Genomic DNA, 48,896 nt, shown 5'->3' with positions numbered 1-48,896 from the left:
ATGGATTTGAACCATCGACCAATTGATTAAAAGTCAACTGCTCTACCAACTGAGCTAATGACCCGCTCTGATATAATTGTCTGTACTAAAGTCTAATTTAAACCATTATATTATTTATAAATATAAAATGGTGGGTCATGATGGATTTGAACCATCGACCAATTGATTAAAAGTCAACTGCTCTACCAACTTAGCTAATGACCCGCTCTAATTTAACAACTTTAAATACTACGTAAATCCGCCGATAAAAGACCATTTTAAAAATGGTGGGTTATGATGGATTTGAACCATCGACCAATTGATTAAAAGTCAACTGCTCTACCAACTGAGCTAATAACCCGCTCTTTTTGCCGCATTTCGAGTGGGGTAACCATTCGTTTGCTGCGGGCGCTTATAATACTTATTTATAAAATGAGTGCAACCGAAATTGTCTCTTTTTTTAAGTTTTTATGCCTAGTTGACCAATTTTAGACCGCTTATGACAAAAAGCAGTCTAATCAAGCCGATTCAATTATTTTGATAAGCGTTCTGTGGCCAATTTTGCAGCAGTTGTACTTGGATACTGATTAACAAGATCATTCAGAATTTTTAGAGCTTCCTCTGCTAAACCTTGCTCTTGCAAAAGTGTTCCTAGCTTTAACATTGCATCTGGTCGTTTATTTGAATTAGGAAATTCATTAACGACCACGCTAAAGTGCTCTATTGCTTTTACTGGCGTATTTTTAATCGTCAGCAATTGCCCAAGCCAATAATGTGCATTAGATGCATAAACTGAGTTTGGGTATGACGTTAAAAAAGTTTGAAACTCAGGAATTGCTTGATCATAACGCTTATCCTTCATTATAAGCGCTACAGCACGCTCGTATGCTTCGTTTTCAGATAAATCGTTACTGTATGTCTGTGCATCACTTGGTTGCGTATAATCAGCTGCAGGCGCTACAGCAGGTTGTGCATATGCTTGGCTTACGCGATTTTCAATTTCTTGATAAAGTTCGCGTTGACGCTGCAGTACTTTTTCAAGCTTATAGCTTTGTTCTTCAGTTACGCCACGGATTTGACTTACTTCATCTTGTAATAGATTAAGTTGTTGCTGTAACTCTACTTGTAAAAAATTACGCGACTGCATCATGCTCTCTAATGATGCTAAACGCTTCTCAATACTTGATTGTGAACCTGCAGCTTCTGAAACAGGAGCGGGAGCAGCCATTAACTGGGTGCTCCCGCTCAATATCATGGCTGCCAAAATAAGTTTCGGCTTCATAATATCTCTTATCTTAGTAAACGAGTACCGCACGGCGGTTTTTAGCGAAAGCTGATTCAGTGCGAGATTTAACCATTGGCTTCTCTTCACCGTAGCTTACTACTGACATTTGGCTAGCTGAAACACCTAAACTTTGTAAGTATTTCTCAACCGCTTGGCCACGGTGCTCACCTAGTGCAATATTGTACTCTGGCGTACCGCGCTCATCTGCGTGGCCTTCAATTAGTACTTTAACTGATGAATTTTGAACTAAAAATTCAGCATGAGCACGAAGTAAGTCAGCGTATTTGCCTTCAACTGTCGCTTTATCAAAATCAAAGTAGATTACTTGCTCTTGGCGTAGTGCTTCGTATTTTTGACGAAGTTGCTCTTCTGCTTGTTGCTCAGGAGAAATTGTAGCCACTTCAACTGTGTCTGTATTTGTCGATTGCTCAACAACAGCTTCATTTGTTTGATTTGCAGCACCTTCATCAATATCCGAAGATGAGCTACAAGCTGCTAATGTCATTACTGGCACAGCAATTAGCAGGCCTTTAAGTATTTTGTTAAGTTGCATTAAGTAGATTCCTATTTTGAGTAAACCAGTAATATTACTGTAAATATGGCGACCAAGCTGGCGCCTTTACTTGTCCGTCAAGCACAGGTAAACGAGCTTTAAAGCGACCGTCCATTGATACCAGCGCGAGTACCTGTTTATTATTATGAAGCGTGCTATAAATAATCATCGAACCATTTGGTGCTATGCTCGGTGATTCATCTAGGCGAGTTCGCGTTAATACTTGAAACGCGCCCGTAGCAAGCTCTTTCTTAGCAAGATGGTACTGCCCGTTGGTACGGTTAACCATCACTAATTCTTTACCGTCTGGTGTTATCGAACCCGCAAGGTTCATATCACCATCAAAGGTCAATCGCTGTGACCTACCAGTTTTTAAATTTAACTTATAAATCTGAGCATTACCACCCCTTTCAGAGGTAAACACTATATCTTGACCATTTGGATACCAAGATGGCTCAGTATCTATACTACGATGTCGCGTAAGACGTGTTTCTTTGCGTGTTGCCAAGTCTAATAAGTAAACTTCTGTAGCACCCGTTTTGTCTTTAGAAAGCACTAAAAGAAGCTTTTTACCATCTGGCGAAAACTGCGGAGCACCGTTAATACCGCGATAACTTGCAATAACTTCACGCTTACCGGTATACAAATCTTGAATATAAATTTGGCTTTGACGGTTCTCAAATGTCACATACGCTAATTTTGTGCCATCAGGTGACCAAGCCGGTGACATTAGTGGCTCTTTCGAACGTAGTAACACCTGTTCGTTAAACCCGTCATAATCTGATACAACAAGCTGATAAGGCTTATCATCACCATCTCGTACAATTACGTACGCAATCTTGGTTAAAAAAGCACCTTTCTCACCCGTTAATTTCTCATAAATGACATCACTAATACGATGTGAATAACGACGGAAACCACTTATGCCAATAACACTATCTCGTGCTTCTAAAATATGATCTTGGCTTTTAAGTAACTTACCATTACTCATCATTTGCGTTTCACCACCCGTGATTTGACCACGAATAACATCGACTAACTCATAACGTACTAAATAACGTCCATCAGTCTGTTGCTCAACCTCGCCAACAAGTATCGCTTCAACACCTTTATTAACCCAAGATGCATAATCAATGTCAGCATCTTTGTTTGGTTGTTGCGGCATTTGCATAACATCTACAGGCTTAAACTTACCACTACGCATGAGATCTGCAGCAATAACATCACTTATTTTTTCAGGAATTGGACCAACACCATTGTATTTAAACGGCACAATTGCAATAGGTCTTGCACCATCTACACCTTCTGTTATTACAATTTCAAGGGCTGCGTTAGCAATGCCCTGAAAACCAAATAACAGCACTAAACAGGCAATTTTTACTTTGTTGAACATATCATTCCTTTAGAATTCTGGCTTGATTGTTAAATTAATATTCTTAAGTTGTTCGAATACGTCTTTGTCTTTAGATACCGGTAATGTGTCAGCCATACGAACAGCCCTAAGTGCAGCCTCACAAACTAGTTTATCGCCGCCTAATGATTTAACTTGTGTTACTAAACCATTAAAGCCTAAACGAATATTTACTCGGCACTGCTGATTTTTCATTTTCTCGTCGATCAGTAAGTTCTGCTGAATACGCGCCATAATTAGAGCGCGATATTTATCAACTTCACCCACGACCTGTTGTTGACGTATTTTACTACGCGCAGCCTGCTCTTTAGCAAGTTGTTCTTGTAACATTTGTTCTTGTAGGGCCTGTTGACGCTGTTGTTCAGCCTTTTTAGCACGTTCTTTAGCCTCTTCATCACGCTTTTTACGTTCATCTTCAGCTTTTTTAAGTGCTTCTTCCTCAGCTTTACGCTTATCGGCAGCTGCTTTTGCTGCACTTTCAGACTCTTGCTTTTGTTTTTCGGCTTGTTTTGCTTTAGCACGTTCCTTTTGTTCTATTGCGCGTGCTTTTTTAGCTTGTGCTTGCGCCTCGGCTGTTTCTTTTTCTTTAGCCTTACGTTCTTGCTCTAATTTCTTAATATGACGGGTTTCTGACTCGCGCTGTTTGCGCGCATTTGCAGCTCTGCGCTCTAAATCACGGATGCGTTTGTCTTCTGCCTTTTTTTTGTCTTTTTCTTGCTTTTGGAGTTCAGCTATTTTCTGCTCAACCATTTTTTGGTCAACTGTCACAGCTGACACCGCTTTATCAACATCAGGTATAGCTTTATTAAGCGTTACTTCCATAACCTTTGGTGCTGGCGGGTGAATGTTTGCCGATGCATATAAAAAACCACCCAGCGCCACATGCAAAACTACTGATTTAATTAATGAACTACTCATACCGTTATTTTGTCCCTTCGAAGGATTCTGTCATTAATCCAACTGACGGTACACCGGCACTTTTTAAAAAGTCCATTAAGAGCAATACCTCTTGGTATGATACTTTTCCAGATCCCTTTATCATTACAGGTACATCAGGATTTTTCATTAGCTGTAACTTAATCACAGCCGCTACATCAAGCGCCTCCATCGGAGCCTCTGGATCAGTCCCTACACTAACGTAATATTTACCTTGTGCGTCAATCGAAGCAATAATAGGTGGCGCATCTTTAGTATCAACTAAATCTGACTCCGTCATTTTAGGCAAGTCGACTTTAACACCATGTGTAATAAGTGGCGCTGTTGCCATAAATATAATCAGTAGCACCAACATTACATCAATGTAAGGAACTACATTAATTTCTGCGACCGGACGGCGCTTCTTACGCTGATACATTCGCTTGGGCCTCTATTTGTGTAGCTGCTTGACGGTGTAAAATATTAGCGAACTCTTCCATAAAATTAATGTAGTGAGATTCTAGCTTTTCAACTTTATTAGAAAAACGGTTGTAAGCAATAACAGCAGGAATAGCTGCAAACAGACCCATTGCTGTGGCAATAAGTGCTTCTGCTATACCAGGTGCTACCATCTGCAACGTAGCTTGTTTAACTTCACCTAATGCTATAAAAGCATTCATAATGCCCCATACAGTACCAAACAAGCCTATATATGGGCTAATTGAACCCACTGTCGCTAAAAATGATAAGCTTGACTCTATTTTCTCTATTTCTCGAGAGAGTGCCACGCGCATAGAGCGGTGTGTACCTTCCATTACAATACTCGCACTTTGAAAGGTGTTTTTCTTATGTCGTGCAAACTCTTTAAAACCGGCTGTAAATAGAGCTTCAATACCTTCAGATTGACCGTTACGTGATGAAATTTCGTTATATAGTTTACTTAAATCAATACCAGACCAAAATTTTTGTTCAAACTTTTTAGCACTTGCTAACGCATCTGATATTGCTTTTTTACGCTGAAAAATAATTGCCCATGACATTACAGACATAGCAACTAGCCCTAACATTACTAGTTGAACAAGCAAACTGGCTTCTAATATTAAATCCAAAAAATTAAGCCCTGATCCCACGTGAAACTCCTAAATAGTATCAAAATACGTCAAATTGATTGATTTGTGTAAATATGACCGCTCGTGCAGCCAAAAGTTGCACATAGTGTATCGAGTCCATTTCAAACTGACAACGATATTGCTATGAATAAGCAACAAAAAACGTTGAAATAACCTTTATTTCGCAATTATCTAGCAAAAGAATTTAAAGCCATTTCCGCTATTTAATAATGTGCTCAAGATATGCTTAAATATACAAGCAAAACATCATAAAACGCCTCATTTATTCAAAATCACTGCATAAACACTCAAAAAACTTAAACAAAATCTAAAGGTAATAGTAAAACTAATAGCGACAAGCAGTGCAAACTCAAACTTAATCACTAATTTTCATTAACTTACAAACAGAAAAAAACATTAATGAACAAATTTTAAACAACCAGAAATTTCATTGCATTAGTTTTTATAATCCGAAATTATAAATTTTCTAGTTTGAATAATAAATATATATTGCGTATTATCTCCCCATACCGAGCTGGCACTGAGTGAAATAGCTTCATTAAGCAAAGTTTTTAGTAATAGGATATTTTATCGTATTACATTGTTTTACATTTTTAGGATAAAACCTAGTTGTGTAAAATGTAGTTCCCCAAGATTACTTCCTTCAACTTGTTGTTTACCCGCATTTTTTGCGGGTTTTTTTTTGCCAAAAAAATTGAAATCATTTAATACCAATTTGCTTAATTGAGCGATCTATTTTGAGATAAGAAAATCGTATCTATAATAAGGCAAAAATTTCGTTATTTAGTTGTTATCACTCATTGCTCTGCATCCATGCAGTCGTATATCAGAAATTTTTTACACGGTTAACGTCAGATTTAATCCCTCTAATTGATTAAGTATTATTGCAAACTAAACAACACTGTAACAGCCTAATACGATAACGGCTATGCAATATACTCTATCTATCTAATAGCCCGCAGCATAGCCACGCAAGTCTTAACGCTCTGTGAATTAAGCGTTAACTGATTATATAGTGGGTAAAATTGTAATAACTTGGTTTAGAGTAACTATGTGAAAATATGGTGGGTAACATTATAAAATTAGGTATACGCGCTTGCTGTACATTTACTTATGCAAGCGCAAGTGATTAATTGAAATTTAGATTAAGTCGTCTTTTTTGGCATTAATCCAAAGTGATGGTATGCACTGTCAGAGACTATTCGCCCGCGAGGTGTGCGCTGAATAAATCCTTGTTGGATCAAAAATGGTTCTATCACATCTTCTATTGTTTCGCGCTCTTCACCAATAGCAGCCGCTACATTGTCGAGCCCTACTGGGCCGCCCATAAATTTTTCAATTATGGCGAGTAAATATTTACGGTCCATATAATCAAAACCACTTTTATCTACGTCAATCATATCAAGGGCTTGCTTAGCTACATCGGCGTTTACTGTGCCGTCAGATTTTACTTGAGTGTAATCGCGTACACGGCGCAATAAGCGGTTTGCAATACGTGGTGTACCCCGCGAGCGCTGCGCGATTTCGGTAGCGCCATCATCACACATTTCTAAATCAAGGTAATGTGCTGAACGCCCTACTATGTGCGATAAATCTTCTACAGAATAAAACTCTAATCGCTGCACAATCCCAAAACGGTCACGCAGTGGCGATGTAAGCGAGCCTGCTCGTGTGGTTGCACCAATAAGTGTAAATGCAGGTAAGTCTAATTTAATAGAACGCGCAGCTGGGCCCTCACCAATCATTATATCAAGCTGGTAGTCTTCCATTGCGGGATACAGTATTTCTTCAACTTGCGGGCTTAGCCTATGTATTTCATCTATAAACAATACATCGCCTTCTTCTAAGTTGGTTAGTAGTGCAGCTAAATCGCCTGCTTTTTCAAGTACAGGGCCTGATGTTGTTTTAATGCTTACGTGTAATTCGTTGGCTACAATATTTGCAAGCGTGGTTTTACCAAGCCCAGGTGGGCCAAATATTAATAAATGATCGAGCGCTTCACCACGGGTTCGGGCAGCTTCAATAAAAATTTCCATTTGCTGCTTAACATGAGGCTGGCCTCTGTAGTCGGCTAAAAGTTTTGGTCTTATTGCACGATCTATAGAGTCTTCATTTGTTTTTTCAGTCGCATCAATTAAGCGATCCGCTTCAATCATGGGTTACTCACAACATAGATTTTAAAGATTCTCTAATAAGAACCTCAGTAGACATATCGGGTTTACTTATCGATTTTACGGCTTTTTGAGCTTGTGGCAATTTATAACCTAATGCAAGCAGTGCCGATACGGCATCATCCGCTGCATTATTAGCAATTGTCGCATCGCTCATTGGCTCTATTACTGCGCTGTCGCTAAATGGCGTAAATAAATCATTACCCCAATCTTTTAGTCTGTCTTTCATTTCGAGTACTAAACGCTCGGCTGTTTTTTTACCTACACCGGGTAATTTAACAAGCGATGTTGAGTCTTCGTTATTTACACAACTTACAAATTGCTTTGCCGACATGCCCGATAAAATAGCTAAGCCAAGCTTTGGCCCTACGCCATTTGCTTTTAATAGCTCTCTAAACAAGGCACGTTCAACTTTATTATTAAAACCAAATAATAGTTGAGCATCTTCACGCACTACAAAGTGAGTGTAAACAATCGCATTTTCACCAATTTTTGGTAAATCGTAAAAACAGGTCATTGGCATTTGTACTTCGTAACCTACACCACTTACTTCGAGTAATATTTCTGGTGGCTGTTTTTCGACTAAAATACCATTTAAGCGGCCTATCATAGTTATTTCCTTAAACGTCCTCTAACGGTTTTGCTTGCGCTGCCCGCTAGTTTAATTAAATTTTGTTCTGAGTGGGCGTGGCAAATCGCAATAGCGAGTGCATCAGCTGCATCGGCCTGTGGCGTACCAGGTAGTTTTAAAATATTTTTTACCATGTGTTGCACTTGTGTTTTATCTGCGCCACCGTTGCCTACTACTGCTTGCTTAATTTGCCTAGCTGAGTATTCAAATACGGGTAAGTCGGCCATTGCAGCGCCAACAATCGCAGCGCCTCTAGCTTGGCCTAGCTTTAAAGCTGAATCGGGGTTGTGCGCCATAAATACTTTTTCAATGGCAAAGGTTTCTGGCGAAAACTGCTCAATAAGCTGTGTAATGCCTTGGTAGATCATTTTAAGCCTAACCGGAAAAGGATGATCGGCTAACTTAATACAGCCACTGCCTAAGTATGTAAATTTAGAACCTTGATGGGCAACAACACCATATCCGGTCAAACGTGAACCAGGATCGATCCCTAAAATAATGGCCAAACAGCGCTCCATTGTTATTATTTTTAAATTACGCTAATAATGCCAGAGCACTGTATAAATTACCAGTACAAAGAAAAACAAAAATGCCCACAAACTAGGTGGGCATTTACAGGAGCATGTTAGTTTAGCTTACCCTAGGGCACGCACTAACCCTTGGGTGTTTTGTTTAAGTGTTCGGGCAATCATTAAATAACCTAAACCAGCCACAAATACGCCGCCAGCTACAGGACCAATAATCCATATATGCGGGTGTAACTTACCTGCTAAATCAAACATTTGTTGCTGCACAATTAAAAGCGCTATATCGCTAAAAAATGCGGCAACTAAACCAGCTAAGCCACCTAGTAATAAAAACTCATACAAGGTCGCATTTTTAATTAATCGGCTTTTAGCGCCAAGCGTTCTAAGTATGACAATTTCTTGCATACGCTCACCTAAACTAGCTTGCACTTGCGATATAAGTACAAGCGCGCCACACAGCACAACAATTGCAAGTACAAAACCAATGGCGAGCGATACTTGCGAAATAGTAGTTTGTATTTGCTTAACAAAGTTATCAATATCAATAGCTGTAATAGTAGGGTAAGTACGTAATAACTGGCTAAAGTCACGTTTTTGATCTGGATTTATACGTACCGACGAAATATACGTCGCCGGAAAATCTGCAAGTACATCAGGACTTAAAATAATAAAAAAGTTAGGTTTAAGCGTGGCCCAATTTACTTTGCGCACACTGGTGATTTTAGCGTCGAACGACTGCGAACCAATTAAAAATGTAAGCGTATCGCCTATCTCAACATCTAAACGCTCAAGCATCGACTCCTCTACTGAAGCCTCAGCCATCGCATTTTCACCAAACCACGTGCCTTGTGTTACTTCATTTTGATCAGGCACATCTTTAAGCCATGTAAGATTTAGCTCACGACCAATACCTGCACGTGCTTCTTCGTCTTTTTTCTCGTTGTCTTGCAGCGATACAGAACGTGCTACCAGCTCGCCGTTTACCGCATTTACACGTCCACGAATAGTGGGATAAAACTCTGATACCTGAATATCTTTTTGTGCTAAATATTCATTAATTGGCTCAAGCTCGTTTTGCGTAATATTAACTAAAAACGCATTAGGCGCGTCGCTTGGTAGTTGCGACTGCCAATCAGATATCATGTCGTTTTTAAGTACCACTAAAAACAGCAGTAATTTAATCGCTAATGAAAAACTAATTAACTGTACCGCGTTCACATTTGCACGCTTTTGGATAGATGCAATTGCAAGCGACCAACTGTTACCTGGCTTAAGTCCTAATTTTCGACCGCCGCCAAATATTAATTTAGATATCAAAAACAACACACCAATTAGCGCAAGTGTTGATATAAACAAAATAAGCGTTATTTTTATGTTGTTACTAAATAACCACATTAATAAAAATACGGTTAGCGCGCTCATACTTAAATGCACACGACTTACTGCCAACTTATCGCCTAAGTTACGGCGCAGAACTCTAAGCGGTGGAATATCAAATAAATCAAATAACGGTTTAATAGAAAACATAACAGCACAAATTACGCCGGTGCTTATAGCCACCAGCCAAGGTTTAAAGCCACCTAAGGGTAACTCTGTGCCCATACTTTTTGATAAGTAACTTGTTGCTATTTCTTGCAAGCCATAACCAATTAACAGCCCTATACTTACCGCCATTGCACATACAAGCAATAAATGAAGCATGTATATTTTGCGGATCATTGAGCGGCTACCGCCGAGCGTTTTCATCATCGCTACTGGGTCGTATTGGCGTTCACAATAACGTTTTGCTGAAACAGCTATAGCCACTGCAGCCAAAATAATACCTAATAGGCCGGCAAGTAATAAAAAGCTCTCTGCGCGGTTTAAACTGTTTGAAATGGGTGATTGGCGGTCTTTAACGCCATACCATTGTTGGTTTTCTTTCATTTGTGGTTTAAGCCACTCGTAAAAGCTATTTATGTCGGCCTCACTACCTGCATAAAGTTGGCGGTAATAAACACGACTACCCGGTTGCACAACTTCGGTTTTTGCCACATCGTCAATATTAATAAGCACACGGCGGCTACTCGAAAATACATTAAATGGCGCGTCTGGCTCTTCTACAATAACTTTTGAAACATTAAATAATGCAGCGCCGAGCTCTACTTGCGCGCCTATATCAATATTTAAACTGTAAAATACTGATTCACTTAGCCACACATTACCAGGCGTTGGTCCGCTATTAGCAACCTTAGTTTCACCTGTTAAGGTATCTTTAACTTTTAACTGCCCTTTTAACGGGTACGCATTAGATGCCGCTTTTACTGAGCTAAACTGCATTTCATCATCGGCAAACAACATAGTGTCGAAATACACCATTTGCGCCGTTTTTAAATTTTGGCTCTGTGCTTTAGTAATAAAAGCAGTGTCGAGAACATGATCGCTTGCAAGTACACGGTCTGCTGCAATAAAAGCACTGCTTTTTTGCGCAATACTTTGCCCTATTCGCTCAGTAACCATCGACAGTGTAAGCACGGTTAAAACAGCAAGGGCGATAGCTGCGCTTATAACTGTTAGCTCACCACGGCGAAATTCTCGCGAAAATAACTTAAGCGCTAACTTAACCCACATTAGCAACGTCCTCTACTTGGCTTTTTACCAGTAAACCCGCTTCTATTTGAATAATGTGCTCACATTTTTGTGCAAGCCCTTCATCGTGAGTAACTAAAATAAGCGTAGTGCCGTGTTGCGTGTTTAAATCAAATAATAAGGATTCAATCATTTTACCGTTTTTGCTGTCTAAATTAGCCGAAGGCTCATCAGCAAATAGTATTTTAGGTGTACCAATAAAAGCTCGCGCAATAGCAACACGTTGTTGCTCACCGCCAGAAAGTTGCGACGGGTAATGATCAATTCGATGGCTCAAGCCTACTTTTTCAAGCAAAGCAATTGCTTGCTCTTTCGCATCACTTTCGCCAGCAAGCTCTGCTGGTAGCATAACGTTTTCAAGCGCCGTTAAGCTTTGTACTAACATAAACGATTGAAACACAAATCCAATTTTAGCCGCGCGCAGTGCAGCACGCTCTTCTTCATCTAAATTGTGTAATGGCTCGCCATCTAAAAATATTTCGCCGCTGCTTGCGGTATCCAGCCCCGCTAATAAACTGAGTAACGTTGATTTACCAGAGCCCGACGTGCCAACAATAGCAACAGACTCGCCATGCTTGACATTAAAGCTGATGTCGCTGAGGATGGGCAGCTCACCTTCAAAGGTAGAGACTACTTTAGACAAACCATTAACCTGAATTATATTTAATTGAGAAAGCGCTGACATATGACTCATTCAATCCTTCGTTTAGTATTCATTTTATTTTTAGTTATCAAACCGCTGAGCGCAGCAGCCGACAACACGATTTTAATACTCGGTGACAGTTTAAGCGCAGCCTACGGACTTCAACAAGAAGAAGGCTGGGTAAAATTGTTACAAGATAAATACGATGACGAACAAGCCGACATTGAACTTATCAACGCCAGTATTAGTGGCGAAACATCTGGTGGAGCCCTACGCCGTTTAGATGCATTGCTTGAGCAATACGAGCCCACTCATGTACTTATTGAGCTAGGTGCTAATGACGGTTTACGTGGTTTCCCTGTTAAAAAAATGCAAACTAACTTAACGTCTCTTATTCAAAAAAGCCAAGCAGCTAATGCAATGACCGCCTTAATGGAGATTTACATTCCCCCTAATTACGGCCCGCGTTACAGTAAAATGTTTACTGACACTTTTTCGCGCGTTAGCGAAGAGACAAGTGCGCATTTAATGAACTTTTTTATGCTAAACATTGCCAGCCAAGCTGAGCTAATGCAAAACGATAGTTTACACCCTAACAAAAAAGCTCAGCCAATAATACGAGATGAGATGTATGACTCGATCAAAAAGTGGTTAAATAAAGACTAGCCAATTAGTACATCGCAAGATGTGCTATTTTAGCGTTCTTGCGTAATAAACATCCAAACAAACAATCGCTTATTGATTTTTAAAAAAATACACGTACTATTGCATACAAATCGGTATGTGGCGCAGCTTGGTAGCGCACTGTCATGGGGTGGCAGGGGTCGAGAGTTCGAATCTCTCCATACCGACCAATTAATTCCTCTTTATTTCAAATTGTTATAAATTAAACTCTCTTCTTTATCGCACAATTAAATTAGTGCTTTTAAATATATATCGCACATTTATCGCACAACACATACCTTAAATTATTTTATACTTTTAAGGTATAAAAGGGGGGGGGATATATAGGAAGACAGCTAATGGCCCCCTTATAAACCAGCTTTATCATTATTTTAAAAAATAAACACATTTAACTTGTCTCCATGTTTTTCAAATTGTAATTTTAATCTAAAAGTACATTAGAGAATGTTATGCACATCAATCAAAAAAGAAAAACCACTTCACACTTATTATTTGATGAAATTATTTGTGCAATTGTGTTTGGCTCAATACCCTGTCTTTTAGTACTACAATTTTCAGGTGTAGAAGGCCTAGTTAGCTTTTTCGAAGGGATTACTCCCCCTGACTATCTAATATACTACTTTCTTCTACTGACTATTTTGCATAGTGTTGTTTGGGCTATTTCTAAATACAGCTTGTCTTTATCCGATTCTAGTAGAACGTTTAAATACAGATTACATGCACTTTCATATCAAGTTGGTTTTAATCTAGTAGGTTTTTATCGAGCTATAGCAGGTTCACTCCCTTTCATTGCAATACCTATATTAATTTATGATTCAACAGGAAATAGCATCCTTAAAGCTATATTTATGCTTTTATTTTCAATTGCTAGTTTACTAGTTGCTTACTGGCTAACATATTGGCAGCAAAAGACCGCACCAAGAATTAAAGAGTTTTGATTTATGCTTAAGCCAACAAAAAGTTTGAAACTTAAGGCAACAACTAACTTGAAAAACGCCGGAAATCTGTGAATTGGAAATTAAAAGAAAATAGGCAGCTTTCAGTGGTTGAACTCAGAGCGATTAGCAGACCGTCAGTCTTTGTCTTTGCGGTAGGCTGTTTCAAGCTCATTGCTACCATTTGATTGACTCAAATAAATGAGCAACGAACGCTCATTTATAACGATTCTAATTGGTTAATGTAATTTTCAGGGTCTGCTAACTTATCCGTAGTTAAGTTTTTTAGCCCTTGTAGCATATCACTAGAAATATATTTTTCAGTCACAGCCCAAAAACCTACTGCACCCGTTTTACCTTTGTTTTTTCCTTGTTCTTTAAAATCATTCCAAACATTAAAAATAGATTGTTTTCCTTTTGATAATTCGCGAGTTTTTTTATCTATTAGAGAGTGAATAATGATCCCACATTGATAATACGATCGGTAATTACCCTTCCTAGCTGCATCTTCTAATGAATATTTCGTTAAAGCATTGGCACAATCTGACTTTGCTTGGTTTAACTTTTTACTAATGAATAGCTCAATAATTTCGGGATAAAATTCCCGCAAGGCTATAGCTGATAACCATTCTGCATTACCTTCATGTATCCAGCTTTCAGATTTATCGCTTACTAATGAAGCGCTATCTTGATAAAAATGTGAAGCTTCATGTGCAAACATCCATAAAGTTCTATTAATAAAGTTTTTTTCTTTTAATTTTTCGTCCAAGTTATCCATATCCCAATGGATAAACACTTGATTAGGCAGAACACCTCCTTGAATATCTTTCCCCTTTTTATTTGAATATGAGGCAAATAGCATCGGTTTAACACTACTACTATTTTCTCCTAAATGTGATTCAAAGAACGTCATTGTTTTTGGTAGTGATTGGCTAAGTTCCATCTTCATTTTTTCAGGCAACCCTTGATCAATCATGGCTAAAAACGCTGGCTCATCTATAGGCTTTTGTTGTCCTATATAAACGTATTGTCCATCATCATACCCAAGCCAGTTTTCGGATTGATAGTTAACTTTTCCATTGGCAATAAAATGGGCATTTCCTTCTACTTCTATTTTGATTTTCCAACCATTATCATCATCCGAGCATAGGTCGATGCATGCAAATAAACGGCCCGTATGAATTAGAACACCTCCGTCTGAAAATGGTGCTATAGGTGCGTAAGATTTAGGTAAATGCTTATAAGTTGGTGTTAAGCTAAGTTGCACATGATTAAAGGCTTTACCATCTATTCGTTGAATAAACTCTTGATGTTTTTCATGAACAACCTCAAATTCATTATTAACAGGTTTCCACCTTTTGGTACGTGAGTCATTTGGGCTATTAACGAAGGCAATTTTTTGTGCAGGAGTGCCAGTAGTGTATATAAGCGATAATGTTTCCACTGATTTGTTGATCTGTATATTTACGTCAGCTTTTGCAAATGCACTTGTTTGAAAAAGAAAGTAAAGACATGCGAAAAAAGAGAAGTAATGTACGGCTTTCATTAAATTTAATTCCATTTATTTTTATTATTAAAATTATTATACATATCTTTCGTATAACTTTAAGTTATTGTTATACCTTCTTTAGAGCCATAGAGGTAAAACTTGGAGACCTTCTGTTTCTCACATTTTTAGGTCATTGACCGCTCTGGTGGCTTAGCTGTCCAATTCAGAGATTTTTGAAAAGTAATGTCAATCTCTGCTGTTGGCACTAAGCTGTCGGGGAACTAGTCCTGAAAGTTCTAAACCTTATTGTCTCAGTTTCATATTTTGCTGTTTAATTTCAATCTAAGTGCCCTGTCACATTAAGTTATCCAATATCTTTTATGTTCTTAAACTAAGACTGGTATAAAGTACAGCAGCCTGTTGAGTTGGTTTTTCGCCCGTTTCTTTGGTTTTTTTTAACTGCTTTTTAACAAGCTGCTGCGAATTACTTCGCTTTTTAATCGCAGTGTCTGTAGCTGCTTTTTTCTGCCTCCCCTTAATTTCATCACTCAATGAATTAACTTTTGACCACTACAGCACTTTGCAAACCTCCTTAGCAGGTAAAAGGTGGAGTTTGAAGTCATACCCACAACCACTCGTACCACAACTATGAATTAACTCTAATGCACTCGTTTTAGATTTTTTATAAACAGTTTTACCCGCAGATACTAGTCCTACTTTGCAAATAGGTTGTGTGGAAATGAGATTGTTCTTTTTCGATAAATATTGTTGCTTATTGGGTACGGAAAAGGTTAAACCTTCAAAATTAGGTAATGGTTTAGCTGTGATTTTTTTAATAAATCCTCTTTATCACTCCCAATCTCATTGAAGGTAAGATTAACTTCAATTTCAACCGTCGGAGATTCTTTGAAGATTTCAATTAAAGATTGACGATCCATTAGGGCAATTTCATTTAGTGGGATGGTTGATTCATTTGCTGAAAGACAGCCTGAAACTAGTACTGAGACCACTGCTAATTTATAAAGACGCACTTCTGTATTCCTTTGCATGATTTGTAAATGAGATTTAAATTATCAAGATTTAAGGCAGCCATTTAGAAAACTAAGTGTCTTAAGGGTTATTTTTTTAATGGTATCAAAGCATATAACCATTAAGAGGTGAGGTAGATGAGTTTTACTATCATTAACTAAATTAGACAGCCTCATTAATTAAGCAAACCTATGCACTAAATTTACTTTCTTGGGTTGAGCGTTGGTAATCTCCATTTCTAACGGAGGCCGCAGAGCTATATGAAATTAATTTTAAATCTTATATAACTTTATTTAATTGCTTCACTTGGTGATCAAAAATATCATTCATCTTTGACATAGTCTCAGTTGCGAGTTCAAAGTACTGATTACTATCTATCGCAACTTTAGCTGCACCAACTAATTCTGACGTCATCACTTCTATTAATTTATTCATACTTTCAGTCGCTTTTTTCACTAGATTAGTGTGGGTATGGTGCTCTTCTGGTAGATGTGATAATCGTTGTAAAGTATCAATAGTGGTTTTTGCCATTGTTTGAATTAAAAAATTTAACCTGATTTTATCAACACTTGAACAGCATTGTTGAACAGCAACGCTCACTCCAATGGCTCGTGACTGGCCTATATTTTCTGTCGTTAATATTAACTCGCGCCAAACATACCCTATATTATTTATTTTTGGTAAAAAATCGGCCGTTAAATGCGAGCTTTCAGCGGTATCCTCTAATAAATAGGCTAAGTTTTTAATCATCATCGTATGCTGTTCAAAACTATTGCTGACCGATGATTTATTGTTAAAACTAAGAAGTCTACCCCAATGATCAGTAAAGGCTGCCCAACGCTCATTTTTAGCAACAGGTGAAAGCATTAAAGAGTTAATTTCTTGAGAAATTAATTTTTTAATACCAGTCAATTTAGCCTCTGCGTTAGTATCGCCATTTAACCAAGCAGCAGTGAGTCCTCGGTGTTGTTGAGCGAAAATAATTATCCTTTTGATCTGACAAATATGTACGAGTCCGTCTTTTTGTATTTTTTTATTGTTGCTTATTTTCATTTTTTTTATCAAAAAAATAATAAGGATACAAAAAGTAGCTGTAGTTAAGGTTATCCATTGCATATTACACTCCTTAATAAGAACGACTATTGCCTTTGGGTTAATTTACGTAAATGATTTGCAACTAATTGAGATTGGACCGCTATATCTGAATTAGCTTGTGCACCAAGAACAACTTGCGCAATATGTTCAGAAATCTCATGGGTTGCAGCTGCCTGCTCGGTTGACACATTACTCACTATTTCCATTTGATGCTTAACCTGCTCAGTTGCTTTTTCGATATCGTTAAATGAAATATCGACCTCATTAACTTTTTGAAGGCAAACATCAGTTTGTATAACGACCTCACTCATCGTGCTAACAATCTCACTGCTTTCTTTCAATACATCATCAATATTGGCCACAATACTGTCCGTAGAATTATGTGTACGTTTAGCTAAAGCTCGAACTTCTTCTGCAACAACAGCAAAACCTAAACCAAACTCTCCTGCTCGAGCCGCTTCAATTGAAGCATTAAGCGCTAGTAGATTTATTTGTTGGGAAATTTGTTGTATCGATTCAGTGATCTTTTCAACATTTATAACTAATTCATTCAACGAAACCATACGCTGCTGGGTTATTTTGGCCCTTTTATTTACGTTGGTTACCGCATTACTTAGTGACACTAAAGTGTCTCTACCCTGATTAGCTATTTCTGAAGCTAAACATGAAGAGTGATGTGTTTTAGATATTTCGTTATTGATCTCGCTTAGTGAATGGCTCATTTGTGTCACTGCTGATGCTGTTGAATTTATAGCGTCGGATTGAAGCAAAACATTATTTTTTACTTCCGATGAAATTTCAATAACCTGAATCGCGGAATACTCAACCTCTTTATTTTTTTCATTATGATGGGTAATAACTCGACCTAACTCACGATATTTTACTAGTAACTCCTCAATAAATTCTGAGTTTGCCAAACTGTTAAAATGAATATCGCGGTGATCGAAATTTTTAGTATTAATGTGTTCAATAACACTCTTTATTTGTTTTAATTGTGAACTTGCAATACAAGCAATGCCCGATAGAAGATATAAAAGAACGACAAAAACAAAGATTAACTTCACTATTGGAAAATAAAATAAACTTACAAAAAAGCCAAAGAAGATAGTTAATGTTATCCAAAAATAAATTTTTAATCCTAAATTTTTTATTAATAAAGTTATAGGTAAAAATATTATCAAAATAGTGTAGCCCAATTAAGAATGCGGATGATTTTTAATTGCAAGATACGAACCAATATTTAATAACTTGATTTTAAACAGTATTTTATTTTTTAATTTATAAGTAATTAACTATTATGATGATAACGAAAAATAATGCTCTCTTTTGGTGCATTTACTTCTATATTTTATTGATTCCCTTTAAAAGAAATATTCTTACTTTTTAAACGGTATGACAGACATGCTTTAGTACCCTTGTGGGCTAAGTAAAAACCGAGCAAATCGATAATAAATCTATGTTATTAAATATTTATATCAGAGTTCACATTGGTTATTTTATGAAAGGAATTTTTTGATAGTTTAACTTTAAGATAAGATGACAAGCTAAGCATTTATTTTATAAAAACTAAGTTATAAAAGCGCCTAAAGGCGCATCTATAATATTTAAAAGGTACTACTTTAGTGCTTACGACCTACACCATTGCGTACCATGTCTTGCCCGGTTTGGAATACGTCTTCTGTAATACCGCGCGCTAAAAGTAATTTTTGTTGGTCGTCAAACACGGCTACAAAACGACTACCATCACTATTGTTTGTTGCCATACCAACGCCCGAAACACCCTTAAGGCCAAGACCGCCGTTTTCTACATTTAATAAAAAGCTTTCTAATTCGGCTAGACTAGAAATTACATCATTTTCTTTATTCATTTTAATACTCTTTTAGTAAGGCTTTTAAATCATTATGGTGGCTATTTTATAGAGAAGAGCCAAAAACTTAAACCCTTGGCTCAGGTTAGTCACTAAATCGACTTTATAGCTAACTCTAAATTGCTTAGCGCACAACCAAACTCTTTTGCATTGATGCGATGATACTGTGTGTCACTCGTTGCTGTAAGGCTAATTATAAACTCGTCTTGTTGAGCTACCGCACTTTGCTCTTGGCTTAGGCACATAGCTTGAGTTAGTGAGCGCAATTTTGAATTTGTTAAAATTGAGCCAAAACGCTGCACAGGCAGTGGAGGTATTTTTATAGCCGGTAACGCTTGGCTTATAGTGCGATCACTTAGAGTAAACGTGTTATTGGTAATATCAATTACACTGCCTGTAGGCCAGTAGGAGTAGCTATAACTTTTACTATTTGGCTGTACCTTACCTTGGTTAGCTAAATGCACTACACCACTTTTGCCTATTACGGTTATTAAACTACCTTCTGGTGATTTAATAACAACTAAGGCTGTATTTTCATCAATACCAAAACCATGTTGAATCTCTGTTTTAATATTTTTTACTTCGTTTTTATTTAGCGCTGCTGCAAGCCTAAATGTACGGTTTTGTTCGCTAAATTGAGTATCTAGTACACCAAAGTTAAAACTGCCCAGCCCACCAGCATTAGTGTTATTTTCACTTTTACGAAGTGCCTCAAGGCTTGTCGTATTTGTAAGCATGCCCGTCACTTTACTTTGGATTGCAGCACCGGCTCCTTCACCTACAATTACTGGGCGAGTTTGCAATGCTTGCGTCCACGGGTATGGGTTATTGTTTTGATCAAATAATACCTTATGAGTTAATGCTGCATTACCGCTATTAAACATCACACCGGTACTATTTTTAATAAGTGATACAAGTGCATTAGTGCCATTTTTACATAAAGCGTATTCGGCCTTTGTGCGATCGGGATAAATCACTTCACGGTTATACACATTCATTAATGTATTTCTGAGCGCTGGTAATTTATCGCACGAGTTACTCGTAATCGCTTTAGCAAGCGCGGGCGTTAGTGCTAACCATTGAGTGTTTATATTTGATTGCTCTAAAAGACTCTGCGCTACATCTGCCGACTCATAAGGGTCGCGGCTCGATGCCGTAATAGCAAGCATTGTAGGTTTTACGTTATTAACTTTTAAACTGCCCGACACAAATTGTAAAATATTATTAGTCGCGCTCTCGTTATTGAGTTCAGTGTTTACTTGTTCTTTTAAACGCTCGCCATCATTATCTAATTGATGCGTTTCTAACATATCAAACAAAAAATCGAACTCTTGATCTGTCAAACGACTTAGCTCTTCGTTATTTATATCACGCCATAGCCAAAGTAATTCAGCTTTAGTCATTGGTGAAGTACTTTTAGGATGTAATGCGGTCAACGAGTTAAACGTTTCCAACTTAGTTACGCTGTTATTATTGGGCCAGCGTGAGTTAATTTGATTAATTTTAGCGCTTGTGATTGTAAATAAACGATGCTTTTTACCTAGAATTTTCGTGTTATTTTTACAACTTTTTAAATTCGAACTAGAGCATACCGAAAATGTGCTACCGGCTAAAACCAACGTTTGGCTTTGCTCTTTACAAGCTAAGTTTGTTGAAAATACAACCATTAAAAATATGGCAAAAGATTGTGTTAATTGCAGTTTTTGGCAAAACAAAAATACGTATTTCATAATATAAACTCTAAGGCCTGCTGACCTTTCAGGATTAAAATTTGTTCTATCTAGGGGCGGTTTAATCGCAGTACGATATTTTTAGCCTCGTAGGAGTAAGTACTTAACCTGAACTCTGGATAATAAATCTATCTCGAGCAGCTATTTTCAGCACTAACTGCGTTGAATTTGCTAAAAGTCTCTGGCTAGAGAAAATAAATTAAAATATCAAAATCATTCAATACGTTAGTAAATCTCTTAACCAGATTTTAGGTTAATTTATATAGTAATGGTTAGTAAATTGAGCCGTTCAGTTAAATCTAAAACATTAACTCAATAAAGTAGTCGCCAATTACTACCGGAATTAAAAGACTTGTTTTTCATTATTTTTAGCAGCTATAAATTTTGTTCCGTGTTTATTTATATGAGCCTCATAATTTTTAACCGTAATAGGTTGTGCAAAATAAAAACCTTGGAACTCTTTACAACCCATTTCCGCCATAATAGCAACTTGTTCTTGCGTTTCAACACCTTCGGCAACACATTTTATATCTAATTCTTCGCACATAACGAGTATCGCTTTTACTAAACTCTTTTGACGTGAAGAATGAGTAATTTGACTGATAAGAGAACGGTCGAGTTTGAGCTTATTTATAGGATAATGGGCAAGACGAGCAATATTTGAGTATCCGACCCCAAAATCGTCAACTGATATTATAAAACCCCACGATTGCAATGTTTGCATTAGCTTTAATGAATGGCCTTGATTTGCTTCAAGTGAGGTCTCAGTAAGCTCTAACTCTATTTGCTGCGGCTTTACGTTAAAATCAGCTAAAGATTTTACTAGTTTTGAAATAAAGTCAGGCTGGCTGAAATCAATTAAAGATATATTTATTGCTATAGGCACACTTGGCATATCTACTGTAGACCACTGAGCAATTTGAGCACACACTTTTTGAATAATCAAATCAGTTAACCTACTGATCATTCTGTACTCTTCTGCAATAGGTATAAATACAACTGGTGATACGTTGCCAAGTATTGAACTATGCCACCTCGTGAGTGCTTCGAGCCCTATGCACTCTCCTTTAGCATTCACTTTTGGTTGGTAGTACACCGATAAATCACCTTGTTGAAGCGCTTCATCGAGCAACATTGATATTTCGTATTTTTCTATAAACGCTTGTGATTGTTCTTCACTATAGCTGCAAATAGGAGAATTACTGTTTGCTAATTTAAGTGCTTCGCAGGCATTTGTTAACACTTCAGCACTACTTTTCCCATGATTTGGGTAGCGCGCAAAACCAAATAAAAAAGTTTGCTGACACTTATTTCCAAGTACATTATATGTTTCGTCTAACGTGTTTTTTATATTTACCAAAAGTTTATCTTTTAGTTCGTTTGCCGAATGTGTTCCAACAATAAAAGCCAGTTTCCCCACTCCTACATGCGCACACAACAAAGGGCCTTCTGGCATCTTTTTTAAACGCTTAAATGCACTAATTAGCAAAGCTTGTGAATCAATTTTAGTAAACTTTAAATTTAAATACTCACTATTAGCCGTTTGTGTAACCACAATATAAAAGCCTTTGTGATATTTAATGGTTAATCTGTTGCACTGTGTTTCAAACCATCCTCTATTTGGTAGCTTTGTTTGTGGATCTCTAAAGCGTAAGCGCTTGTTTTCTTGCTCCATTATAGTTAAGTTTTGTTTGATTAACTGTTCTTGAGTACAATCATAAAAATCATAAACACGATAATTAGCACTCATTACGTGCTGGTAGTTAGTCCGAAAAAAACTGTTTTTGTGTTTAACAATTTGATCTTGAGCATCAAGTTCATCAACATCAAGCGAAGGTAATAAATTGAATAGTTTAACGCCATGTTCTTTTAAATGTTTTTTAATATCAAACATATCAATAGCATGTTGATTAAAATCTGTAATCACAAAATTTTCATCTACAATAATCTTCGCTTTGTTTGATTCAGTAAAAAGAGCCCTGTAAAGATCGTTTTTATCTTTGAGGTAAGTATTAGCGCTCTTCATACTTTTATTTAAGCGTTTTGCCGCAACAATAGTGCGAGCAAAAGCAAGTGGAATACAAACATTTAAAGATAAAAATATAAGGCTTGTAATATACAGCTTTTCATCAGAAAGTTTAGTTGAGACACCAGATAAAGAAGATAGATTTATGTCGTTAACTATAATATAAAAAGGAATTATATTTAACACAGCATAAAAAATGGCCGTTCTGCACCCTATTAACATTAGTGCGATTAAAGGGCACGAAAACATATATATCGAGCCAATTTTTGCCAGCTCTAAATCGGTCACGAATAAGTTAATACACAGACTTGCTGCAACTATAGAGAGCAGCAGTGCATGCGCACAAAATATATAATACCTTTTGCTTGCTGCTAATAATAAGGTCGTTATAAAAAAGAAACTAACGCTTAGTCCTACAAAGTATAAAATATTAAATTCAGCAGCTTGTTTAGATTTATGAAGCGATATAGCTAGGCATAATAAAATACCGGTTGCAAAAATAATACGTAAAGCACTCACACGCCAATTAGGTATTTGCCCTGTTGGTAAATGATGGTCTTCAAGCAAAAAAAATCGACTGAAAAAGTGCATGGTAATCAATAATGAGACTCAGGTAGCATCAATTAAACATTGATACTAAATAAAAGCAATAAAATACGACTAATTACAATTTAAGTACTACTTTAAGGTTAATTTAAATAGGCTATTCATGTAACAGTTAGCTTTCGAGTGTTTTTACAGCTGTCTTCTTTGAGCTCAAAGCCACTGCATCCTAAAAATTCACCATGCTTAGATTTGCGTTTCCGCATTTCACGCCCACATTTTTCACAAATTGGATGCTGTGTTTTACATTCTATATTTACACATTGTGAATACGTGCTTTTATCAACCGATGGGCTACTACAACTTTTACACACTCGTAGTTTAGTTTCGCAAATTTGCGTGTTAGTACAGCTATAATAATTACCATACTGACCCGTTTTTGGCACAATTAATCCGTCGCTGCATGTATTACACTCTCTTTGCTTTAGTTGCGACTTGTTAAACAACGTTGAAGCGATCTGAATAGGATAATCGTCATTTACTAGTTCTTTTACAAACGCTGAGCATGCATAAGGGTCTGCAATTAAGTACGCTTTATGTTTAGCACGTGTAATGCCTACATAAAGCAAACGCCTTTCCTCTGAGTGAGTGAATTCATCTTGCTCTGGTAATAACGACTCCACCAGCACGCTATTTTGATTATCGCTAGGAAAGCCTAATTTACCTTGTTCAAAACCAATAATAATACAGTAATCGGCTTCAAGCCCTTTAGCACTATGTAATGTCCAAAAATAAAGAGAGTTTGTATGCTTTTTATCTTTTAAATGCTGCTGTACGCTATTTAACATGTATCGATATCGACTAAGTATGGCAATACTCGCTGATGCATCGTTTTTTTGAATCGTGCTTATGCTCTGCTGTACTTTTATTTCTATCGATTTAGTACCTTGGTATAAATCGTCTAATAAAATAACGTGTGGTGTGGTTACTTGCGTATGTGTGCTGATCAGCTTTTTATATTGCTCAGGGTTTTGCATTACAAAACGCCCTGCTACATCGCTAATACTGTTGTTATATCTAAATGTTTTTTGCAACATAGTAAGTGAGTGGCCACCCACCAGCTCATTAAAACGCGTTGTAAACGCTAAATTACCACCCGAAAAACGATAAATTGCCTGCCAATCATCACCTACGGCAGTAAAACGTACACTTTTGCCCTTGTTAATAAGTGTGTTTAAAAAGGCCATACGCGCACCTGATATATCTTGAAACTCATCAACTAAAATATGGCTCCAAGGCACACTAAATTCACCTTTTTTTACAGCCTTTGTTGCATGAATAATCATATCGTCAAAATCAATGGCGTGTTGCGTATGTAGCTCTTGCATATAAGCATTATGTATAGCTATAAGCATTGCGGCATAACGTTGATGGTTTTTGAGTCCACTTTGTTTTATACGTTGTTTTATTTGCGTATTAGTGAGCTGCTCAGCTCTTATGGCTTGCAAGCACTTTAAGTATTTTTCAACCCCTTGTTGTAACAGCCCTGAGTTATTTAACGTGCTAAATACTTCATCGTCATTTAAAGGTACAAGCGCCACACTATGTTGCTTTAAAAGTTTACTTATGCGCCGCTCTAACTTGCCTTCGAACCAATTGTAGTGAAAAGTCTCAAGTAAAATAGTGTTATTATTTTTATGCAGTTTTCGCTTAAAAGCTATTTGCTCGTTATAGCGTTTTTTATTTATATCGGCGCGTGTATTACCCTCTCTATCAATGTCAAAGTGCTCTAGATAAATATTGTATTTTGATAAGTGAAAATTGGGATTATATTGTGCGTTTAGGGTTATGTCTTCTGCTGAAATCTCTAGCTTATTTTTGTAGTGAGGCTCGTACTCATGCTCAACTGATTGTAAATATAACCAGTTTGAAATAAGTAGCTCTTGATAACTTTTAACTTTAAGCCCTGCAAGGCTTCTATATTCGTTATCTCTTACGTAGCGCTCATACTCAGCACTGCTTTTAAAACTAAAAATATCGACTGGTTCGTGAAGTAAATCAACAACGTTTTTCAAAAATGTAGAGTCGGTCTGCATTTGCTTATAAAGCCATGCGGTTAACCATGTTTTTTGCTGTATTTCATCGGTTGCAAATGTAGAAAGCTTCGTTGATTTTTTCGCGTCTTGTAATAGCTTTAATCCTAGTGCATGAAACGTTAAAATGGCAGGTGGTTTAATACTTAAATTGGCGTGTGCTGCACGTTTAATAAAGCGCTCTTTTAATTCCTGTGCAGCCGTTTTATTGTAAGCAAGTACCAATACCTGCTCTGGCAGTGCTATTCCACGTGCGATTAAATCAAGCGATTTGGCAACCATAACTGAGGTTTTTCCTGTGCCGGCTGCTGCAAGTACTAGATTTTTATCGTTATCGCGTATAACCGCTAAACGCTGCTCTGTAGTGAGCGGGTTAGACTCAACATTATTATAAAAGTTATCTCTTAGGGTAAGCTGCTTTTGTTCATATTTATGGCGTAATTGCGCTACAGCGTCTGCTGTTTTTGGTGTACTACTTAAAATACTTAAAAATTTTACGCTAACAGGCGATAAATGCTGTTGCCACACGGTTTGATTATGTGCGTAATTTTTACTTAAAGAAAAAACAGCTTTATTTAAGATTTCAATGGAACTGTCGCGTAAAAATTCATCAAGGGCATAACGCTTTAAAAGTGTTTTCGCATTGTTCACTTTTTGTTCTAACGTATTTGAAAAATATTTATTTAACGCTTTATTAAGCACATCTGCTTCGGCTTTTTTTAAAAAACTAACGCATGTGTTATTAGGATCACATAAATAAATTTTTGCGCTAAACAAGCTATTTTGCAGCACAGAAAAGTTACTGAAATCACTTAATAAAAATTGCTGTTTAGTCATATCTCTAAAGTGGACAACAAGCACGTCTTGCTCAATACTTACCCACTTAATACGGGTAAAAAAACGACCTAACCAACTTGGTGTGGCAACATACTGCACCATAATACTCAATACAAAAGCAGACTATAAACTAATTGTAACATACTCTTTTATAATAAATTTACTCACAATACTGGCCGTTATTTTACTAAAAATAAAACAACACTGCCTACCAAGATCTTTTATTTAAAATTTATTTTACAGTTGTTAACAATTTTAAACATCTAAAAGTACTTTCTTGTGTAACAATACGCTCACAAATAAAGGAGCTAACATGTTTAAAAAAAGCTTTTCCCTCGTGGGCATCATATTAATGCTGTGTGCTTGCACATCAGAAACAGCATCAGATCTAATTAAAACGAAAGGTATTTGGGCGGGTTTTGAGCTTGTGTCTGACGGAAGTCGTACTCGTATTAATGCAGAGCTAAATGCAGGTGATATGTATGGGTCTAACATCGTATTAAGCGATAGCGACACATTACAAGTAATCGTGCGAGGCACAGCTGTTGAACTTAGTAAAGATACAGATTTTTTAGATGTAGATTACCAAGCCTACATCAACATAACTGATGATAACGAGCCGTTTGATATATTGTTTAACCGTGATGATGAAATAAGCACACGCTCAACTGTTGAACTTCCTCATAACTTTATTATTTTAACACCAAGTAGTGAGCAAAACTTTAGCATAACAAACACAATAACAGTACAACTTGATGGTATAGATACCAATAGCGCCAGCACAATTGAGTTAAGCAGTCATTGCACCACAAATAACAACTCTACATTAATACAATCTACGTCTTCATCTGTTACATCGTCGAGTTATTCATTTAATCTAAATAATTTGATAATGTTTAATGACACGCAAATAGATAAAAGTAAGGCATGCAATTTAACTATTTTGGTTGAGCGGGTTCGCTCTGGCGCTATTTCAGGGGAGTTTGCTAGTCAAAGTTATATTCAAGCTAAACAACAGCGCACAATAAATAATATGACTTTAACGTTTTAATTTGCACGCTAATTTACTCAGCGTTAAGCTACGCCTTTATTAAGTAATTCTAACAATTGTAATTGCCTACTTTTTTATATGGGCTAATAACAATTGATATAAAGGTTTATTATGACTAACAGCACATACCCTATTGGCACACCTGGACAAAAATGGAATAACAGCGATAAAGTCCAATGGTTAGCACGCCAAAACATTAAACGCAGTTACCAAAACGAAGTCGTAACGCTAATTAATGACCTTAAAAGCACCTTAGATATAGAGCAATACGGTCAGCTTAATTACGCCGCTGGCACTTACCCATTATATATATTAAAAACGCCTAACTTTAATGCTAATAAACCAACAGTTTTAATCACCGGAGGTGTGCATGGCTACGAAACCAGTGGCGTACATGGCGCACTTAGGTTTGCTAAAACATCGGCTATGCAACACTCAAAGCAGTTTAATATTATTGTTGCGCCCTGCATTAGCCCTTGGGGATATGAGACTATAAACCGCTGGAACCCTGATGCTATTGATCCTAACCGCTCATTTTACGAGGGCAGCCCAGCTCAAGAATCAGCAGCTATTATGGCGTTTGTAAAATCACTCGATATAGACTTAGTTGCTCATATTGATTTACACGAAACAACAGATAGCGATAACAGTGAATTTAGGCCCGCACTTGCTGCCCGTGAAGGCACTACAAACACTAATTGGAACATACCTGATGGGTTTTATTTAGTGGCCGATACCAATAAGCCTGAGCCTGAATTTCAAAAAGTAATTATTGAAGATGTGGCAAAGGTCACGCACATTGCCCCGAGCGATGAAAACAACCAGCTAATAGGCGTCCCTCAAGAGCAATTTGGTGTTATTAACTATGCGTCACGTGAGTTAGGTTTGTGTATGGGCTTTACTGACGCGCCCTATGTAACAACTACCGAAGTGTACCCAGATAGCCCAACAGCCACAGATGAAGAATGTATATTAGCTCAAGTGGCCGTTATAACAAGCGCACTAAAATATATAAATGCAAACACATAATAAAAACTACAGATAAAATGCCCAAGAGGAATATCTACTTGGGCATGTTGTTTATGAAATTTTATCAATCTTAGTTTTTATAAAACTGGCTATCTTTAATTATGGTTATACTGGCGTCTTCTTGCGCCGTTACTACAAATTGTAACTTGCTAACTTTGCGCTCAATATCGTAACCATCGGCAGTTACAGTAACGGGGACTCTTTTCATCACACCTGGCTGTATAAGTGTAGAACTTGGACTTGAGAGTGTTGCTTCTGGCAAGCCCTCTATGGCAATGGTGTAATGCAGTGCTTGCTGCGTTTTATTAATAATAGTAAGTGTATAAGGGTTTTCTACCAGGCCCTCGTAGTTCACTCTATAAAGCGCATTCCTATCTCGTAGTACTGAGGCTTCTATTGGTGTGCGTTGTAGCATCCATGCAAACATAGAAATTATTAACAAAGCCGTTAATGCGCCGTATCCTATTAGTTTTAATCTAAATGGATTGGTTTTTTTACCCTCCATTTGTTTTTCGCTGGCGTATTTAATTAAGCCTTTTTGATAACCAAATTTCTCCATGGTATCGTCGCAAGCATCAATACATAAGCCACAGTTTATACATTCATATTGTAAGCCATTTCGAATGTCTATACCTGCCGGGCAAACCTCTACACATAAGTTACAGTCTACACAGTCACCTAAGTTAAGCTCTTTTGGATCGGCTTTGCGTTTACGCGGTCCTCGGCTTTCACCGCGCTTGCTATCATAGGTAACAAGCAACGTATCTTTATCAAACATAACAGCCTGAAAACGAGAATACGGGCAAGCAATTGTGCACATTTTTTCGCGTAAAAACCCTGCATTACCGTAGGTGCAAAAAGCGAATAAAAACACCCAAAAGCTCGTAATACCTGACCACTCAAACGTGAGCATTTCCATATACAAACTTTTTGCTGGGATAAAATACGCCATAAACGAGGTGGCGGTTAAAACTGAAATAACAATCCACGCACTGTGCTTAGTAATTTTTTTGCGCCAAGTGCTCAGCGTCCACTGCGATTTATCTAATTTAATACGCTGATTTCGAGTGCCTTCTATGCGTTGTTCTACCCACGAAAACATGAGCATCCATATTGTTTGCGGGCACGTATATCCACACCAAACCCGACCAAGCCAGTTAGTTACAAAAAATAATGCAAAAGCCCCCACCATAAATAGCAGGGCTAAAATCATAAAATCTTGAGGAAGGAGTGTTAGACCAAAAATAGTAAAAGTTTGCGTTGCCACATCAAGCAGCACAGCTTGGTGACCGTTATATTGGATCCACGGTATTGCAATAAAAGTTAGCATTAGCAGCCAACCTAAATTACGGCGTATGCGCTGAAAAAATCCTTTTTGCTCGCGGATATAAATTGGCCCTTCGGTGTTATAGGGCTTAATGATCATGTCTTCTTCTTTAATATCAAACTTCATAGTACTTGCTTCATAATGACGGGTATTAAGCAAGTATTTGCAACTTTCAGACCAAGCTGAAACTTTAATTACTTAATTGATATTAAAGAAATTATTTTAAAAAACAAAAACCAACCTCGCGATATAAAGCGTAATTCGCGATATATCACGAATTTTTAGCAATCCCTAACTTTCGCATTTTTGAACGTAGTGTACTCTCAGGTAAACCCAATTTAACTGCCGCTCCTTTATCACCCGATATTTGCCAGTGCGATAACGCAAGAACAGAAGTTATATGCTGCTTTTGTGCTTCATCGAGCGTAAGTGAAGGATTAATAACTACTTCACCACCCGCTTGCAAAGGCTGACTTAGCTGAAGTACCGCTTGATTAGATAAAATAGCTTCGCGTTCAAGTACATTTTGCAGCTCTCTAATATTGCCTGGCCAATCGTAAGCTTGCAGCTGCGTAATTGCTTTTTTACTTAGCCCTTTTAAGTTTTTCCCGAGCCGCTTATTTAGCTGCGCAATTAAATTAGCGCATAAATAAGGAATATCTTCTTTTCGATCTTTAAGGGCGGGTACTTTTATAGGAAATACATTAAGCCGATAATACAAATCAATTCTAAACGTGCCTTTTTGTACCATTTCCCACAGGTCGCGATTAGTCGCTGCAATCACTCTAATATTTACTTTTAGCGTATTGCTGCCACCCACACGTTCAAACTCTTGTTCTTGCAGAACTCTTAGTAGTTTACTTTGCGCCTCAAGTGGCAGCTCTGCTATTTCATCTAAAAACAAGGTGCCCTTATCAGCAAGTTCAAAACGCCCTTTACGGCGTTCATTTGCACCTGTAAACGCGCCTTTTTCATGGCCAAACAATTCCGATTCTAGCAAACTTGGGGTAAATGCGGCGCAATTTACTTTTATAAAGGCTTGTTCGCTACGCTTGCTTAGCCTATACAAATTACGAGCTACTAACTCTTTACCCGTGCCATTTTCGCCAAGTATAAGCACTGTGCTGTCGGTTTCACTCACCAGTTTTATTTGATCTAACATGGTTTGAAATATATGACTTTGTCCAACTAGCCCTGAGTCTTGCCAATCTTCGTTAAGTTCTGCAATTAAGTAGTTGTTTTCATCTTTTAGCTGCTCACTTAAATGCTTTACTTGCTCAAGTGCCTCTTGCAGTGCATTTTGTGTTTGCTGTTGCAGTGATATGTCGCGAAATACAGCTACAGCACCAATTAACTCATCATTTTGATAAACCGGTGTTGAGGTGTATTGAACTGCAAATGAGCTACCGTCTTTGCGCCAAAAAACTTCATTTTTAACTTCACGACGTTTTCCGTCAAACATGGTGCAGTAAATTTGGCATTCATCAGCGGGATAAGGTGTGCCATCAGCATGAGTATGGTGATGATATTGATGTATTTTTTTACCTAATAGTTCCTCAGCGCACCAACCTGTCATGCGCTCAGCGGCAGGATTAACAAACACCGCATTACCCGACAGGTCAAAACCGTATATACCCTCACCTACTGCGTTTAGCAATAATTTAGGATCGTTTAAAAATTGTTTTATCATAAATACACCTCGCGAAATATCGCGAGTATTATGGCAATTTTATACGCTAAGTGCACTCATTACTTAAAGCGCACTTACGCGTAAATTAAAAAGCTATAAATAGTGCTTAAATAACGTTTTTACATCTATTTTTGCACCTAGCCTTGCGGCTATTAAGTAAAGTCCTGCAAGTTTTCGGTGAATAAATAGCGCATCAACGGGCGGTGTATGCCATTGCTGAGATTGCCCACTAAGAGCAAGCCCTGCATTTTTAATTTTGAGCGCGAGTTCGCTATTTTTAAAATCAAATTCCCCTTCTGCTCTTAGTGGCTCGCACGCCATTAAAAATAAATCAATGACGTTGTTTTTATACTCATCAACTAAGTCATTTTTAAAATAACCTATGTGTGATGCCGCTTTAAGTACACCTTCTCGGTTGTTTTCACTACCCGCTTTAAATAAGGCTAAGTACGCTAAGCTAAGCTCGGTTGATATTTCTCGCGTTGCACCAAAATCAAATAAAACAATTTTTTGTGTATCAAGCTGATAATGAAAGTTGGCAAAGTTAGGGTCGGTTTGAATTAATTTAAATTCAAACATTTCTTTAAAAAATAAATCAATGAGCTGCTCTGCAACAAAGCTTTTTTGACTATCAGGTAGCTCTGTAATGCTCTCAATGGGCTCTGCTTTTATATATTCCATAGTTAGCACGTGTTGTGTGCTGTGCTCTGGATATACGTTAGGCACTTTAAAGTGGGGATTACTTGCTAGTGCATTTTTATAACGTATTAAGTACTGAGCCTCCCGTTTATAATCAGCCTCGGCTAATAGCTGCGCTTTAGCCTCACTAATAAGTGGTTTAATATTAAGATCTTTTGGCAATAATCGAGAAATCGTTAATAAAGAAATAACGTTATCGACATCACTTACTACACTTTTTGCAATACCAGGGTATTGAATTTTAACAGCAAGCTGATCGCCATTTTCTTTATAAGCTAAATGAACTTGCCCTATAGAAGCCGCTGCAAAAGGTCTTAGCTCAATGTGAGAAAAACGCGCTAGCCACTCATCCCCCCATTGCTCTTTTAACACTTCAACAAGCTGCTTATGAGGCATTGGGTTCGCGTCTGAGCGAAGTAAAGCAAGTAACTGAGCTAATTCAGGACTAAGTAGATCACCGGCATCCATTGAAAGCAATTGCCCCAGTTTCATTGCTGCACCACGTAAATGTGATAGCTGTGTGGCTAGCTTTTCAATATTTTTAGGTTGTAGTAGTAAGCTTTTATTATCCCAACCTTTACCCGTTAACGCACTCTTAGCGCCATCAACTAACATGTTGGTAGCAACACCTGTTGCGAGTGAGCCTAATTTTGCAAATCGAGAAAGCCGAGAAGTGGGAACAGTGCGAGGAGCCGCCATAATATTAAAACCTAATTAGCCTGAAAGTCAGGCTAATCAATACGTATATTGTAAGTAGGTCGATCTACTTATAGACGAGGTACTAGCTTAATTGCGCCTTCAACCACTTTCATATCAAGTGGAAGTTTACTAAGTAGCATCATTTTAGGGTCATCCATGTTTAGAGTATAAACTGGGTTAACCGCTAAAAAAGCATTAATAACATCCATTGCTTGGCTATCAAGTGCACCTAAATTACCTTTAAAACCACCGGCATCTACACTCGAATCAAGTAATTTAATATTACGTAAAAACACCGCTTTTTTCTCACTGTCGTAAAATGGGCTTCCTTCAATTTGTAGCTTTAAACGCACTGGGTATTTAAGTGCGAATGCATTAATTTCAGCGCTCGAATCCGCACCAAGCACAACAACATCGCGGTTATCAGGTCCAATGTTGACACTTAAGTCGTTTACATCAAACTGAACGGGTAAACCCATTAAGCTTACTTTTTCACTTAACTTTGGTAATTGCTTACCCAGTACAGATTCAACCTCAGAGTTAGTAAATGAATATACTGATATGCCTTGCGTGGTATTACAGGCAGTTAAAAATAACGCTGCAATAATAACTAAAATTCTCATGAGAACCCTTTTGTTTATGAATTAGTGATACATAAAAAAGCCGCTATTAAAGCGGCTTAGTAAAATAGTAACCAGCACATATTATGCTGGTTCTAGGGCGTGTTGACCTTTGTGGATTGAAATTTGTTCAATCTAGGGTCGATTTAATCGCGGCGTGAGGTTTGTAACCTAGCGGCCTAAGTCAAAACCGAGCAACAAAGAGTTAATCGTCCCTAAAAAGAACCCAAAGGGCAGCGCATGTTTGGCATTTATGCTGCGTTATCGCCTATTTATGGGGAATAACCACACTACATAGACTCTGCCTTGCCTAAATACCAAACAGTCTGCTGCAAATTCAACCACGAAAGGTCAACACGCCCTAGTGTATTAAGCTGCAAGTGTCGCTTTAAGTCGCGTTAGTGTGTCAGGTTCAACTGAACCGTCACTGAGCGCTAATAACTGTTTTAAATAATAGTTTAAATCAGCATGATCGCCACGATGTTTGTCATCTAGCATGGCTACTTGTTCTGCCATTCTAAGTGACTTATCGATTGAACTTACGTTCGCTAGTATTTCCATGCGCGTAATAAGCTGCTCGGTATTTAATGCTGTTTTAAGCGGTGCTTGATACTGACTTGGTAATGCTTCATTGTTCTCAAGTGCAGTAATTAATGCATCTAAATTAGCTTGCTCTGATTTACTTGTTAGCAATGCAAGTTTATCGTCAATAGCGGCTAGTAGCTTAGTAACCTTTGGCGCTAACGATCTAAATTGCGTGTACCCTTTCACTTTTGTTTCAAGGTCGTGCAACTGCGCTCTTTGATTAACATCACTCAATGCTGCTTCAAGCTCAGCAAGTTCTGCAACTGCTTGCTTATCTGACTCGTTTTGCTCAAGTTTTTGCTGCTCGAACTCACTGCTACGCTTGGTAAATGTTTCATCGTTAAACTGACGAAACTTTTGCCATAACGCATTTTCAGCTTTCAAACCTGCAAAACCGATAGCTTGCCATTGTTGTTGCATTTGCTTCAACTCTTGGCATGCAGCCGCTAAATCATCACTTTGTGACAATTGCTGCGCTTTTTCTATTAGTTCGTTTTTAAGTGTGGCATTAGTTTTATGAAATGCATTTAACAAAGCCAGTACTTGTTGTTGCTCATTTTTATAACGATCGTTTAGTGTACGGTATGTTTTAGGGTCAACTTTACCCACACTGCGCCACGCTTTATTTAAACGATTGTATTGGCTTTCATATTGCTTCCAATCAAAGTCATCCTCAGCAGTTGGCTGTAAATGGAGCGCATGCATGTCGTTAATAATACTTTCACGTTGTGCTTTTGATGCTTCTCGTTGTACTTCTTGCTCTGCGAAGTAACTACGGCAAGGCGCAAATAACAGCTCGATTTGTTCATCAAACTGCACGCCTTGTTGCTTTTCTTCATCTGTATCTAAACGACCTAACTCATTCCAACGTTTACGTAGCGCTTTTACTTGCTCTGCGCGTTGTTGTGGGTCGGTGCATTCTTCGCTTACTAATGCACTTACTTCTTCTAATAAGGCTTCACGCTTTGGTGCTGCTGCGTATTTTTGCCAATCTTTAGCATCTGCAAGTTGCGCTTCAAGTTCCGCTTTTATGTTTACAAGCGGCTGTTGATATTGCTCAGTAAGTGTATTAAATAACTCTTCAAAGCCTTTAAACACACCAAAAGCAACATTAAAACGACCTTCTTCAATTAGGCGTTTAACATCACGCGCTTTGCGCTTTGCTTGGCTTTGGTTTTTTTCAAGTGGCTTAACTAGCTCATTCATTGGTGCTAAAAATTGCTTTTTATGCGCATTTAACTGTGTTTTAAAGGTACTTTGTAGTGCGCCATCTAAAATATTTAAATGATTACGCGCTGCTTTAAAGCCATTATTAAATTCAGTTAAAGTTGCATCGTATTGTGCTAAATCTTCTGCTGGCGTAATTTCGCATAGCGCTGCAAAAGCGAGTTTGTACTCTTTAATAGCCGTTGTTAACTCAGGTAACTTAGCAACTTGAGTAAATAGTTTTTCTAACTTGCTTACAGCGAGTTTTGATTGTGCGTTATTAGCAAGTTCTGTTTCGCTAATAGCTTGCTTAGCTTGCGCTACTTTTGCATCAAGCCAATCTTGTTGAATTTGCTCTGGCGTTTCAAGACCAAGCTGTAAGGCATTTTCAATTTCTTCACCCAAAGCTTCAAGTGTTGCAAGTGCTAATAATTGACGCTGTTGTTGCGCTAATTGCTGCTGCTCTTTGTCATGTACCGCTTTTAGCTGTTCAATGTGTGCATCTAACTTAGTGGTGATAGAAGTATATTTTTCGTCAAGCAGCTTAACGCGCTCATCACTTAACCATTTAAGCTCAAGTGCTTGCCACTGAGCGATTAAATCGCTCGCTTGTGGATTAACAATACCAAAATCTGTTTTTTCACGTAAAGCATTTAACTTAGCTAAAATAACACGTGTTGCATTTTCAACTTCAAGTGGCATTTCAATTGCTAAACGTTCATTTTCAATATGCGTTTCAAGTGCTGCTTTTGCACCACCCTTTGCATGCTTTACTAATGATTTAATTAATTGATGAGTAATAACAAGTTCAACTAATTGAGTTTGTAGCTCTTCGCTACCTTCTTTAAATGCTTTTTCTACTAGTTTTGGATTTGCTAAACGTTTCAGTAATTTAACGCGTACTTGCAGCTCTTTTTCTGCAAACGCTAACTTTTCAAGTGTTTTAACGGGTGCAAAACGCTCTATGTATTCGTTTTTAATTTTTGCTGTTAGCGTACTTTCGCTATTTAAAACAGCATTAGATATTTGTAGCTCGGCTATATCTTTTAATGCTTGATCTTGTTTATACGCTTTCCACCAAAGTGGTAAGTCGTTCACTTTTTGGAGCGCTTTACGGCGTATTTCAGCGGAGCTATCTTCAAGTGCTAACGTGTTTAATATGGTTGCATCACGTTCAATGTCTAATTTTTCGATAGCATCAAGACGTACTTGTTGCTTAGGGTGTTTCCATTTTGGTGTAAAAAGGTGCTTAAAGATCATGTTCACTAAACCTAGCTATTTCGTTGTCTGATTTAAATTCTTTTTGTAGTTGAGCTTTTGTCTTTTGGATCATCTCACCATTAGCACCAATCGTAAATTGCTCGTTTGATTGAGCCACTTTTGCTTGATACAACATAACCAACTGCACTGTTTGTTGCTTTTGCTCATCTGATAAAACGGTACCGTCTGGCCATTTACCAGTAGAGGCACCGTATTGTAAGCGTTCGAATAATTCGGGAGTAATATTTTGTACAAGATTGTCGATGTTCATGTCATTTTTTCTTTTTTAGAGTCACTAAAACAATACGGTTTATAAGATACCAAATACACCCTACGCCAATTGCGGCGGTGTAAGCGTACCACTGCAGTGTTTCTTCTTGCGGTTGTAGAAAGTACAAACAGAAAAAACCACCTAAAAATAAGATAAGCGCCAAAAAGGAGTGATTTATAAACATCTGCTTTTTTTTAATTCGCTGTTCGCGCTGAAGTTGTAAAACTTGCTCGTCGTTTAGCTCTGCAATGTTGCTTTCGCAATGCGGACATTGCTTATGTTTATCTGAAATTGATTTTGCACATTTTGGGCAACGAATAATCGCCATACTTCTCTCCATACTACGCATAAAAAAAGCGCCTTTCGGCGCCTTTATTGTACGTGTTTTATTTCTCGTTGTCTTTTTTGAATTCAAACCAATAACTAATTTAGGGGCGATAATTTTCCAAGTTGCCCACTAAGTTTAATTACTCTGCGTCTTTTGACTGCTTTTCTAAGCGTTTTTCCCAGAATGTGGCGTTTTTTATACCCAATTTAACTGGATCAAATATGACTTTTCCGCCTTTTTTCTTTTGTTCTTCATAATCGCTCAAACATAGCAAAGCAGGCTTAGCGACAAAGAAAATGGCTAAAATACCGAGTATGTTAATCCAAGCCATTAAGCCAACGCCAATATCACCAATAGTCCAAATATAACCTGAATTATTTACCATGCCGTATGCAACCATAAACATAATTACAAACTTCACAAGAACAAGCGGAATACTGCCCTTAAAATAACGATTTAAGTAAGCAATATTAGTCTCTGCAATAAAGTAATAAGCAAGTATTGTGGTAAAGGCAAAGAAGAATAATGCAATACCGACAAATGCTTGTCCAAAGCTACCAAATACACTAAATAGAGCCATTTGAGTAAAGGCTGCTGATCCCACTTCAGTGGCTGCATCAACATTTTGTACAATAAATTGCCCTGCTGGTAGCTCACCCACAATGTTGTATTGCTGCGTTATTAAAATCATTAATGCAGTTGCAGTACACACAAAGAGGGTATCAACATAAACAGAAAAAGCTTGTACTAAGCCCTGTTGAGCAGGGTGATCAACTTCTGCTGCAGCTGCTGCATGAGGCCCAGTACCTTGGCCAGCTTCATTAGAATATATACCACGTTTAACGCCCCAACCAATAGCAGCACCAAAACCTGCCTGCGCAGTAAATGCATCACTAATAATTAAATAAAATATATCGCCCACTTTATCTAAATTTAAAAATACCACGATTAGTGCCAGTACTATGTAACCAAGCGCCATAAATGGCACTACAATTTGCGTAAAGTTCGCAATACGTTTTATACCGCCGAAAATAATAAATGCCAAAACAATAAGGATAATTGCTAAAGCGACTAATTTAAAGCTGCCTACATCACCAAAGCTAGTAGAAACCATGTTGCCATTGCCAAACACTTGGGTAAACGCATTACCTACCGCATTTGCTTGTACGCCAGGCAGAAAGACACCACATGCTATAATTGCCGAAACAGCGAATAAAATAGCCAACCATTTTTGTCCTAAACAACGGTCAAAATAATACGCTGGGCCACCACGGTATTGCCCGTCTTCTTCTGTTTTATAAATTTGACCTAAAGTAGATTCTGCATATGCGGTACTTGCGCCTAGAAAAGCAACAACCCACATCCAGAAAATAGCGCCTGGTCCGCCAAAACCAATAGCCGCTGCAACGCCAGCGATATTACCGACGCCTACTCGTCCAGACAACGAGACTGCAAGGGCTTGAAAAGATGAGATACCTTTATCAGACGTGTTAGGACTAAATAATAACTTACACATTTCTTTAAAATGTCTAACTTGAGCAAATCGAGTTAATACTGAATAAAACAAGCCTGCGCCTAGGCATAAATAAATGAGTGCATTACTCCAAACAACATCATTAACAGCGCTTACAATAGCTTCCATGGATATCCTCTATAGTTATATTTATTATTTTTAGTTACGAGACTCTGCTTTAGCTACTACGCAACATAAGCTTTACGAAATAAGGTTTTGCCTCTCCCGTCCCGACTCATGATTTAATTAATCTTAACTTAAGTAACCCAACTTTGTTAACACTTAATTTTCAAAATATCTAATTACGTAGCTATTGCAAGGCACTACATCTGCAGTATTTAAAGGAAAGTAGATTGATTTGTACCGATACGGTGATGATACGCAGCGAAGAAACGTTAAAAACGTTTTGGAATGAAGTTGCTATATGATTATTATTTTTTGTAAAAGGGGTTTTACTAAAAACAAAAAAGGCATCAAAACTATTGATACCCTTCAAATAAATGTTTTATCTTAAATTATCAACAACATTAACAATTGCCGCTAACGTATCTTGACCAAATTGATACGAACGACGGTCTGACCAGCCATAGTCTGGATCAGGTAAATCGTTATTATCTTTAAATGGCATTTCAATTGTGTACGTTAATGCTTTAAATTCTTCAGCGGTTGCTGCTGAACCTACCGTTAGGTTAGCTTGGCCTGGCTCATCTTTTGGATAGCCATGCTCATCTTGAAACTCTGGAGTAATCGTTAAAAGCGCGGCTTTAAAGCTATCTTCAAGGCCTTTTAGGCGTGCATCGTAACTTGGAATACCTTCACTGCCTGCCACAAAGTTATACGGAATCGCTTCATCGCCGTGTATGTCTAGGTGCATATCTAAGCCAGCTTCGCGCATTTTATTTAGCACTAGGTAAACCTCAGGGCTATTTTCCATGCTTGGTGTTTGCCATTCACGGTTTAAGTTAACGCCTTTAGCATTAGTACGAAGATGTCCGCGTGCGCTACCGTCTGGATTCATATTTGGCACAACGTAAAATACTGCTTTTGATAGAAGCGCAGCTGCATGTGGGTCTTCGTCATCAAGAAGTTTGTGCAATAGACCTTCTACATACCACTGCGCCATTGTTTCACCTGGATGTTGGCGTGCTGTGATCCAGATGTTTTTCTTGTCTTCACTTGGTTCACCAATTTTAAGCACACTCATATCACGGCCATCGAGTGTTTCACCAAGCGTTATTAATTGGCAAGCGCCTTGGCTTTGTGCCCAAGATAATAAATCTAAATGGCGGTCGTAACTATATGGTGCAAAGTAAGCAAAATACACACTGCCGCACTCTGGTTCAATTTCAAAGCTTAATGTGCCATTTTCATAGCTTGATGGTACACGAAACCATGTTTGGCGGTCATATGATGCAACGGCTTGATACCCTTCCCAACCATCGGGGTAAGCTGATTTATCAAGCTCATTAATATTTAACTTATGCAATTGGTAAGGTGTTGTTTCAAGACGAAAGTGAAACCACTGATAAAATTCAGACTGATGATCTTTATTAATTTCTAATTGAATATTTAAAGGATCGGTGGCTTCAATAACTTTAATATTACCACTGTCGAAATTGCTGCTGATTTTCATGGAAAAACCTTTAGGTTGAATAAGTTTATCTGCTTTTTACTCTGCAGAACTAACACTACTGGTATTAAATACACGTAGTAAAATATTGCAATACTAATAAAAACTGAGCATTGCTAACATTTGAATAATTAAAGCCTATCACAAGGCATACGCTTTAAAAATAATACACGACCAAAAAAGCCAGCAACATGCTGGCTTTTACGTCACTGCAAACAAATTAACGAGGTAAGCTTGGGAATGACACTTCGGCCATATCGCGCATACAACGTACTACTTGGCAGCTGTAACCAAACTCATTGTCGTACCATACATATAAAACAATACGGTTATCTTCAACAATTGTTGCTTGTGAATCAACAACACCTGCGTAACGGCTACCGACTAAATCGGTAGATACAATTTCCGTTGATGCAGTGTAATCAATTTGATCACGTAAGTCTGAATGAAGTGCTGTATCGCGTAAAAATGCGTTTAGCTCTTCAACAGAAGTACTTGTTGCTAAATTAAGGTTTAAAATAGCTAACGATACGTTAGGCGTAGGTACGCGGATAGCATTACCTGTTAACTTACCTTCAAGCTCTGGTAATGCTTTTGAAACCGCTTTTGCAGCTCCCGTTTCAGTAATTACCATGTTAAGTGCTGCGGCGCGGCCTCGGCGCTCTGCTTTGTGGTAGTTATCAATAAGGTTTTGATCGTTCGTGTACGAGTGTACAGTTTCAACATGGCCATTATTAATACCAAACTTATCGTTTAATGCTTTAAGCGTTGGTGTAATTGCATTGGTTGTACAGCTTGCTGCACAAACAATTTTATCTTCAGGTAAAATATCTTTGTTATTCACACCATATACGATGTTTTTGATATTACCTTTTGCTGGTGCTGTTAATAATACTTTTGCAGCGCCCTGACACTCTAGGTGTTGGCCAAGGCCCGCTTCGTCTTTCCAAATACCGGTGTTATCAACGATTAATGCATTGTCGATACCGTATTGGGTGTAATCAATTTCGCTAGGAGAGTTAGCGTAAATAACTTGAATGTAGCTACCGTTAGCTTTAATTGCATTACGTTCTTTATCAATCGTGATTGAGCCATTGAATGGACCGTGAATTGAATCGCGACGCAATAAGCTTGCACGTTTTTCAAGATCACCATCTTTACCACCACGCACAACAATAGCGCGCAAACGTAAATCTGAATATGGACCTGATTTTTCAATTAATAAACGCGCGAGTAAACGACCAATACGACCAAAACCATACAACACAACATCGCGTGGTTCTTTCGCTGGTAAATCAGCTATTTCTGCAAGTTCGTCTTTAACAAACTCTTCGACTGAACGACCATTTGCGGCTTCAGTGAATAAATAACTATATGCAAGCTTACCAATATCAATACGTGCAGAGTTTAATTCCATTTTGCTGATAGCTTCTAAAAATGGGAAGCTTTCGCGCAAACGTAATTTAGTGCCTTCAAACTGAGCAACGGTTTTGTGAGATTTGATAATATCGATAGTACTGGCATTTACGAGAGGACGGCCATATACCGCAATTTCAATACCACGATTACGGTAAAGCTTACCAATGATTGGTTGCATACTTTCTGCATAATCTTGGCGCTCTTGCCAACTATTTGTGTATTCTAACTCGTGAGATGAGGTCATTTTATTTACCTAAGTTAAACATTTTGAACGGATAGCCCAAATGGGCACTGCCATTCTAATTTAATCTGACGTTATTCTCTACTGTTAGGAGTTAAATGATTGAGCTAGAATAGGAGGGTATATATTCATTTGGGGTTAAGGGATGTTTCTAAAAGCAAGTGTTTTACTAGGGTTGGTAGCCCTAACTGGGTGTGGAGATCAGTTGACACTCTCAAAGGTATGCAAAGAAACACCAGGGTTTTGTGCCGATCTAAATAAAGATAGCCACTGTAAGGAGCCTCGCGCAGAGGTTATTATAAAACGCTACACAGAATATAAAGACCCGACAGATGAAAATAAATACCAATTACTTAAAGGATTTGAAGATTACAATCAATGCATAACATTGGCTGCAAAAATCGAGCACGTAAAACTCAAAGAAAAAACAACCTCTCGTATTGATGGGCAACTAACTAGTATTAAAGAAATAACACGCTTATATCAAGATACTAAAAATACTAACCACCCAGGTTTACTTTATTACCATTGGTCGCGCAATAATAATCAAAGTGCACTAACTAAACTTCTTTCGCTAGAAAACGAAACGAGTGTGACACAAAGTGCTGAAATGCAATTTTTCTTAGCGTCGTATTACATTAAATTCGATGATGAAAAAACCATTGATTTACTCTACAAAACATTAGAGTTAAATAAAAAAGACACCGTACCTAACCCCGAAGTCCTTACCTCATTAATTAGCCTGTTTTATAAACATGATAAATTTAAGCATGCATATATATTTTCTAAAGTGGGCCAAATGTTCGGTATTGAAAATATTGAACTGCTGCCAATAGAACATCAACTAATTAGTAGCGGTAAAAGCTTAGACAGCTTAGATATACTTGCAGAGCAAACATATTTGCAAATACAAAACGGTGAGTTTGTATCACCTAGAGAGTTTTAATTTATTAGTATAAAAATAAGCTAACTTTTTAGTTAGCTTATTTATGTAAAATAAAAAGGCAGCTTACGCTGCCTTTTTTTATTTTGCTTTACTTGTGCCCACTTCTACGCGGGTTTTAAGCTTTTGACCTGGTCGAAAGGTCACCACACGACGCGCCGAAATAGGAATATCTTCGCCTGTTTTCGGGTTGCGGCCTGGTCTTTCTTTTTTGTCTCGAAGATCAAAGTTACCAAATCCAGAGAGCTTAACCTGCTCGCCTTTTTCTAGCGCTGAGCGGATTTCTTCAAAAAACGCTTCAACTAAATCTTTGGCATCTTTTTTATTGATCCCGAGCTTTTCAAATAGGTGTTCAGCTATGTCGGCTTTAGTAAGCGCCATATCTAGTCCCTCAACGATGCATTAAACTGTTCGGCCAATTCGGCCACCACGTTATCAACTACTAGATTGATATCTTTCTCTTCGAGTGTTCTATCAACCGCTTGCAGTGTTAGAGCAATCGCCAAACTCTTATAATTTGGCTCAATACCTTTGCCCTTATACACATCGAATAAGTTTAGGTCAACCAATTGATTTCCGCCAACTTTTTCGATCACGCTTAAAATGTCACCCGATTTAACGCTGTCTGCCACTAAAATCGCGATGTCGCGGCGATTTGAAGGGAATTTAGACACCCCTTCTGCTTGCGGTAAATTTCTTTTTTCTATTGCTGACATTTCAATTTCAAAAACAAAAGTTGCGTTGTTGATATCTAACAACTTTTGAGCTTGTGGATGTAAAGCGCCAAAAAAGCCAACCTTTTTACCATCAACATATATTACTGCTGATTGACCAGGGTGAAGCCCATCTGACTGCTCTGCTTTAATTTCAAAACGAGTAACGTCATTGGTAATTGCAAGTAAGGCTTCAACATCACCTTTTAGGTCATAAAAATCAACATTACGTTTCTCTTCAACCCAATGTTCACCATTTACAAGACCAGTAATAACACCACCAATAACCGGTACTTGGTAAACACCGTTTTCTGCACTTTCGTCGCTTATAAATTTAAGACCATGTTCGAATAAACGAATACGAGGTTGTTGGCGATTTTGGTTATACGCTACAGACGCTAATAAACCCGGCATTAAACTTACGCGCATTGCCGACATTTCAATTGAAATAGGGTGCGGTAATACCATTGCTTTACATTTTGGATGCAAAATAGCTTGTGCCTTAGGGTCTACAAAACTGTATGTAATTGCTTCTTGGTAACCACGAGTCACTAACGTATTGCGGAACTTGCTAAGCGCAATCGTTGCTTCGTTATGTGTCGTCATTTTAAGTTTTGCTGTAGGCGCAACATTAGGAATGCTGTTGTAACCGTAAACACGTGCTACTTCTTCAATTAAGTCTTCTTCAATGCGAATATCAAAACGGTAGCTTGGTACATCAGCACTCCAGCTATCATTTTCTACTTTTACATCAAGTCCTAAACGCGTAAGAATATCGGTTACTTTAGCATCTTCAATATGATGGCCAATAACACGGTCTAAACGTGCACGACGAAGACGTACTTCAGTCACTTTTGGTAGTTTGTCAGCTGCGACAGCTTCGACAACAGGACCTGCTTGACCGCCTACTATTTCAAGAAGAAGTGCTGTCGCACGTTCCATTGCATCGTGTTGCAGAGCAAAATCAACACCGCGTTCATAACGGTGTGAAGCATCAGTGTGCAAACCGTAGCTACGTGCTTGGCCTGCAATTGCAACAGGATTAAAAAATGCACTTTCGAGTAAAATATCAGATGTTTTATCTGTAACGCCTGATTGCTCACCACCAAAAACACCCGCAATTGCAAGTGCTTTGTTATGATCGGCTATCACAAGTGTTGTGTCGTTTAATTTAGCGGTATTACCATCTAATAAAACAAGTTCTTCACCTGCATTTGCACTACGAACTTTAATACCACCTTCAATCGCATTTAAATCAAACGCGTGCATTGGATGACCAAGCTCAAGTAATACATAGTTAGTCACATCAACTACTGGATCAATTGAACGTACACCACTACGACGTAGCTTTTCAACCATCCAAAGTGGTGTTTCTGCATCAAGGTTAATGCCTTTGATCACACGGCCAAGGTAACGAGGACATGCATCTTCGTTAACTAGCTCAATTGATACTTTGTCATCAATTGTTGGCGTAACCGCAGGAATATCTAATACACTTACGTCAATGCTGTTTAAAACACCTACTTCACGTGCTAGACCTTTTATACCTAAGCAGTCACCACGGTTTGGCGTTAAATCAACATCTATAATGTTGTCATCAAGACCTAGGTAGTCACGTAAATCAGTCCCTACTGGTGCATCGCTTGGCAATTCCATAATGCCGTCGCCTTCTTCGCTAATACCTAGCTCAACAAAAGCACATAGCATTCCGTTTGAAGGTTGACCGCGTAGTTTAGCTTTTTTAATTTTAAAGTCACCAGGAAGTACAGCGCCCACAGTTGCAACAGCAACTTTAATACCTAAACGACAATTTGCTGCACCACATACGATATCAAGTAGCTCATCGCCACCTACGTTAATTTTGGTAACACGTAGTTTATCTGCATCAGGGTGTTGCCCACATTCAACAACTTCACCCACAACTACGCCATTAAATTTGGCCGCAGCAGGCTCAACGCCATCAACTTCTAGACCAGCCATTGAAAGCTGTTCCGAAAGAGCTTGCGTATCAATAGCAGGATTTACCCACTCTCTTAACCACTTTTCACTAAATTTCATTTTATTATTTCACTCTTAACGGAACTGGTTCAGGAATTTTAAGTCATTTTCGAAAAATGCACGTAAATCGTTTACGCCATAGCGCAACATAGTTAAACGCTCTACACCCATACCAAAAGCAAAGCCGGTGTATTTTTCTGGGTCAATGCCCACAGACTTAAGTACATTTGGATGTACCATGCCGCAGCCTAGTACTTCTAACCACTTACCGTCTTTACCCATAACATCTACTTCAGCTGAAGGTTCTGTAAATGGGAAGAATGAAGGACGGAAACGAATTTCCATATCTTCTTCAAAAAAGTTACGTAAAAAATCATGCAAAATACCTTTTAGCTCAGTAAAGCTAACATCGGTATCAACCATTAAACCTTCAACCTGATGAAACATAGGTGTATGTGTTTGATCGTAATCGTTACGGTATACACGTCCAGGTGAAATGATGCGCAGTGGTGGCTGCTCAGTTTCCATAGTACGAATTTGCACGCCACTTGTCTGTGTACGTAGTACTAATTTAGGATTGAAATAAAAGGTATCATGATCAGCACGTGCTGGATGGTGCTCTGGAATATTTAGCGCATCAAAGTTATGAAAATCGTCTTCGATTTCTGGACCAGATTTAACTTCAAAACCTAACTCACCGAAAAAGCTTTCTATGCGCTCAATAGTGCGCGTAACTGGGTGTAAACCGCCAGTAGGCATAGCACGCCCAGGTAGAGTTACATCTATAGTTTCAGCAGCTAGCTTTTCTTCAAGTGCTTTACTTGCTAGCAATTCACGCTTTTCGTTGATAGCAGCTTGTACATCTTGTTTAGCTTGGTTTATAACTTGGCCTGCTTCTTTACGTTCTTCAGGTGCTATTTTGCCTAGCGTTTTAAGCAAGCTTGTGATTTCGCCTTTTTTGCCAAGGTAATTAACCCTGATTTCTTCTAACTGCGCGATTTCACTGGCACTGGCTACCGCCTCAAGTGCTTGCGCTAATATGTTTTCTAAGTTCATTCGATACCTGATCTTTCACAGAAGGTGATTGCTGTTAAGTAATAGCTTATGATAACTGAAAGCAGGGTCTAGATTCTAGACCTACTACAGCTTTAACGTTGATTTTATAAAAGGAATTGTTAATTTTCTCTGTGCAGCCATTGACGCATGATCTAATTTGTCGAGTACATCGAGCAAAGCACGCATATCACGGCTTAAACGCGTTAATAAAAAACGTGCACATTCATCACTTAATTCAAGGCCGCGCATATGGGCGCGCTTAACAAGTGCTTGTGCTTTATCGTCATCACTCATAGAGCGAATTTGAAAGGTTGTTCCCCACGTTAAGCGAGACTCTAAATCTGGCAACGTAATATTAAGCATGCTAGGAAGTAAATCGGCAGTTACTACTAACATTTTACCGGGTTCGTTAAACCGGTTAAAAAAGTTAAATAGTGCTTTTTCCCATGCATCATTCCCTGCGACTAAATGCACGTCATCAATACATAAAACATCAAGCGCTTCTAAACCGTCTAGTACCATAGGTCCAAAATCAATCACTTCGCGCATAGACAGTAGCATATTAGACAGGCCACGCTCTTGAGCTTTAATGCAGGTCGCATACAAAAGGTGAGACTTACCCGAGTCACCTAATCCACATAAATAGGTATACTGAAACGTTTTTGCTAACTTCGAAAAACTATCTTTCAAATGATTAACTTCTAACGAATCTTCTCCACCAAAGTACGATGCAAATGTTTCGTCATCCGGTAAAGTAACCGGTAATGCCATTTGCATCGGCTCAGAAGTTAGCATTATGGCGTTATCCATTGATACTCTAAGCTATTTTTATCAACAACATGATAAAAAGCGCGTGGATCCTCATAATCTTTAAATGAGGAGTCTAACCCTAATCCTTTTTTAAGATCGCTTAGGTTACCAGTATGGTTTAGCTTAAACTCTACAAACTCCGGTGTTTTACGCACAATTTTAACTTGAGTAACAACGCTTAAACTCAATAACCTTCGTTTTGCTAATTCAACATCAATAAAACTTTGCGTGCCCTTTAGCGTAAGCATAGCAGTAGCTTGTTCATAATAAGCATTTGGATCAATAGCGTACTCGCTTGCAAGACCTTGTGCTAAGGTGTCAATCATCTGGCTCACTATTTGCTGCTTATCACCCGTTAATCTATTTGAATCAAATAAATCATCATTTGTAAAACGCCAATCTAAAATCCAATTTTCGCTATCCGCTTCTTTATACATTCTTGCCGTAATACTTCGCTCAGCACTGTAGCGTTTAGAAGCCTCTTCTACTGGTTCTGAAAAGTTACCCCATACTTCAGGGATACCTACTAAACGTCTATCTTGTAAATCAAGTAATGGCACTACAACGGGTAGCCCCCGGCGTCCTGCCTTGTCATAAATTAACTGCTCTAGCTGCGGGTAACTTTCTTGTGTTACTAATTCTCTGCGCCAGTTGTCTTCAATACCTAACCATATTGCAACTAATGGGCGCTGCACTCCCCATAAAGGTAAGTTTAATTCTTTGATTAGCGCGTTGATCTTTCGAGCTTCAAATTTAACAACGAGTTTCAATTGTCCATTTGCTCTCTCGTCATATTCAAACTTAAGCATATAATCAGAAATATCTTTAGTGCGTTGCTGTGCTAATTTATTTTGATCCGCAGTTTCATCACCGCTTACTTTCACTAAGACATTGAGCAAAGCTTTACGACTCGCCGCTAATCGAGTGTCTCGTGTTTTGTCATCCACTTTTAAAATATCTTGATATAGATCAGTTACTTCAACTGCCGTTACAGAAAAACAAAATAAAATGGATATGGCACTAATTAATAATCTATACACAGGCTATTAGTTCTTGGTTTTAAACTGATTTGATCCTAAATCAAAGACAGTAACAAAGCAAAATTAAATTTGTTATCTAAGGAAATGAAAGTAATTGGCTTTTGTAGAAAGTAAAAAAGATTAAATATAAATAAGTGCGTAGTACGCTATTCACCTACCCTTAACTTTATTGCAGACGTAAAAAAGCCCGAATCGTTAGATTCGGGCTTTCTACAATTTGAGGTCGGTGCGCTACGCAGTAGGATGTCGTAGTGCCCACAGCGGTGGAGAGCCACATAACAAATGCTACACTATCTTTGTGCGTCGGGAGTCGCTACGCTCGCCCGACTTACGTGATGGGAGGTGGTGTGAGTGTGTGTTAAGTGTGTGTTAAGTGTGCACATTTCACTTTTCTGCAGACGTAAAAAAAGCCCGACTATTTCTAGTCGGGCTCTCTACAATTTGAAGCCTGGTAATGTCCTACTTTCACATAGCAAATGCTACACTATCATCGGCGCTGTTTCGTTTCACTACTGAGTTCGGCATGGAGTCAGGTGGGTCCAAAACGCTATTGTCACCAAGCAAAT

Annotated in this window: 40 protein-coding genes, 3 tRNA genes and 1 rRNA gene; 6 read left to right on the top strand and 38 right to left on the bottom strand. The window is 38.1% G+C overall.

Features of this window, described 5'->3' with window-relative positions:
• Positions 1-128: 128 nt before the first annotated feature.
• From DC53_RS05635 to DC53_RS05695, 13 genes are all read right to left on the bottom strand, one after another.
• Positions 129-204 (bottom strand) — tRNA-Lys (locus DC53_RS05635).
• 60 nt (positions 205-264) lie between these two features.
• A tRNA-Lys gene (locus DC53_RS05640) sits at positions 265-340 on the bottom strand.
• Positions 341-511: 171 nt separating this feature from the next.
• On the bottom strand, positions 512-1,261 hold the full coding sequence (gene ybgF / locus DC53_RS05645; protein WP_033031004.1) for a tol-pal system protein YbgF: 750 nt from the start codon (positions 1,259-1,261) through the stop codon (positions 512-514).
• Positions 1,262-1,274: 13 nt separating this feature from the next.
• Positions 1,275-1,817: a peptidoglycan-associated lipoprotein Pal gene (gene pal / locus DC53_RS05650; protein WP_007378882.1), complete on the bottom strand. Its 543-nt coding sequence runs from the start codon at positions 1,815-1,817 to the stop codon at positions 1,275-1,277.
• 34 nt (positions 1,818-1,851) lie between these two features.
• On the bottom strand, positions 1,852-3,210 hold the full coding sequence (gene tolB, locus DC53_RS05655; RefSeq protein WP_007378883.1) for a Tol-Pal system beta propeller repeat protein TolB: 1,359 nt from the start codon (positions 3,208-3,210) through the stop codon (positions 1,852-1,854).
• A gap of 9 nt (positions 3,211-3,219) precedes the next feature.
• Positions 3,220-4,146 (bottom strand): cell envelope integrity protein TolA, encoded by a 927-nt coding sequence (gene tolA / locus DC53_RS05660; RefSeq protein WP_033031002.1) that lies wholly within the window; start codon positions 4,144-4,146, stop codon positions 3,220-3,222.
• A gap of 4 nt (positions 4,147-4,150) precedes the next feature.
• The gene (gene tolR, locus DC53_RS05665; protein ID WP_007378885.1) at positions 4,151-4,582 is read right to left on the bottom strand and encodes a protein TolR; all 432 of its coding nucleotides are present in this window, start codon (positions 4,580-4,582) and stop codon (positions 4,151-4,153) included.
• Positions 4,569-5,273 carry a protein TolQ gene (gene tolQ, locus DC53_RS05670; protein ID WP_007378886.1) on the bottom strand — a complete coding sequence of 235 codons (705 nt, stop codon included), beginning with the start codon at positions 5,271-5,273 and terminating at the stop codon, positions 4,569-4,571. The genes tolR and tolQ overlap by 14 nt, the downstream gene beginning before the upstream one ends.
• A gap of 1,145 nt (positions 5,274-6,418) precedes the next feature.
• On the bottom strand, positions 6,419-7,429 hold the full coding sequence (ruvB, locus tag DC53_RS05675) for a Holliday junction branch migration DNA helicase RuvB (protein WP_007378887.1): 1,011 nt from the start codon (positions 7,427-7,429) through the stop codon (positions 6,419-6,421).
• A gap of 7 nt (positions 7,430-7,436) precedes the next feature.
• Positions 7,437-8,054, bottom strand: coding sequence for a Holliday junction branch migration protein RuvA (gene ruvA / locus DC53_RS05680; RefSeq protein ID WP_002960647.1), 618 nt, complete (start codon positions 8,052-8,054; stop codon positions 7,437-7,439).
• A 2-nt stretch (positions 8,055-8,056) separates the two neighbouring features.
• A complete protein-coding gene (gene ruvC / locus DC53_RS05685; RefSeq protein ID WP_002960649.1) occupies positions 8,057-8,581 on the bottom strand; it encodes a crossover junction endodeoxyribonuclease RuvC in 525 nt (174 codons plus the stop codon).
• A 129-nt stretch (positions 8,582-8,710) separates the two neighbouring features.
• The gene (locus DC53_RS05690) at positions 8,711-11,212 is read right to left on the bottom strand and encodes an ABC transporter permease (RefSeq protein WP_033031000.1); all 2,502 of its coding nucleotides are present in this window, start codon (positions 11,210-11,212) and stop codon (positions 8,711-8,713) included.
• Positions 11,202-11,915 carry an ABC transporter ATP-binding protein gene (locus DC53_RS05695; protein ID WP_008137049.1) on the bottom strand — a complete coding sequence of 238 codons (714 nt, stop codon included), beginning with the start codon at positions 11,913-11,915 and terminating at the stop codon, positions 11,202-11,204. Before DC53_RS05695 ends, DC53_RS05690 begins: the two co-directional genes overlap by 11 nt.
• Here DC53_RS05695 and DC53_RS05700 point away from each other — a divergent pair, their 5' ends adjacent.
• From DC53_RS05700 to DC53_RS05710, 3 genes are all read left to right on the top strand, one after another.
• Positions 11,916-12,539, top strand: a complete 624-nt coding sequence (locus DC53_RS05700; RefSeq protein ID WP_008137051.1) for an arylesterase — start codon at positions 11,916-11,918, stop codon at positions 12,537-12,539. It begins immediately after the preceding gene.
• Between the two features lie 111 nt (positions 12,540-12,650).
• Positions 12,651-12,727, top strand: a tRNA-Pro gene (locus DC53_RS05705).
• 279 nt (positions 12,728-13,006) lie between these two features.
• A complete protein-coding gene (locus DC53_RS05710) occupies positions 13,007-13,495 on the top strand; it encodes a hypothetical protein (RefSeq protein ID WP_033030998.1) in 489 nt (162 codons plus the stop codon).
• 217 nt (positions 13,496-13,712) lie between these two features.
• Here the strand turns inward: DC53_RS05710 and DC53_RS05715 are convergent, their stop codons facing one another.
• The 9 genes from DC53_RS05715 to DC53_RS05740 form a co-directional block, all read right to left on the bottom strand.
• Entirely contained in the window at positions 13,713-15,053 is a 1,341-nt protein-coding gene (locus DC53_RS05715) for a hypothetical protein (protein WP_033030996.1), read from the bottom strand.
• 306 nt (positions 15,054-15,359) lie between these two features.
• Entirely contained in the window at positions 15,360-15,533 is a 174-nt protein-coding gene (locus DC53_RS22195; RefSeq protein WP_157847579.1) for a hypothetical protein, read from the bottom strand.
• A gap of 239 nt (positions 15,534-15,772) precedes the next feature.
• Complete coding sequence (locus DC53_RS05720; RefSeq protein WP_033030994.1) at positions 15,773-16,012, bottom strand: hypothetical protein; 240 nt, start codon at positions 16,010-16,012, stop codon at positions 15,773-15,775.
• 277 nt (positions 16,013-16,289) lie between these two features.
• Positions 16,290-17,126: a nitrate- and nitrite sensing domain-containing protein gene (locus DC53_RS05725; protein WP_008136239.1), complete on the bottom strand. Its 837-nt coding sequence runs from the start codon at positions 17,124-17,126 to the stop codon at positions 16,290-16,292.
• Between the two features lie 23 nt (positions 17,127-17,149).
• The gene (locus tag DC53_RS0120650; protein WP_232525469.1) at positions 17,150-18,286 is read right to left on the bottom strand and encodes a methyl-accepting chemotaxis protein; all 1,137 of its coding nucleotides are present in this window, start codon (positions 18,284-18,286) and stop codon (positions 17,150-17,152) included.
• Positions 18,287-18,724: 438 nt separating this feature from the next.
• Entirely contained in the window at positions 18,725-18,973 is a 249-nt protein-coding gene (locus DC53_RS05730) for a hypothetical protein (protein WP_007378343.1), read from the bottom strand.
• Between the two features lie 92 nt (positions 18,974-19,065).
• On the bottom strand, positions 19,066-20,703 hold the full coding sequence (locus DC53_RS05735; RefSeq protein ID WP_033030992.1) for a cyanophycinase: 1,638 nt from the start codon (positions 20,701-20,703) through the stop codon (positions 19,066-19,068).
• Between the two features lie 343 nt (positions 20,704-21,046).
• A complete protein-coding gene (locus DC53_RS22420; RefSeq protein ID WP_081824580.1) occupies positions 21,047-23,320 on the bottom strand; it encodes a putative bifunctional diguanylate cyclase/phosphodiesterase in 2,274 nt (757 codons plus the stop codon).
• Positions 23,321-23,436: 116 nt separating this feature from the next.
• Entirely contained in the window at positions 23,437-26,304 is a 2,868-nt protein-coding gene (locus DC53_RS05740) for a UvrD-helicase domain-containing protein (RefSeq protein ID WP_033031006.1), read from the bottom strand.
• A 211-nt stretch (positions 26,305-26,515) separates the two neighbouring features.
• Between DC53_RS05740 and DC53_RS05745 the strand changes: the two genes are divergently transcribed.
• Both DC53_RS05745 and DC53_RS05750 read left to right on the top strand, forming a co-directional pair.
• On the top strand, positions 26,516-27,253 hold the full coding sequence (locus tag DC53_RS05745; RefSeq protein WP_033030990.1) for a hypothetical protein: 738 nt from the start codon (positions 26,516-26,518) through the stop codon (positions 27,251-27,253).
• Between the two features lie 111 nt (positions 27,254-27,364).
• Positions 27,365-28,282 (top strand): M14 family metallopeptidase, encoded by a 918-nt coding sequence (locus tag DC53_RS05750; protein ID WP_033030988.1) that lies wholly within the window; start codon positions 27,365-27,367, stop codon positions 28,280-28,282.
• Between the two features lie 70 nt (positions 28,283-28,352).
• On the opposite strand, the gene ccoG is transcribed toward DC53_RS05750, so the two are convergent.
• From ccoG to DC53_RS05800, 10 genes are all read right to left on the bottom strand, one after another.
• Complete coding sequence (ccoG, locus tag DC53_RS05755; protein WP_033030986.1) at positions 28,353-29,735, bottom strand: cytochrome c oxidase accessory protein CcoG; 1,383 nt, start codon at positions 29,733-29,735, stop codon at positions 28,353-28,355.
• Positions 29,736-29,880: 145 nt separating this feature from the next.
• Complete coding sequence (locus DC53_RS05760; RefSeq protein WP_033030984.1) at positions 29,881-31,299, bottom strand: sigma-54 interaction domain-containing protein; 1,419 nt, start codon at positions 31,297-31,299, stop codon at positions 29,881-29,883.
• A 93-nt stretch (positions 31,300-31,392) separates the two neighbouring features.
• Positions 31,393-32,697 (bottom strand): ABC1 kinase family protein, encoded by a 1,305-nt coding sequence (locus DC53_RS05765; RefSeq protein WP_008136261.1) that lies wholly within the window; start codon positions 32,695-32,697, stop codon positions 31,393-31,395.
• Between the two features lie 68 nt (positions 32,698-32,765).
• Positions 32,766-33,320 carry a YceB family lipoprotein gene (locus tag DC53_RS05770; protein WP_002960677.1) on the bottom strand — a complete coding sequence of 185 codons (555 nt, stop codon included), beginning with the start codon at positions 33,318-33,320 and terminating at the stop codon, positions 32,766-32,768.
• Positions 33,321-33,686: 366 nt separating this feature from the next.
• Positions 33,687-36,368 (bottom strand): DUF349 domain-containing protein, encoded by a 2,682-nt coding sequence (locus DC53_RS05775; protein ID WP_033030982.1) that lies wholly within the window; start codon positions 36,366-36,368, stop codon positions 33,687-33,689.
• Positions 36,358-36,639, bottom strand: coding sequence for a YeaC family protein (locus DC53_RS05780; RefSeq protein ID WP_007378333.1), 282 nt, complete (start codon positions 36,637-36,639; stop codon positions 36,358-36,360). The genes DC53_RS05775 and DC53_RS05780 overlap by 11 nt, the downstream gene beginning before the upstream one ends.
• 1 nt (position 36,640) lies before the next feature.
• Positions 36,641-36,967 (bottom strand): hypothetical protein, encoded by a 327-nt coding sequence (locus DC53_RS05785; protein ID WP_007378332.1) that lies wholly within the window; start codon positions 36,965-36,967, stop codon positions 36,641-36,643.
• A 139-nt stretch (positions 36,968-37,106) separates the two neighbouring features.
• Positions 37,107-38,609 (bottom strand): alanine/glycine:cation symporter family protein, encoded by a 1,503-nt coding sequence (locus tag DC53_RS05790; RefSeq protein WP_007378331.1) that lies wholly within the window; start codon positions 38,607-38,609, stop codon positions 37,107-37,109.
• 376 nt (positions 38,610-38,985) lie between these two features.
• Positions 38,986-40,113, bottom strand: coding sequence for a M14 family metallopeptidase (locus tag DC53_RS05795; protein WP_008136269.1), 1,128 nt, complete (start codon positions 40,111-40,113; stop codon positions 38,986-38,988).
• A gap of 217 nt (positions 40,114-40,330) precedes the next feature.
• Complete coding sequence (locus DC53_RS05800) at positions 40,331-41,773, bottom strand: glyceraldehyde-3-phosphate dehydrogenase (protein ID WP_007378329.1); 1,443 nt, start codon at positions 41,771-41,773, stop codon at positions 40,331-40,333.
• 142 nt (positions 41,774-41,915) lie between these two features.
• Between DC53_RS05800 and DC53_RS05805 the strand changes: the two genes are divergently transcribed.
• Positions 41,916-42,716 carry a DUF2989 domain-containing protein gene (locus tag DC53_RS05805; protein WP_007378328.1) on the top strand — a complete coding sequence of 267 codons (801 nt, stop codon included), beginning with the start codon at positions 41,916-41,918 and terminating at the stop codon, positions 42,714-42,716.
• Positions 42,717-42,794: 78 nt separating this feature from the next.
• On the opposite strand, the gene ihfA is transcribed toward DC53_RS05805, so the two are convergent.
• The 6 genes from ihfA to rrf form a co-directional block, all read right to left on the bottom strand.
• Positions 42,795-43,094 (bottom strand): integration host factor subunit alpha, encoded by a 300-nt coding sequence (gene ihfA, locus DC53_RS05810; RefSeq protein ID WP_002960690.1) that lies wholly within the window; start codon positions 43,092-43,094, stop codon positions 42,795-42,797.
• A 2-nt stretch (positions 43,095-43,096) separates the two neighbouring features.
• Positions 43,097-45,484, bottom strand: a complete 2,388-nt coding sequence (pheT, locus tag DC53_RS05815; RefSeq protein WP_033030980.1) for a phenylalanine--tRNA ligase subunit beta — start codon at positions 45,482-45,484, stop codon at positions 43,097-43,099.
• A gap of 15 nt (positions 45,485-45,499) precedes the next feature.
• Entirely contained in the window at positions 45,500-46,480 is a 981-nt protein-coding gene (gene pheS / locus DC53_RS05820) for a phenylalanine--tRNA ligase subunit alpha (protein WP_007378326.1), read from the bottom strand.
• An 84-nt stretch (positions 46,481-46,564) separates the two neighbouring features.
• Positions 46,565-47,275: a DnaA regulatory inactivator Hda gene (gene hda / locus DC53_RS05825; protein ID WP_007378325.1), complete on the bottom strand. Its 711-nt coding sequence runs from the start codon at positions 47,273-47,275 to the stop codon at positions 46,565-46,567.
• Entirely contained in the window at positions 47,275-48,330 is a 1,056-nt protein-coding gene (locus DC53_RS05830; RefSeq protein WP_033030978.1) for a DUF2066 domain-containing protein, read from the bottom strand. Before DC53_RS05830 ends, hda begins: the two co-directional genes overlap by 1 nt.
• Positions 48,331-48,776: 446 nt before the next feature.
• Positions 48,777-48,891: ribosomal RNA gene (gene rrf, locus DC53_RS05835) — 5S ribosomal RNA — on the bottom strand.
• Positions 48,892-48,896 lie beyond the last annotated feature (5 nt).

The sequence above is a fragment of the Pseudoalteromonas fuliginea genome (genome assembly GCF_000690055.1).
In the GTDB taxonomy this organism is placed as follows: domain Bacteria; phylum Pseudomonadota; class Gammaproteobacteria; order Enterobacterales; family Alteromonadaceae; genus Pseudoalteromonas; species Pseudoalteromonas fuliginea.
The sequence above is the reverse complement of the archived record's forward strand: the minus strand, read 5'-3'. Positions and strand labels throughout refer to the sequence as shown.

Bases quoted from the DNA above. Each gene is read 5' to 3' on its own strand.
- DC53_RS05805 (WP_007378328.1), top strand. From the start codon at position 41,916: ATGTTTCTAAAAGCAAGTGTTTTACTAGGGTTGGTAGCCCTAACTGGG.
- DC53_RS05725 (WP_008136239.1), bottom strand. From the start codon at position 17,126: ATGCAATGGATAACCTTAACTACAGCTACTTTTTGTATCCTTATTATT.
- ccoG (WP_033030986.1), bottom strand. From the start codon at position 29,735: ATGAAGTTTGATATTAAAGAAGAAGACATGATCATTAAGCCCTATAAC.
- DC53_RS05695 (WP_008137049.1), bottom strand. From the start codon at position 11,915: ATGTCAGCGCTTTCTCAATTAAATATAATTCAGGTTAATGGTTTGTCT.
- tolR (WP_007378885.1), bottom strand. From the start codon at position 4,582: ATGTATCAGCGTAAGAAGCGCCGTCCGGTCGCAGAAATTAATGTAGTT.
- DC53_RS05710 (WP_033030998.1), top strand. From the start codon at position 13,007: ATGCACATCAATCAAAAAAGAAAAACCACTTCACACTTATTATTTGAT.
- DC53_RS05750 (WP_033030988.1), top strand. From the start codon at position 27,365: ATGACTAACAGCACATACCCTATTGGCACACCTGGACAAAAATGGAAT.
- pal (WP_007378882.1), bottom strand. From the start codon at position 1,817: ATGCAACTTAACAAAATACTTAAAGGCCTGCTAATTGCTGTGCCAGTA.
- pheS (WP_007378326.1), bottom strand. From the start codon at position 46,480: ATGAACTTAGAAAACATATTAGCGCAAGCACTTGAGGCGGTAGCCAGT.
- hda (WP_007378325.1), bottom strand. From the start codon at position 47,275: ATGCTAACTTCTGAGCCGATGCAAATGGCATTACCGGTTACTTTACCG.
- DC53_RS05740 (WP_033031006.1), bottom strand. From the start codon at position 26,304: ATGGTGCAGTATGTTGCCACACCAAGTTGGTTAGGTCGTTTTTTTACC.
- DC53_RS22420 (WP_081824580.1), bottom strand. From the start codon at position 23,320: ATGCACTTTTTCAGTCGATTTTTTTTGCTTGAAGACCATCATTTACCA.
- DC53_RS05765 (WP_008136261.1), bottom strand. From the start codon at position 32,697: ATGGCGGCTCCTCGCACTGTTCCCACTTCTCGGCTTTCTCGATTTGCA.
- DC53_RS05730 (WP_007378343.1), bottom strand. From the start codon at position 18,973: ATGAATAAAGAAAATGATGTAATTTCTAGTCTAGCCGAATTAGAAAGC.
- DC53_RS05770 (WP_002960677.1), bottom strand. From the start codon at position 33,320: ATGAGAATTTTAGTTATTATTGCAGCGTTATTTTTAACTGCCTGTAAT.
- DC53_RS05700 (WP_008137051.1), top strand. From the start codon at position 11,916: ATGACTCATTCAATCCTTCGTTTAGTATTCATTTTATTTTTAGTTATC.
- DC53_RS05780 (WP_007378333.1), bottom strand. From the start codon at position 36,639: ATGAACATCGACAATCTTGTACAAAATATTACTCCCGAATTATTCGAA.
- ruvA (WP_002960647.1), bottom strand. From the start codon at position 8,054: ATGATAGGCCGCTTAAATGGTATTTTAGTCGAAAAACAGCCACCAGAA.
- DC53_RS05745 (WP_033030990.1), top strand. From the start codon at position 26,516: ATGTTTAAAAAAAGCTTTTCCCTCGTGGGCATCATATTAATGCTGTGT.
- ruvB (WP_007378887.1), bottom strand. From the start codon at position 7,429: ATGATTGAAGCGGATCGCTTAATTGATGCGACTGAAAAAACAAATGAA.
- DC53_RS05775 (WP_033030982.1), bottom strand. From the start codon at position 36,368: ATGATCTTTAAGCACCTTTTTACACCAAAATGGAAACACCCTAAGCAA.
- tolB (WP_007378883.1), bottom strand. From the start codon at position 3,210: ATGTTCAACAAAGTAAAAATTGCCTGTTTAGTGCTGTTATTTGGTTTT.
- DC53_RS05715 (WP_033030996.1), bottom strand. From the start codon at position 15,053: ATGGAATTAAATTTAATGAAAGCCGTACATTACTTCTCTTTTTTCGCA.
- DC53_RS05760 (WP_033030984.1), bottom strand. From the start codon at position 31,299: ATGATAAAACAATTTTTAAACGATCCTAAATTATTGCTAAACGCAGTA.
- DC53_RS05800 (WP_007378329.1), bottom strand. From the start codon at position 41,773: ATGACCTCATCTCACGAGTTAGAATACACAAATAGTTGGCAAGAGCGC.
- DC53_RS05690 (WP_033031000.1), bottom strand. From the start codon at position 11,212: ATGTGGGTTAAGTTAGCGCTTAAGTTATTTTCGCGAGAATTTCGCCGT.
- DC53_RS05795 (WP_008136269.1), bottom strand. From the start codon at position 40,113: ATGAAAATCAGCAGCAATTTCGACAGTGGTAATATTAAAGTTATTGAA.
- DC53_RS05790 (WP_007378331.1), bottom strand. From the start codon at position 38,609: ATGGAAGCTATTGTAAGCGCTGTTAATGATGTTGTTTGGAGTAATGCA.
- ybgF (WP_033031004.1), bottom strand. From the start codon at position 1,261: ATGAAGCCGAAACTTATTTTGGCAGCCATGATATTGAGCGGGAGCACC.
- ihfA (WP_002960690.1), bottom strand. From the start codon at position 43,094: ATGGCGCTTACTAAAGCCGACATAGCTGAACACCTATTTGAAAAGCTC.
- DC53_RS05735 (WP_033030992.1), bottom strand. From the start codon at position 20,703: ATGAAATACGTATTTTTGTTTTGCCAAAAACTGCAATTAACACAATCT.
- tolA (WP_033031002.1), bottom strand. From the start codon at position 4,146: ATGAGTAGTTCATTAATTAAATCAGTAGTTTTGCATGTGGCGCTGGGT.
- pheT (WP_033030980.1), bottom strand. From the start codon at position 45,484: ATGAAATTTAGTGAAAAGTGGTTAAGAGAGTGGGTAAATCCTGCTATT.
- DC53_RS05785 (WP_007378332.1), bottom strand. From the start codon at position 36,967: ATGGCGATTATTCGTTGCCCAAAATGTGCAAAATCAATTTCAGATAAA.